Annotated in this window: 51 protein-coding genes and 1 tRNA gene (2 of these 52 only partly in view); 25 read left to right on the top strand and 27 right to left on the bottom strand. The window is 65.5% G+C overall.

Annotation, left to right across the window (positions count from 1 at the left end; translation table 11 throughout):
- Nucleotides 1–1,154 carry the 3' portion of an amino acid permease gene (locus tag ACOZ9V_RS15710; protein WP_181270759.1) on the top strand. 340 nt of this gene lie to the left of the window's left edge, so 1,154 of the gene's 1,494 nt are visible here — the last part of the coding sequence; the start codon falls outside the window, past its left edge; it ends in the stop codon at nt 1,152–1,154.
- Between the two features lie 179 nt (nt 1,155–1,333).
- On the opposite strand, the gene ACOZ9V_RS15705 is transcribed toward ACOZ9V_RS15710, so the two are convergent.
- Both ACOZ9V_RS15705 and ACOZ9V_RS15700 read right to left on the bottom strand, forming a co-directional pair.
- On the bottom strand, nt 1,334–1,438 hold the full coding sequence (locus ACOZ9V_RS15705; RefSeq protein WP_139468130.1) for a methionine/alanine import family NSS transporter small subunit: 105 nt from the start codon (nt 1,436–1,438) through the stop codon (nt 1,334–1,336).
- Nucleotide 1,439: 1 nt separating this feature from the next.
- Complete coding sequence (locus ACOZ9V_RS15700; RefSeq protein ID WP_139909077.1) at nt 1,440–3,002, bottom strand: sodium-dependent transporter; 1,563 nt, start codon at nt 3,000–3,002, stop codon at nt 1,440–1,442.
- Between the two features lie 247 nt (nt 3,003–3,249).
- Here ACOZ9V_RS15700 and cysS point away from each other — a divergent pair, with 247 nt between their 5' ends.
- Nucleotides 3,250–4,701, top strand: a complete 1,452-nt coding sequence (cysS, locus tag ACOZ9V_RS15695; protein ID WP_434591551.1) for a cysteine--tRNA ligase — start codon at nt 3,250–3,252, stop codon at nt 4,699–4,701.
- A 60-nt stretch (nt 4,702–4,761) separates the two neighbouring features.
- Nucleotides 4,762–5,700, top strand: a complete 939-nt coding sequence (gene rlmB / locus ACOZ9V_RS15690; RefSeq protein WP_139468133.1) for a 23S rRNA (guanosine(2251)-2'-O)-methyltransferase RlmB — start codon at nt 4,762–4,764, stop codon at nt 5,698–5,700.
- 68 nt (nt 5,701–5,768) lie between these two features.
- On the opposite strand, the gene ACOZ9V_RS15685 is transcribed toward rlmB, so the two are convergent.
- From ACOZ9V_RS15685 to ACOZ9V_RS15670, 4 genes are all read right to left on the bottom strand, one after another.
- The gene (locus ACOZ9V_RS15685; RefSeq protein ID WP_434591548.1) at nt 5,769–7,268 is read right to left on the bottom strand and encodes an amino acid permease; all 1,500 of its coding nucleotides are present in this window, start codon (nt 7,266–7,268) and stop codon (nt 5,769–5,771) included.
- Nucleotides 7,269–7,353: 85 nt separating this feature from the next.
- On the bottom strand, nt 7,354–8,235 hold the full coding sequence (locus ACOZ9V_RS15680) for an SDR family NAD(P)-dependent oxidoreductase (RefSeq protein ID WP_434595421.1): 882 nt from the start codon (nt 8,233–8,235) through the stop codon (nt 7,354–7,356).
- A 153-nt stretch (nt 8,236–8,388) separates the two neighbouring features.
- Complete coding sequence (locus tag ACOZ9V_RS15675) at nt 8,389–9,717, bottom strand: DUF4032 domain-containing protein (RefSeq protein ID WP_229663983.1); 1,329 nt, start codon at nt 9,715–9,717, stop codon at nt 8,389–8,391.
- A gap of 3 nt (nt 9,718–9,720) precedes the next feature.
- Complete coding sequence (locus tag ACOZ9V_RS15670) at nt 9,721–10,428, bottom strand: ABC transporter ATP-binding protein (protein ID WP_229663984.1); 708 nt, start codon at nt 10,426–10,428, stop codon at nt 9,721–9,723.
- 191 nt (nt 10,429–10,619) lie between these two features.
- Between ACOZ9V_RS15670 and ACOZ9V_RS15665 the strand changes: the two genes are divergently transcribed.
- Nucleotides 10,620–11,603: a LacI family DNA-binding transcriptional regulator gene (locus ACOZ9V_RS15665; protein ID WP_139468135.1), complete on the top strand. Its 984-nt coding sequence runs from the start codon at nt 10,620–10,622 to the stop codon at nt 11,601–11,603.
- Nucleotides 11,600–12,685 (top strand): LacI family DNA-binding transcriptional regulator, encoded by a 1,086-nt coding sequence (locus tag ACOZ9V_RS15660; RefSeq protein WP_139909074.1) that lies wholly within the window; start codon nt 11,600–11,602, stop codon nt 12,683–12,685. Before ACOZ9V_RS15665 ends, ACOZ9V_RS15660 begins: the two co-directional genes overlap by 4 nt.
- Nucleotides 12,686–12,828: 143 nt before the next feature.
- Here the strand turns inward: ACOZ9V_RS15660 and ACOZ9V_RS15655 are convergent, their stop codons facing one another.
- Both ACOZ9V_RS15655 and ACOZ9V_RS15650 read right to left on the bottom strand, forming a co-directional pair.
- On the bottom strand, nt 12,829–13,806 hold the full coding sequence (locus ACOZ9V_RS15655; protein ID WP_434591542.1) for a trehalose-phosphatase: 978 nt from the start codon (nt 13,804–13,806) through the stop codon (nt 12,829–12,831).
- A 10-nt stretch (nt 13,807–13,816) separates the two neighbouring features.
- Nucleotides 13,817–15,406: an alpha,alpha-trehalose-phosphate synthase (UDP-forming) gene (locus ACOZ9V_RS15650; protein ID WP_181270752.1), complete on the bottom strand. Its 1,590-nt coding sequence runs from the start codon at nt 15,404–15,406 to the stop codon at nt 13,817–13,819.
- Between the two features lie 65 nt (nt 15,407–15,471).
- On the opposite strand from ACOZ9V_RS15650, the gene ACOZ9V_RS15645 reads away from it, so the two are divergent.
- The 3 genes from ACOZ9V_RS15645 to ACOZ9V_RS15635 all read left to right on the top strand — a co-directional run bounded on the left by ACOZ9V_RS15645 (nt 15,472) and on the right by ACOZ9V_RS15635 (nt 18,962).
- Entirely contained in the window at nt 15,472–17,487 is a 2,016-nt protein-coding gene (locus ACOZ9V_RS15645) for a protein kinase domain-containing protein (protein ID WP_434591540.1), read from the top strand.
- A 344-nt stretch (nt 17,488–17,831) separates the two neighbouring features.
- Nucleotides 17,832–18,692 carry a DsbA family protein gene (locus ACOZ9V_RS15640; protein WP_434591538.1) on the top strand — a complete coding sequence of 287 codons (861 nt, stop codon included), beginning with the start codon at nt 17,832–17,834 and terminating at the stop codon, nt 18,690–18,692.
- A 194-nt stretch (nt 18,693–18,886) separates the two neighbouring features.
- Nucleotides 18,887–18,962 (top strand) — tRNA-Thr (locus ACOZ9V_RS15635).
- Between the two features lie 282 nt (nt 18,963–19,244).
- Here ACOZ9V_RS15635 and ACOZ9V_RS15630 read toward each other — a convergent pair.
- Both ACOZ9V_RS15630 and ACOZ9V_RS15625 read right to left on the bottom strand, forming a co-directional pair.
- Nucleotides 19,245–21,257: an ABC1 kinase family protein gene (locus ACOZ9V_RS15630; protein WP_434591535.1), complete on the bottom strand. Its 2,013-nt coding sequence runs from the start codon at nt 21,255–21,257 to the stop codon at nt 19,245–19,247.
- Nucleotides 21,258–21,375: 118 nt separating this feature from the next.
- Nucleotides 21,376–22,716 carry an MFS transporter gene (locus ACOZ9V_RS15625; protein ID WP_181270749.1) on the bottom strand — a complete coding sequence of 447 codons (1,341 nt, stop codon included), beginning with the start codon at nt 22,714–22,716 and terminating at the stop codon, nt 21,376–21,378.
- Between the two features lie 180 nt (nt 22,717–22,896).
- On the opposite strand from ACOZ9V_RS15625, the gene ACOZ9V_RS15620 reads away from it, so the two are divergent.
- The gene (locus ACOZ9V_RS15620; protein ID WP_434591532.1) at nt 22,897–24,099 is read left to right on the top strand and encodes a low temperature requirement protein A; all 1,203 of its coding nucleotides are present in this window, start codon (nt 22,897–22,899) and stop codon (nt 24,097–24,099) included.
- A 135-nt stretch (nt 24,100–24,234) separates the two neighbouring features.
- Here ACOZ9V_RS15620 and ACOZ9V_RS15615 read toward each other — a convergent pair whose 3' ends face one another.
- The gene (locus ACOZ9V_RS15615; protein ID WP_434591529.1) at nt 24,235–24,546 is read right to left on the bottom strand and encodes a hypothetical protein; all 312 of its coding nucleotides are present in this window, start codon (nt 24,544–24,546) and stop codon (nt 24,235–24,237) included.
- Nucleotides 24,543–25,178, bottom strand: coding sequence for a winged helix-turn-helix domain-containing protein (locus ACOZ9V_RS15610; protein ID WP_181270747.1), 636 nt, complete (start codon nt 25,176–25,178; stop codon nt 24,543–24,545). Before ACOZ9V_RS15610 ends, ACOZ9V_RS15615 begins: the two co-directional genes overlap by 4 nt.
- A gap of 191 nt (nt 25,179–25,369) precedes the next feature.
- Between ACOZ9V_RS15610 and ACOZ9V_RS15605 the strand changes: the two genes are divergently transcribed.
- The 3 genes from ACOZ9V_RS15605 to ACOZ9V_RS15595 are packed head-to-tail and all read left to right on the top strand — an operon-like array spanning nt 25,370 to nt 27,755.
- Nucleotides 25,370–26,494 carry a M4 family metallopeptidase gene (locus tag ACOZ9V_RS15605; RefSeq protein WP_434591525.1) on the top strand — a complete coding sequence of 375 codons (1,125 nt, stop codon included), beginning with the start codon at nt 25,370–25,372 and terminating at the stop codon, nt 26,492–26,494.
- A complete protein-coding gene (locus ACOZ9V_RS15600; protein WP_139468145.1) occupies nt 26,491–26,817 on the top strand; it encodes a protealysin inhibitor emfourin in 327 nt (108 codons plus the stop codon). The genes ACOZ9V_RS15605 and ACOZ9V_RS15600 overlap by 4 nt, the downstream gene beginning before the upstream one ends.
- 17 nt (nt 26,818–26,834) lie before the next feature.
- Nucleotides 26,835–27,755, top strand: a complete 921-nt coding sequence (locus ACOZ9V_RS15595) for a tryptophan 2,3-dioxygenase (protein WP_139468146.1) — start codon at nt 26,835–26,837, stop codon at nt 27,753–27,755.
- Between the two features lie 9 nt (nt 27,756–27,764).
- Here the strand turns inward: ACOZ9V_RS15595 and ACOZ9V_RS15590 are convergent, their stop codons facing one another.
- Nucleotides 27,765–28,529 carry an alpha/beta hydrolase gene (locus tag ACOZ9V_RS15590; protein WP_139468147.1) on the bottom strand — a complete coding sequence of 255 codons (765 nt, stop codon included), beginning with the start codon at nt 28,527–28,529 and terminating at the stop codon, nt 27,765–27,767.
- Entirely contained in the window at nt 28,526–29,464 is a 939-nt protein-coding gene (locus ACOZ9V_RS15585; protein ID WP_139468148.1) for an SGNH/GDSL hydrolase family protein, read from the bottom strand. Before ACOZ9V_RS15585 ends, ACOZ9V_RS15590 begins: the two co-directional genes overlap by 4 nt.
- A 284-nt stretch (nt 29,465–29,748) precedes the next feature.
- Here ACOZ9V_RS15585 and ACOZ9V_RS15580 point away from each other — a divergent pair, with 284 nt between their 5' ends.
- Together ACOZ9V_RS15580 and ACOZ9V_RS15575 are read left to right on the top strand one after the other, a co-directional pair.
- A complete protein-coding gene (locus ACOZ9V_RS15580; RefSeq protein ID WP_434591519.1) occupies nt 29,749–31,029 on the top strand; it encodes an amidohydrolase in 1,281 nt (426 codons plus the stop codon).
- Nucleotides 31,026–32,930 carry a threonine/serine ThrE exporter family protein gene (locus tag ACOZ9V_RS15575; RefSeq protein WP_434591516.1) on the top strand — a complete coding sequence of 635 codons (1,905 nt, stop codon included), beginning with the start codon at nt 31,026–31,028 and terminating at the stop codon, nt 32,928–32,930. The genes ACOZ9V_RS15580 and ACOZ9V_RS15575 overlap by 4 nt, the downstream gene beginning before the upstream one ends.
- 73 nt (nt 32,931–33,003) lie before the next feature.
- On the opposite strand, the gene ACOZ9V_RS15570 is transcribed toward ACOZ9V_RS15575, so the two are convergent.
- Nucleotides 33,004–33,705: a uracil-DNA glycosylase gene (locus tag ACOZ9V_RS15570; RefSeq protein ID WP_434591514.1), complete on the bottom strand. Its 702-nt coding sequence runs from the start codon at nt 33,703–33,705 to the stop codon at nt 33,004–33,006.
- 453 nt (nt 33,706–34,158) lie between these two features.
- Here ACOZ9V_RS15570 and ACOZ9V_RS15565 point away from each other — a divergent pair, with 453 nt between their 5' ends.
- The 6 genes from ACOZ9V_RS15565 (at nt 34,159) to ACOZ9V_RS15540 (ending at nt 40,192) form a co-directional block, all read left to right on the top strand.
- The gene (locus ACOZ9V_RS15565) at nt 34,159–35,625 is read left to right on the top strand and encodes an aldehyde dehydrogenase family protein (protein WP_139468152.1); all 1,467 of its coding nucleotides are present in this window, start codon (nt 34,159–34,161) and stop codon (nt 35,623–35,625) included.
- Between the two features lie 298 nt (nt 35,626–35,923).
- Nucleotides 35,924–36,190: a DUF3263 domain-containing protein gene (locus ACOZ9V_RS15560; RefSeq protein ID WP_025780444.1), complete on the top strand. Its 267-nt coding sequence runs from the start codon at nt 35,924–35,926 to the stop codon at nt 36,188–36,190.
- Nucleotides 36,191–36,192: 2 nt separating this feature from the next.
- Nucleotides 36,193–36,756, top strand: a complete 564-nt coding sequence (locus tag ACOZ9V_RS15555) for a LytR C-terminal domain-containing protein (protein WP_181270737.1) — start codon at nt 36,193–36,195, stop codon at nt 36,754–36,756.
- Between the two features lie 449 nt (nt 36,757–37,205).
- Complete coding sequence (locus tag ACOZ9V_RS15550) at nt 37,206–37,409, top strand: cold-shock protein (RefSeq protein WP_025780447.1); 204 nt, start codon at nt 37,206–37,208, stop codon at nt 37,407–37,409.
- A gap of 553 nt (nt 37,410–37,962) precedes the next feature.
- Complete coding sequence (gene groL, locus ACOZ9V_RS15545) at nt 37,963–39,606, top strand: chaperonin GroEL (RefSeq protein ID WP_039208485.1); 1,644 nt, start codon at nt 37,963–37,965, stop codon at nt 39,604–39,606.
- A gap of 202 nt (nt 39,607–39,808) precedes the next feature.
- On the top strand, nt 39,809–40,192 hold the full coding sequence (locus tag ACOZ9V_RS15540) for a DUF4440 domain-containing protein (protein WP_181270736.1): 384 nt from the start codon (nt 39,809–39,811) through the stop codon (nt 40,190–40,192).
- Between the two features lie 113 nt (nt 40,193–40,305).
- On the opposite strand, the gene ACOZ9V_RS15535 is transcribed toward ACOZ9V_RS15540, so the two are convergent.
- Nucleotides 40,306–41,073, bottom strand: a complete 768-nt coding sequence (locus tag ACOZ9V_RS15535; RefSeq protein WP_434591507.1) for a DUF1707 SHOCT-like domain-containing protein — start codon at nt 41,071–41,073, stop codon at nt 40,306–40,308.
- Nucleotides 41,074–41,149: 76 nt separating this feature from the next.
- Between ACOZ9V_RS15535 and ACOZ9V_RS15530 the strand changes: the two genes are divergently transcribed.
- The 3 genes from ACOZ9V_RS15530 to ACOZ9V_RS15520 all read left to right on the top strand — a co-directional run bounded on the left by ACOZ9V_RS15530 (nt 41,150) and on the right by ACOZ9V_RS15520 (nt 43,169).
- Entirely contained in the window at nt 41,150–41,899 is a 750-nt protein-coding gene (locus tag ACOZ9V_RS15530; protein ID WP_434591504.1) for a sulfite exporter TauE/SafE family protein, read from the top strand.
- A gap of 230 nt (nt 41,900–42,129) precedes the next feature.
- Nucleotides 42,130–42,951 carry a hypothetical protein gene (locus ACOZ9V_RS15525; protein WP_434591501.1) on the top strand — a complete coding sequence of 274 codons (822 nt, stop codon included), beginning with the start codon at nt 42,130–42,132 and terminating at the stop codon, nt 42,949–42,951.
- Complete coding sequence (locus ACOZ9V_RS15520) at nt 42,951–43,169, top strand: RNA-binding S4 domain-containing protein (RefSeq protein ID WP_025780455.1); 219 nt, start codon at nt 42,951–42,953, stop codon at nt 43,167–43,169. The genes ACOZ9V_RS15525 and ACOZ9V_RS15520 overlap by 1 nt, the downstream gene beginning before the upstream one ends.
- Before the next feature lie 111 nt (nt 43,170–43,280).
- Here ACOZ9V_RS15520 and pspAB read toward each other — a convergent pair whose 3' ends face one another.
- The 10 genes from pspAB to ACOZ9V_RS15470 form a co-directional block, all read right to left on the bottom strand.
- Entirely contained in the window at nt 43,281–43,880 is a 600-nt protein-coding gene (gene pspAB, locus ACOZ9V_RS15515; protein WP_139468158.1) for a PspA-associated protein PspAB, read from the bottom strand.
- Between the two features lie 47 nt (nt 43,881–43,927).
- A complete protein-coding gene (gene htpX, locus ACOZ9V_RS15510) occupies nt 43,928–44,839 on the bottom strand; it encodes a zinc metalloprotease HtpX (RefSeq protein WP_101543644.1) in 912 nt (303 codons plus the stop codon).
- Nucleotides 44,840–44,918: 79 nt separating this feature from the next.
- Nucleotides 44,919–45,203: a PspA-associated protein PspAA gene (pspAA, locus tag ACOZ9V_RS15505; protein WP_139468159.1), complete on the bottom strand. Its 285-nt coding sequence runs from the start codon at nt 45,201–45,203 to the stop codon at nt 44,919–44,921.
- Nucleotides 45,200–45,949, bottom strand: coding sequence for a PspA/IM30 family protein (locus ACOZ9V_RS15500; protein ID WP_101543641.1), 750 nt, complete (start codon nt 45,947–45,949; stop codon nt 45,200–45,202). The genes pspAA and ACOZ9V_RS15500 overlap by 4 nt, the downstream gene beginning before the upstream one ends.
- A gap of 214 nt (nt 45,950–46,163) precedes the next feature.
- Nucleotides 46,164–46,451, bottom strand: coding sequence for a WXG100 family type VII secretion target (locus tag ACOZ9V_RS15495; RefSeq protein WP_181270732.1), 288 nt, complete (start codon nt 46,449–46,451; stop codon nt 46,164–46,166).
- 228 nt (nt 46,452–46,679) lie between these two features.
- Nucleotides 46,680–48,740: a trypsin-like peptidase domain-containing protein gene (locus ACOZ9V_RS15490; protein ID WP_434591494.1), complete on the bottom strand. Its 2,061-nt coding sequence runs from the start codon at nt 48,738–48,740 to the stop codon at nt 46,680–46,682.
- On the bottom strand, nt 48,737–50,815 hold the full coding sequence (locus ACOZ9V_RS15485; protein ID WP_434591491.1) for an ATP-binding protein: 2,079 nt from the start codon (nt 50,813–50,815) through the stop codon (nt 48,737–48,739). The genes ACOZ9V_RS15490 and ACOZ9V_RS15485 overlap by 4 nt, the downstream gene beginning before the upstream one ends.
- A 30-nt stretch (nt 50,816–50,845) precedes the next feature.
- Nucleotides 50,846–51,604: a response regulator transcription factor gene (locus ACOZ9V_RS15480; protein ID WP_039208507.1), complete on the bottom strand. Its 759-nt coding sequence runs from the start codon at nt 51,602–51,604 to the stop codon at nt 50,846–50,848.
- Between the two features lie 235 nt (nt 51,605–51,839).
- The gene (locus ACOZ9V_RS15475; protein ID WP_181270730.1) at nt 51,840–52,616 is read right to left on the bottom strand and encodes a hypothetical protein; all 777 of its coding nucleotides are present in this window, start codon (nt 52,614–52,616) and stop codon (nt 51,840–51,842) included.
- Nucleotides 52,617–52,631: 15 nt separating this feature from the next.
- Nucleotides 52,632–53,231 (bottom strand): CGNR zinc finger domain-containing protein, encoded by a 600-nt coding sequence (locus tag ACOZ9V_RS15470; RefSeq protein ID WP_139909871.1) that lies wholly within the window; start codon nt 53,229–53,231, stop codon nt 52,632–52,634.
- Nucleotides 53,232–53,458: 227 nt separating this feature from the next.
- On the opposite strand from ACOZ9V_RS15470, the gene ACOZ9V_RS15465 reads away from it, so the two are divergent.
- On the top strand, nt 53,459–54,421 hold the full coding sequence (locus tag ACOZ9V_RS15465) for an EamA family transporter (protein ID WP_181270729.1): 963 nt from the start codon (nt 53,459–53,461) through the stop codon (nt 54,419–54,421).
- A 104-nt stretch (nt 54,422–54,525) separates the two neighbouring features.
- Nucleotides 54,526–56,205 carry an ABC-F family ATP-binding cassette domain-containing protein gene (locus ACOZ9V_RS15460; protein WP_181270728.1) on the top strand — a complete coding sequence of 560 codons (1,680 nt, stop codon included), beginning with the start codon at nt 54,526–54,528 and terminating at the stop codon, nt 56,203–56,205.
- Between the two features lie 82 nt (nt 56,206–56,287).
- On the opposite strand, the gene ACOZ9V_RS15455 is transcribed toward ACOZ9V_RS15460, so the two are convergent.
- Nucleotides 56,288–56,698: the 3' portion of a DNA repair helicase XPB gene (locus ACOZ9V_RS15455; protein WP_137211323.1), read on the bottom strand. The gene runs 1,224 nt beyond the window's last position; only the last 411 of its 1,635 coding nucleotides appear in the window; the start codon falls outside the window, past its right edge; the stop codon is at nt 56,288–56,290.

Here is a 56,698-nt window from a genome sequence, read left to right as displayed (position 1 = left end):
TCATCCTCGAATTCACCGTCGGGTCGGCAGCGCTCGCGACCTCATTCAGTCAGTACCTCGCGGTAGTCCTCGAGAGCACGCCGTTCGCCATCCCCGATGCCATCGCCACAGCCGAGGGCGGCTGGATCAACCTGCCCGCGGGGCTGCTTGTACTGGGTCTGACGATCGTTCTGGTCACCGGCATCAAGCTGTCGAGCCGGATCAACATCATCGTCACCTTCCTCAAGGTCCTCGTCGTCCTCACCGTCATCATCGTCGGGCTCTTCTTCGTCAAGGTCTCGAACTGGGTGCCGTTCATCCCGCCGGCGGAAGAGCCTGCCGACACCGGCGGATCGATGATGCACCTGCCTGTCGTTCAAGGGCTCTTCGGACTCGACCCGAGCGTCTTCGGCATCGGAGGCATCTTCGCAGCAGCAGCCATGGTGTTCTTCGCGTTCATCGGCTTCGACGTCGTTGCCACCACAGCAGAGGAGACGAAGAATCCGCAGCGAAACCTGCCTATCGGCATCTTCGGCTCCCTGGCTATCGTCACCGGACTCTACATCGCCGTCTCCCTGGTGATCACCGGTATGCAGAACTACAAGGACATCGACCCCGAAGACGGTGCCCCGCTGGCGACCGCGTTCGTCAATGCAGGTCTTCCCCTGATGGGCAACCTCATTGCGATCGGAGCCTGCATCGGCCTCATCGTCGTGTGCATGATCCTCTTCATGGGGCAGACGCGCGTCGGCTTCTCCATGGCTCGCGATGGCCTGCTGCCGCAGTGGCTAGCGAAGACCAACCCGAAGTTCGGCACTCCGTACCGGTTCACGATCATCACCGGCGTGATCATCGCGGTCATCGCCGCGTTCGTGCCCCTGTCGACGCTCGCCGAGCTCGTCAACATCGGCACGCTCTCGGCCTTCGTGCTTGTTTCGATCGGTGTCATCGTGCTGCGTCGGACCCGTCCCGAGCTCGAGCGCCCGTTCAAGGTTCCGTTCGTCCCGGTGCTGCCGATCGTCTCCGCGATCGTCTGCTTCTATCTCATGCTCAACCTCAACATGGACACGTGGATCCGCTTCCTCGTGTGGCTGGCCATCGGCCTCGTCGTGTATTTCGCCTATTCGCGGAAGCACAGTCGACTCAACCGGCCCGCCGAGGTGGCCGAAGCGTAACCGCGGCACCGTCGCCGGGATGACCGCAAGGTCACGCCGGCCTCGCCGAGGCGGCCGTGACCACGGCCCGGCCGCCTCGGCGAGGGAAATACACATGAGCACGAGGAAGGCGGTCCGATCCCTGTCATCGGGGATCGGACCGCCCTCGTCGTCTCATGCCGTCGGAGTGGGCGCGGTGCTCACTCCTCGTCGGGATGCTTGCGCAGATGCATGATCGCGGCGCCGAGTCCGCCCCATACGGTGACCATGGCGATGACCATCATGATGATTGCTGAGGTACCCATTTCAGGCTCCCTTGGTTTCGTTGCGGAGATTCTCTTCGGCTGCGGAATCGGCGATCGCCGCCTCCGCCTCGTCGATCGTCTGCTTCGGCCACTTGATGAGCGTGAGGACGATCGCTGCCACGACGAGCAGGCCGATCATGCCCCAGCCCATAACCCCGGTGATCAGGGTCGGGTAGTCCTCGTATCCCTCGGTGGCGTAGGTGATGATCTGATGGATGAGCATATAGGCGAGCACCAGCGTGGTCACTCCGCCGAGGATGATCATCCAGAACCAGCCGACCTTGAAGCTCGAGATCGCGTTGAGGTGATCGCGCAGGACCGGCAGCTTCCGCAGCGCCCATCCGATCACAATGAGGCCGACGACGGCGCCGCCGACGATGCCGATGTTGTTGGCCCAGGCATCGATCGTGTCGAGCACGTAGAGTCCGGTGACGGTGGGCAGGAGCAGGATCGAGATGATTGCCATCACACCGCCGACCAGGATGATCGATGCCTTGTTCCCCAACCTGAACTTCTCACGCAGTGCCTGGATCGGCACTTGGACGATCGAGACGAGCGAGGTCAGGCCGGCGAAGACGAGGCAGGCGAAGAACGCGAAGCCGAACAGTCCGCCGCCGGGCATCTCGGAGATGAGTGTGGGGAAGGCCATGAACGCCAGGCCGATGCCGGAGTCCGCGACCTCGGAGACCTGAGTGCCCTGTGCTGCTGCCATGAATCCGAGAGCGGCGAAGACACCGACGCCGGCGAGGATCTCGAACGCGGAGTTCGAGAAGCCGACGACGAGGCCGGAGCCGGTGAGGTTCGTCTTCTTCTTCAAGTACGAGGCGTAGGTGATCATGATGCCGAAGCCGATGGACAGAGAGAAGAAGATCTGCCCGTAGGCAGCAATCCACACATTCGGATCAGTCAGAGCTGCGAAGTCGGGCGTGAAGAGGGCGTTGAGGCCCTCGGCTGCGCCGGGCAGGAACAGTGCCCTGACGACGAGTGCGAGGAACAGGATCACCAGCAGCGGAATGAAGATCTTCGAGAATCCGGCGATGCCGTTCTGCACACCCAGAAGCAGAATGCCCAGGGTGATGATCCAGACGATGATGATCGGGATGAGCACCGCGGGCACGAACTCCATCGAGATTCCCGGGTCGGAGAGGTTGAGGAAGTCGGACTGGAAGAAGGTGGCCGCATCGTCTCCCCAGGCCTGGTTGAGGGAGAAGAACATGTAGCAGCCGGCCCAGCCGATGATGGCTGCGTAGTAGATGCCGATGACGAAGGCGACTCCGGTCTGGAACCAGCCGATGGGTTCGGCGACCTTCGATGCCATGCGGAACGAGAGCGGGGCCGAGCCGCGTGAACGGTGCCCCATGGCGTAGTCGAAGAACAGCAGCGGGATGCCCGCTGTCAGGAGTGCGACGAGGTAGGGGATGATGAAGGCGCCGCCGCCGTTGTCGTAGGTGACATAGGGGAAGCGCCAGATGTTGCCGAGGCCGACGGCCGAACCGATGGCAGCGAAGATGAACGCGCCGCGGGTGGCGAAGACCTCCCTCTGGGGTGATGTCTTGAGAGACATGGTGTCCTTTCTGTGGCGGTCCCGGGGATTCGTGACCGAGTCAGCCCACGCAGTCTCGTCTGTGAGACGGTCGGGCTCGTTCGAAGTCCGCTATGCGAGAAGGTCTCTCGCCTCGGTCTTCATTTCTTGCGTCCACTTTACTGGGAACTTGCTGAGTGATGTGCCACGCATCACGTGAGCCGCGTAACAGTCGTGTATCGAATATCGGGAAACGGGGAAATCAGCCAGGCCCGGTAGACTTGTGGGCGTGACTATCTCGCTCTATAACACCGCCAGCCGCACGACCGAAGAACTGCGCCCCGTCAACGACGGTCAGGTCGGTATCTACGTCTGTGGCGCCACGGTGCAGGGCGAGCCGCACATCGGCCACCTGCGGTCGGCCTCGGTGTTCGACACGCTGCGCCGCTGGCTGCTCTACAGCGGCTACCGGGTGACCGTGATCCGCAACGTCACCGACATCGACGACAAGATCCTGTCGAAGTCCGTCGAAGAGGGGCGGGAGTGGTTCGCTCACGCGTACAAGTACGAACGCGCCTTCACCGCAGCCTACGACGCGCTCGATGTTCTGCCGCCGAGCAGCGAACCGCGCGCGACCGGGCACATCACGGAGATGATCGAACTCATCTCCCGCCTCATCGAAGCCGGTCATGCCTACCCCGCGCTCGACGGCAGCGCCGATGTCTACTTCGACGCCGCCTCGTGGAGCGACTACGGGGCACTGACGAACCAGAGACTCGACGACATGGAACTGTCGGAGGGCGCTGAGCTGCGCGGGAAGAAGGACGCCCGGGACTTCGCCCTGTGGAAGGCCCACAAGGACTCCGAACCGATCACCGCCTCCTGGCCCTCACCGTGGGGTCGGGGCCGACCGGGTTGGCACATCGAGTGCTCGGCCATGTCGACGAAGTACCTGGGGTCGAACTTCGACATCCACGGGGGCGGACTCGACCTGCGTTTCCCGCACCATGAGAACGAGCTGGCGCAGTCCCGTGCCGCCGGGGACCAGTTCGCGAACATCTGGATGCATTCCGGCCTGCTCAACGTGGGCGGGGACAAGATGTCGAAGTCTCTGGGCAATTCGGTCTTCGCCTCCGACCTGTTCGACACGTTCAGCCCGCTGGCCGTGCGCTACTTCCTCACCGGCGCCAGCTACCGGTCTATCCTCGACTTCTCGAACGAGGCGATGGAACGCTCAGCGGCCTCGCTCGAACGGCTGCAGAACTTCCTCCAGCGCGCCCGCCAGACGCTCGGCGCGGACGGGCCGGCGTTGCCGGACGTCAGCGACGCCTACGGTTCACGCAGCGTCGACGTGCCCGCCGAATTCGCCGCCGCCCTCGACGACGACCTCGGTGTGCCTCGTGCCCTGTCCGTGGTCTTCGCCTCTGTGAGCGAAGGGGCGAAGCTCCTCGACTCCGGCGGTAACCGGGAGGGCCTGACGCGGATCGTCGCCGAGGTGGAGCTCATGCTCGACATCCTCGGTGTCAATCCCAGCGCTGCGGTCTGGGCCGGTTCGGCGGCCGATGCCAAGGCGGAGTCGGCGCTCGACTCCCTCGTGGCCGCCATGGCCGAGCGACGGGCCGAGGCGAAGGCGGAGAAGGACTTCGCCACCGCGGATGCTCTGCGGGACGAACTGGCCGCGGCCGGCGTCGTCATCGAGGATACGGCCGACGGCTACCGCTACCACCTCGGCGAGGGCTGAGGGCGACGAATTTCGGCCACGGGCACGAGCTCGCGGCCCCAACGTATTTGAAGGAATCAGATGGCTTCCAATCCCCGCTCCGGCGGTTCGAAGAAGGGTCCGACCAAGGGGTCGGGCGGTAAGAACAAGCGCGGCCTGCGCGGCAAGGGACCGACGCCGAAAGCCGAGGACCGCGTCTACCATAAGGCGCACAAGGCCGCGCAGCAGCGCAAGAGCTCGAACGCCTCGGCGCAGGCGAAGCGGAAGAAGAAGGAACTCGGACCGAATATGGTCGCCGGGCGCAATTCGGTCCTCGAAGCTCTGCGCGAGGGCGTTCCGGCCACCGCGATGTACGTCTCCGGGCGCATCGACTCCGACGATCGGGTCCGCGAGTCCATCACTCTCGCGACTCAGCGCGGCATCTCGATGCTCGAAGCGAGCAAGCCCGACCTCGACCGGCTCACCGATGACGCGATCCACCAGGGCATCGCCCTGCAGGTCCCGCCTTACGACTACGCCGATCCCTCCGATCTGCTCGAGTTCGCGGCTGAACGCGCCGAAACGCCGCTGCTCGTGGCCCTCGACGGGATCACGGATCCGCGCAACCTCGGTGCCATCGTCCGGTCGACGGCGGCCTTCGGCGGTCACGGAGTGATCATCCCCGAACGTCGCGCCGCCTCGATGACGGCCGCGGCCTGGAAGACCTCGGCCGGCGCCGCATCGCGCATCCGCGTGGCACAGGTGGTCAACCTGGCCAGGGCGATCGACGAGCTGAAGAAGCAGAATGTCTTCGTCGTCGGCCTCGACATGGACGGTGACGTCGAGCTGCCCGAGCTGACCTTCACCCGCGACCCGCTGTGCATCGTCGTCGGTTCCGAAGGCAAGGGGCTGTCGCGGCTCATCGCGGAGAAGTGCGATCAGATCGTGTCGATCCCGATCGCCGCGACCACCGAGTCGCTCAATGCGGGCATCGCCGCTGCCGTGTCCCTCTACGAGGTGGCAAGGGCCCGCCGCCCCTGACCCCTCTTACTACCTGACGGCGGCCCAGCAACCTCGCGCGAGGTTGCTGGGCCGCCGTCAGGTAGTAATTAGAGGGAGGTGCGGTAGGTCTGCTCGTCCAATGCCCCGACTCTTGAGTGGCGGCGGCTGTAGGTGAAGTAGACGATCACGCCGACGACCATCCACGCTCCGAAGACGATCCATGTCCGCCCGCCGAGGTTGACCATGAGGAACGCACACGCCACGGCTCCCAGCGCGGGCACGATCGGCCCGAACGGAACCTTGAATGAGCGCTCGAGGTCGGGGCGTTTGAACCGCAGGTAGATGACGGCGATGTTGACCAGGCAGAATGCGAACAGGGTGCCGATGCTCGTGGCGTCGGCGAGTTCGCCGAGCGGGATGAACGCCGCCGTGATGGCCACAAGGCCGCCGACGATGAGAGTGCCGACCAGGGGAGTGCCGGTGCGCTGGGAGACGCGGCCGAAGATCTTCGGCACCATTCCGTCCCTGGCCATCGTCAGCAGGATCCGCGACTGACCGTAGAGCACGGTGATGACGACGGAGAAGATCGCGAGCACCGCGGCCACCGCGAAGAGCAGCACCGCGATATTCGACCCGGTGATCTCCTCGACGATCTGGACCAGCGGGGCGTGAGCGCCGTCGAACCACTGCCACTGCCGTGCACCGATCGCTGCGACGGCGACAAGGACATACATCGAGGTGACGATGAGCATCGAGAAGATGATCGCCCGCGGCAGATCCCGGCGCGGATTCTTCGCTTCCTCGCCGGCCGTGGACGCGGCATCGAAGCCGATATAGGAGAAGAACACGCTGGATGCGGCCGCAGTGACTCCGGCGGCACCCATCGGCAGCATCGGCGCGAAGTTGCCGGCCTTGAACGCGGTGAACGCGACGATGGCGAAGAAGACGAGGATGCCGATCTTGACGAACACGAGAATCGTGTTGACGACACCGGATTCGCGGGCGCCGCGCATGAGCAGCACAGTCGCCAGGGCCACGACGATGAGGGCCGAGACATTGATGATTCCGTCCGGATTATCCGCCAGGCCCGGCCCTGTGGTCAGGGACGCGGGCAGCTCGAGGCCGAAGACGCGCAGGGTCTCGTTGACGTAGTCGGCGGCGCCGACGGCGACCGCCGCGACCGAGACCGCGTATTCGAGAACGAGACACCAGCCGCAGACCCACGCGACGCCCTCACCCAGGGTGGCGTAGGAATACGAGTAGCTCGACCCGGACACCGGCACCATTCCGGCCATTTCGGCATAGCTGACCGCCGACAGCAGCGCGGTGATTCCGGCGAGAACGAAGGCGAGCCACACAGCGGGTCCGGCCACAGGCACGGCCTCGCCGAGGATGACGAGGATTCCCGTGCCCAAGGTGGCGCCGACGCTGATCATCGTCAGCTGGAAGACGCCGAAGGTCCGCCGCAGTCCACCCTGCTGCGCGGACTGCGCATCGGTGTGGGCCTCGGCGGTCATGGCGCTGATCGACTTACGTCGCCCCAGCTGCCGCAGCACTCCTGTGGGAGTGTGCGCCGGCGGGGCGGGCGGAGTGTGCGAAACGGTCATCTGAATATTCTTGCATAATCATGAATATTGTCTCGCCGGACCCCCGCGTGGTCACTGGTCACTCTGCCCGGCAACGTCGCGGAACTCACACGTCGGGGGTGAACCGTCCGTCCTGGGCCATCCAGCCGCCGTCAACGAGCTGCGAGTGCCCGGTGACATAGCTCGAGGCGTCCGAAGCGAGGAACAGGACGGGCCCGGCGATCTCGTGCAGGCGACCCCAGCGGCCCAGGGCGGTCTTGTCCGCATACGCGTCCCACCATTTCCCGTCGGCCTTGATCTGCTGCGTCAGGGGCGTGTCGAACGGGCCGGGCAGGATCGCATTGACGCGCACGCCCTTGCCTCCGAGCTCGCTGGCCATCGTCTTCGTCAGCTGGACGACACCGGCTTTCGCTGCCGCATAGATTCCCTGGCCGGGTTCGATGGCCAGCGCCCGGAATGAGGCGTAGGTGACGATCGATCCGCGACCCCGCTCACCCATCTCACGGCCGAATCCGCGCATCAGCCGGTACGTGCCCTTGAGGTTGATGTCGATGACCCGGTCGAACTCGTCATCGGTGGTGTCGACGAGGCGTTTGCGCACGTTCGCCCCCGGTGTGATGACGAGGATCTCGGCATCGGCCCAGGCGTCCACGAGGGCATCGACGGAGGCCGTGTCCGTGATATCGACGGCTGCAGCCGTGGCCGTTCCGTCCGCTCCCGGCGCAGCCGATCCGTCCGATGCCGTACCCTGCGCCGTGGAGTGGGCGGCTGACCCGCTGCCGCGAGCGGCGATGAGGGCGGCGGTCTCCTCGGCGCCGGCGAGGTTGAGGTCGGCGACGACGACGTGCGCCCCCGCATCGGCGAGCCCGATCGCGCTGGCCTGTCCCAGTCCGGAGCCGGCCCCGACGACGACGGCCGTGCGCCCGCTGAGGTCGAACAGGGACGGGATCGACGGGTTGTTCTCGTTCGTGGGCATCGGCTCGTTCATCGACATCGGGAATCCTTCCGGGCGGGGTTCGGTTCCGGAGCGACACCGATGTCGCTCCGTGGACTTCAAAGGTATGCCCGCCGAGGCGGTCCCGCCGTTCCCGTTTCACCTTGTGGAACATCGGCTGAGGTCAGGACCGCCTCGGGGAGGGTGTCAGAATTTCTTGCTGTCGACGTAGCGGATCTCGTCGGGGAGGTTCGCCAGGTAGTCGACGATGAAGTAGGCGATGGCCTCCATCGTGGGGATGTCGCGCTGGCGGGCGCGCGCCATGGTGCGGCGGTGTTCGGCGAACTCGTAGAAGATCTGCCCGGGCTCGAGCTTGCGGGTGAGGTTCTCCGGGATCGCCTGGATGAGGGGTTTGTACACCTCGTCGAGCCAGCGGCGGGCGGCTTGGGATTCGTCGAGTTCGTCGAATTCGGCGATCTCGGGAGCCGAACGGAACGAATCGAGGTCGTTGAGCATCGCTCGGGCCTGGTTCTCGTTCGCGCCGATCCCGGTCAGGCGCAGCAGACGCCGTGAGTGGTGGTTGGGTTCGACGACCTTCGGGGACACGAGGAGGCTGATGCCGTCGAGATCCGTCGTCACTGTCAGTTCCCCGAGGTCGAAGCCCAGGTCGTTGAGGCGGCGGATGCGTTCGTCGATGCGCCAGCGTTCGTTGACGCTGAATTCCTCGACCCGGGTCAGCTCCGCCCACAGCGCGTTGTACGACTCGCAGAGCCGTTCACCGGCCGCCAGCGGATCGGTCTCGGGAGCGACGAGTCCCGCGGCCTGCAGGTCGAGGAAGTCCCCGGCGATGTTCATCCGCGCGATCCGCAGGTCCATGTTCCGCTGTCCGTCGGAGAGCTGGTCGTGCAGCTCGCCGGTCTCGGCGTCGACGACATAGGCGGCATAGGCATCGGCGTCGCGGCGGAAGAGCGTGTTCGACAGGGACACGTCTCCCCAGTAGAAGCCGACGAGGTGGAGGCGGACGAGCAGAACAGCCAGAGCGTCGACGAGGCGGCCGCCGGTGTCCTCGGCCAGGTCCCGGGAGAACAGCGCGCGGTAGGGCAGCGAGAACTCGAGATAGGCGGTGATGAGAGCGCCCTTGAGTGCCTGGCCCGATGCGGTCCTGCGCTTTCCGACGACGGCGCGGGCTTCGACGAGGGGGACGTCGAGGTTGCCGAGCGCGCCGAGGATGTCGAACTCACGCGTGGCCTGCGCATCGTCGGTCTCCTTGATCGCGAGGACTTCGTCTCCGATCTCGACATAGCGCACGATGTGGCGGGAGATTCCGCGGGGCAGACCGCCGAGGAGCTTCTCCGGCCACTCGGCCAGGGGCAGGTGCCAGGGGAGCTCGGCCAGGGCCGCATGATCGGCGTTCCGGACAGTGTGGATCTCCGGTGCGGGAACGGCGGTGCCGACCGATGCGGCTGCGTCGATCGGCGTCGTCGCCGACGGCGAAGCCTGTTCTGACGGGTCCGGCGGGGGCAGGGTTCCCGGCACGGCTCAGGAGTCCGTGTCGGAGACCGAGGCCACGAGCGCCTCGGCGAGGTCGGGTGTCTCCACGCCGATGAGCCGTCCGCGATCGAGGAAGGCGATCCGGTCGCCGAGGACCTTCGCATCCTCGAGATCGGAAGTGGCGTAGATCGTCGTCAGCCCGAACTCCTGCTGCAGCTGCTTGATGAGAGCAAGGGTCTCAGCCTGCTGCTCGGGGACGAGATTGACCACGGGCTCGTCCATGATGAGCACCTTGGGTCGGCGTACCACGGCACGCGCCAGGGCCACGGTCTGGCGCTGCAGCTGGGTGAGGTCGCCGGGAACCGAATCGAGGATGTCGCTCAGCCCGATCTTGTCCATCACGGATTCGACGCGTTCGGTGATCTCGTCGGCGGGCAGGCCGTCGACGCGCAGCGCAAAGCCGAGATTGTCGCGCACGCTCATATGCGGGTAGAGCGCGTAGCTCTCCAGGGCCAGGGTGACATCGCGGTCGTTGACGGCCGCGTGGGTGATATCCGCGCCGTCGATGAGGATCGTGCCGGACTTCGGGGTCTCAAGTCCGTGCAGCATTCGCAGGATCGTCGACTTGCCCGACCCGCTGGGTCCGTAGAGGACGAGGAACTCTCCGTCATCGACGAAGAGATTGAACGGGTGGACGGATTCGGACGTCGTGTTCTCGTAGACATGACTGAGGCCATTCAACGACACCGTTGACATAAGTCCTCCTAAAACTTCTGAATAACTCCGTGAGCAGCTGGTCGTCGGTGACCCGGCAGGGATGCTCAGTCACTCTCATCCTAAGGGGTGGATGATTGGGGTGCTCTGTGAATTCGACAAAGCGTAGAGTGATTCTCAGCACGATGGCTGTGCGCCGACGCATACCGCGGCGCGAAAGTAGACTGACTCGTATGAAGGTCACGTTGGACGAGGTCGCCGCCAGGGCCGGAGTCTCTCTGGCCACGGTCTCCCGGGTGCTCGGTCGCCGCGGTGCAGTCGCCGAGTCGACCCGGGCGAAGGTGCTGGAGGCGATGAGCGAGCTCGGCTATTCGCGCTCGACCCTGCTCCATGATGCGCCGAGGCGGCTCGTGGCCGTCAGCGCTCCAGGCAATCCCGAACACTGGCAGGTCCAGGTCTGCACCCGCGTGGCCAAGGCCCTGCAGGATCATGATCTCCTCGTCACCCGCCCGCTCGTCGAAACCGACCCGGAACCGCTGCAGACCGCAATCGAGGCGGGCGCAGTGGCCCTGGTGACCACGACGATGACGAGTCTGAATACGGAGATCCCCTGCATCCGCGTCGCCGAACAGTCCGCCACCGAGGAGGTCTCCGAAGCCGGTACGGAGGTCATCGCCGCGCGCCTCGACCTCGGCGGTGGGATGACCACGGCCTTCGAACATCTGCGGGCGATCGGACACCGGCGCATCGGGCTGATCTGCAACGACAGCGGTGAACTGGCCGTCCAGCTCATCCGCCGCTTCCTCGCCGAACATCCGGCCAGAAATCTCGGGCTCAACCTCGAGGACTGGATCTCACGGGTGCCGAAGTCGTTCTCCGGCGGATCGCGTGCGGTGCTCGAACTCAAGGATGCGACCTGCACAGCGGTGATCGTCCAGTCCGCGCTGCAGCTGCACGGAGCCCTCCACGGTCTGCGGAACCGGCATCTGCAGGTGCCGCGGGACATGTCGGTCGTCGGATTCGGCGATTCCCCGACGATGAAGTTCACGGGCCCGCCGGCCACGGTGCTCGGCCTCGACGTCGAGGGGCTGTCGAATGCCCTCATCGATGCGACGCTGCAGACCCTGCGGATCTCGACGACGGGTCTGCCTTCGGTGCCTCCGGTGTTCCGTCCTCGACTCGTCGCCCGAACTTCGACGACGGCGGCCCGTCAATGAGCGAACATCTGCCCGAGCACCGGCACGTCCGTCTCGCCGAGATCGCCGGTACTGCCGGAGTCTCGAAAGCCACCGCCTCACGAGCTCTGCGCGATCCCGAATCGGTGTCGGCCGCCTCGTCGGCAAAGGTGCGGCAGGCTCTGGCGATCCTCGGCGCTGCCGGCCAGACCCCGTACGCCGAATCCGGCACACGGGAAGGATCCGGTGCTGGGGCTGGATCGGGTGCCGGCTCGTCGCTCATCGCGCTCATCAAACCCGCAGTGTCAGCAGGCAACGTGGACCCGTATTCGCGGCTTGCGGAGATCCTGACGAACCGGATGTTCGGACTCGGCATCGCCGTCGTCCACATCGAGGCCATCGCCGAACGAAATGAGGCCCTCCTCGAGACGATCCTCGGCAGTGAACACGGCGGGCCCACGATCTCCGGAGCCGTCGTCGTCGGCGGCGGTGCCGCCGGTGTGCTTGCGGGGATGCTCGCCGAACGTGGGCTGCCGCTCATCCGCATTTCGAATGCCCGCCACGACGACGGGATCTCACGCATCTACCTCGACGCGACCGGCGGAATCGAGACCGCCGTGGCTCACCTGGTCCACCTCGGCCACAAACGCATCGGGCTCGCCGTGCTGCGCGATTCGGCTGCCCCGGCCCGCATCGCCGGCTTCCGCAGATCGATGGCAGGGATCCTCCACATTCCCGCCACCCGTGATCAGGCTCCCGTCGTCGAGGCTGCCGGCGGAGCCATGGCCGGAGTCGCAGCCGCCGAGGAGCTGCTCGACCTGCGCTGCACCGCCGTCATCGCCTGCGCCCCGTCCCTGTCCTTCGGCATGCTCGAGGCCGCCCAACGGCTGCGACTCGACGTTCCCAGGGACCTTTCCCTGCTCACGGTCGGCGACGTCCCCGACGCCGATGTCGTCCAACCGCCCCTGTCGCAGGTCGTCTATGACTGGGCTACCGTGGCGCAGTCGGCGATCGACGAGATCCGCGCGATGATCGCCGCCGGTGACGCGCGCGTACATGTCGACTACACGGTCGACCCGGATCTCGTCCTCCGGGCCAGCGCCGTGCCCCCGCAGCGCCGCTGATCTCGGGTTTCGATCGCAATCATCCTCGCCGAGGCGGTCCTGCCGTGACGTGGATCCGAACGGTGAGTCGGATCGACCGGAGTGCGCCGAGGTGGTCCGATGCCGGTCGCGAACCGGATGATCCTCGGCGAGGCGGCTCGACGTCAGTCGTGGACGGTGCGGAGGAATTCCGTGCGTTCGGCAACGAGGCGGCCGAGCAGTTCGGCCACGGCTGCAGGATCGGCGATCCGCCATGAAGCGCGAGTCGGGGCGGACCCGACTTTGACGGTGAGACCAGCGTTCAGAGCACGGGAGTCCGTGAGTTCGTCGAGGGCCGCGAAGGCGTCCTCATCGGTGACATCGTCGCCGAGGTAGCCCATTGCCGTCGGTTCGCCGGCACGGGCGAGCAGCCGGATGCCGTCGCCTTTCGTCGCCTGTTTGACGGCGAGTTCGGTGATGTCGTGGCCTTCGATGACACGGATGTCCGGGAACTCCTCGACCACGTCGAGGGCGTGTTCATGGAGGGCCGCGGCGGCCTCGGGGGCGAGTCCGCGAGTGTGGACCGTCCGCGAATAGGGTTTGCGCTCGATGAGGAAATCCGAGGGGCCGTCGGCATGGCCCGAGTCGCTCGCGCCAATCGTTGCGGCCGAACCCGTCGTCGCGGCCGCACCTGTGGTCGCCGCGGCCGAACCGGGGCGTTCATCAGCGCCCGGAAGAGTGTGTTCGAACGCGTCGAGGTGAGTGTCGATGGCGGCGAGCATCTCCGCCTCGGCCGGAGCGAGCTCGGGGGACCGGCCCATTGCGGTGTCGGGATTGCGATCAGCGTCGGTGCCGAGCTCGGCCTCCGCGCCGTGCGAACCGATCAGCCACGCCGAGTCCGGCGCCTCGGACAGGCGTCGCAGGGTGGCGATATCGCGTCCGGACACCAGCGCCACCCGAGTGCGCGGCAGACCGGCAAGCGCCGCGATGGCCGAGGCCGATTCGGGGACCATCCGGGACGTCGAGGGATCGTCCTGAAGAGGTGCGAGCACCCCATCGAAATCCAGGGCCAGCAGCAGCGAATCGGCGGTGGCGAGATCACGCAGGGCCACCTCGGCGGGGGCGGAGGGGGCAGGACCGAGCACGGTCGGCTTCGATGTCACTGTTCTTCTCCTAGCGGGCGGTGGAGATATCGTCTGTCCACTCGGCATCATCGGGTCTGTCGGCGCGATCTGATGGGGCCGCCGGCACATCCGGCGGCGGTGCGGTCCGGCTCTTCTGCACCACGGCCCGTTCGGGGACGATGACCTCGGGATTGTCCTTGATGTGCTCGAGTTCGGCGAGGAAGTTCTTCGACCACCGGCTCACGGTGTCCGTTGCGACCCTCTTGCGCATCTGCTTCATCCGGCGGGTGCGGGTCCTCTCGTCCATCTGCACGGCTTCGAGGATGCCCGCCTTGAGGTCGGCGATGTCGTGGGGATTGACCATCACCGCGCCCTTGAGCTGTTCGGCGGCCCCGGTGAATTCGGAGAGCACGAGGGCTCCGTCGTCTCGCCTTCGGCACGCCACATATTCCTTGGCAACGAGGTTCATCCCATCACGCAGAGCGGTCACAAGCATGACATCGGCGGCGAGGAAGAACGCTGTCATCTCATCGCGCGGATAGGAATGGTGGAGGTAGCGCACGGGAATCGATCCGACATCGACCTGCTCACCGTTGATTCGCCCGACGGCCAGTTCGACGTCGTGGCGGATGATCTTGTACTGCTCGAGCCGCTCCCGCGATGGTGTCGCGATCTGAATGAGCACGACATCCTCGACATCGAGTCGGCCCTCGGCGAGCAGCTCCCCGAACGCCTTGAGCCGGTGGCGGATGCCCTTCGTATAGTCCATCCGATCGACGCCGAGCATGACCACCCGAGGATTGCCGACCTCCTCGCGGATCTGTTTCGCCCTCTCGACGATCTTCGGATCGCGGGCGAGCTCCTCGAGATAAGGGGTGTCGATCGAGATCGGGAACGGCTCGGCGCGGACGAGGTGGGCCGGGAGGAAATCACCCGGCGGAACCGAGACGGTCGACCCCTTCGTCGCGTATCCCAGACGCCCGCGGACGGCACGGCGGAAGTTCGCTGCGTCCGCCGGCCGTTGGAACCCGATGAGGTCGGCGCCGAGGAGCCCGCGGAGGATCTCGTCGCGCCACGGCAGCTGAGCGAAGAGCTCGTAGGGCGGGAAGGGAATGTGGTTGAAGAACCCGATCGCGAGGTCAGGGCGCAGACGTCGGACCATCTGCGGAACCAACTGGAGCTGATAATCGTGAACCCACACGGTCGCGGACTGCGCAGCCACCTCGGCGACCTTGGCCGCGAAGCGCTCATTGACCCGCACATACGCGTCCCACCAGGTGCGGTGGTACTCGGGAGGGACGATGACATCGTGATAGAGCGGCCACAGTGTGGCGTTGGAAAACCCTTCGTAGTACCTGAGGACATCCTCACTTGTCAGAGTCACCGGGGTCAGGTGCATGCCGTCGATGGTGAAGGGTTCGAAATCCTCGTCGGCGACGCCCGTCCACCCGATCCAGGCACCCTCCTGGGCCTTCATCACTGGAGCCACTGCAGTGACCAAACCCCCAGGTGAGGTGCGCCATCCGCGATTCTCGTCGTCGGGATCGCGGTCGACGGGCAGGCGGTTTGCCACGACGACGAAATCGCTGTCGCCGTAGGGGATCTCGGTGCTGGGCTCGGCAGAGTCGACGGTGCTCATCTGCGCCTCCTCCTGTGTCGGTCCTTGGAATGAACTGTACTCGCTCGACTAGGCTTGGCCAGGTGATGGATCAGGAACTGGGAGGCTACCGCCTCATCGAGGAGCTCGGCTCGGGCGGCATGGGTGTCGTCTACCTCGGTGTCGACGGCGGAAACAACCCGGTCGCGGTCAAGGTCCTCCATCCGCATATCGCCAATGACGAGACCGCCAGGAAGCGTCTGGCCCGCGAAACCCGCACCCTGCGCCGGATCCGCCATCCCCGCATCGCCGAGGTGCTCGACGCCGAACTCGATTCCGCGCAGCCGTTCATCATCACCGAATTCGTCGACGGGCAGACCCTGTCCGATGATGTCCGCGACAACGGCCCCTTCGCCGAGGATGAGCTCGTCCACTTCGGCCACGCCCTCCTCGACGCTCTCAACGCCGTCCACGATGCCGGCGTCATCCACCGCGACCTCAAACCCGCCAATGTGATGATCATGGACGGTGAGCCGATGGTCATCGACTTCGGCATCGCCCAGGTCGCCGACGAAGTGCGCGTGACCGCCACCGGGCTGGTCATGGGCACCCCCGGCTATCTCTCCCCGGAGATCGCCGACGGCAAGACGTCGAGTGAGAAGACCGACTGGTGGGGATGGGCCGCGACCATGGCGTTCGCCGCCACCGGCCGCAACCCCTATGGCTCCGGACCCTTGGAAGCCGTGCTCGGTCGTGTGGCCATGGGCAAATTCGACCTCGACGGGGCGCCGAAGAACTTCGCTCCGCTCATCTCCGCCTGCCTCGACCCGAAACCCGAACGTCGTCCGTCGGGGCAGATGATCCTCGACGCTCTCGTCGACATCGAGTCCGGGCGGATGCCGCAGCTCGGGTCCGGTCCGAGCGGCGGTGCCGGCTCGGGTGGACCGCAGCGGACGTCGAGCGGCACCGCGGTCATGCCTGCCGTCGACGACGGCGGCAGCGGTCACGGCGGTGCCGGTCTTGGTGGTGCAGGTCTTGGCGGTGCCGGGGCAGCGGGGGCAGCGCTCGGGGGTGCGGCTCTGGGCGCGGGCACGGGGTACCCGGGAGCCGGCCCTTCCGGCAGCGGGCAGCCGCAGTACCCCGGATCCAGCCGACCGACCAATCATGCCGGGTCCGGTCATGGTGCCGGGCCCAACCAGGGACCGGGCTACGGTCCCGGGCAGATGCACGGGCAGCCGCCGCAGCAGGCGACCGCACCGCCGATCAGCAACCCCAACGGCGGCATCCAGGCGGGCCCGGGCTCCCCGATGGTCGGTGCCGACCTCGGCCGTTCCGGCTTCGTCCAACCCGGCCACGGACAGAACCTCGTCGGACCGAACGGTCCCGGCGGACAGCATGGCCAGGTTGCCCAGGGACAGTGGGGAGACCAGTCCGGTCCCGGCGGCCAGCCGACGCAGCAGGGCGGTCAGCTCATGGGTCCCGGGGGCCAGCCGATGCAGCCCGGCGGACAGCCGTGGACGCCGATGGGGTACCGACGAGTGCAGTCGGGCGGCTGGGTCGTCTTCGGACTCATCGCCCTGGCCGTCGCCGTCATGCCGCTCGGCCCGCTGGTCATCAGCGTCGTCGCCCTGATCTGGTCGGTGCTCGCCCGCACCGGCACACGTCTGGACCGGAAGGTCCAGCGGTACCGGTTCGACCGCGGAACGGATTCGGGCGGATTCTTCCGGGCGCTCGCCTCGGCGCCGGGAGCCATGCTGGCCTCGATCCTGACCTCGGTGGCCTCGCTCATCCTGCCGGCGATCGCGGCCGCCGCCGCGCTCGTGCTCACCCGGCTCGACATCGCCGGGATCGTGCCCAGCGGGTCGTCCGAACAATGGTCGGTGTGGGCGGCCGGCGCCGCGGGTTCGCTGGTGCTGTGGGTCGGGCCGGGAGCCTCGAGCCTGCGCTTCGGCTCACGTCTGCTCGTCTCTGGAGCCACTCGAAATCAGCTCGGCCGCCTCATCGCCTTGGCGGTGATCGCGCTGCTCGTCATCCTCGCCGTCATGGTCATCCAGTCGGGGGCGGCCATGTCCTGGTGGCCGCTGACGATTAACCCCTTCGACTACCTGCCCGGACCGGTGTGAGCAGGTCGGACTGACTGTTCGGTCTGGTGCGGGTCGGTTGGCCGGTCGTGGGCGGGTTGGTCCGGCGTGGGCGGGAAAGTGGGAGTTCGTCTGGGCGATCGTGCGCCTGGGCACATGGGCACATGGGCACCTGGGCACTGTTCAACCGTGCGACCGTGCGATTCGATCCGTACTGAGTGCCGGAAGAGCCTGAGGTAGTTGAACGTTGTAGTTGAACCTTGAATGTTTCTGGGAGTCGGCGCAGCACCTGTTTCGGTACAGTGGTGCCGTCGGGTCGCGGAAGCCGTCCCGCACCGTTCGGGCCTCAGGCCGCACCGATGTCAGACGATCCAACGTGAGGAACAATGGCGAAGAACAACTCCGCGGACGACAAGCGGAACCGCGCACGCGAGAACGCCCGCCAGATCGCGGCGAATCAGGCGAAGAAGGAGAAGACCGCGAAGACGATCCTGTACACCGGGATCGCAGTGGTCGTCGTCGCCGTGCTCGCCGTGGTCGGTGTGCTCGTATTCCAGCAGAGCAAACCCGCTGTCAGCCCCTCGAACTATGTCTCCGACGGAATCACCGTGGGCAAGGACAACACGCTCGTGCAGCCGCTGAAGATGCCCGAAGGCGAGGAATCGGATCTGCCGGCTCCGACCGAGGAGGGCGCGAAGAAGGGTGCCGCCACGGTCACCGTCTACCTCGACTTCCAGTGCCCCGGGTGCAAGGCCTTCGAGGAAGGCAATGCGAGTATGCTGCGTAAGCTCGCCAATGAGGGGGCGATCGTCGTCAACTACAAGCCGGTGTCGTTCCTCGACCGCATGTCCAGCGGCAACGAGTACTCCACCCGCGCCGCCAACCTCGCCGCCTGTGTCGTCGACAGCCAGCCCGAGGTCGCCATGGACCTGTTCGACGCACTCTACGCTCAGCAGCCGGAGGAAGGCAGCGAGGGCCGCACCGATGAGGAGCTGCTCAAGGTGGCCGAGGACGCCGGCGTCGACACCTCGAAGAAGCTCACGGCCGATCCCGAGCAGACCGTGAAGTCCTGCGTTACGGACCGCACCTTCGACAAGTTCGTCGAACAGTCGAGCCAGACCGCTCTGGACGACGGTGTCGAAGCCACCCCGTGGGTGCTCATCAACGGCAAGCACACCGACAAGACCAGCGACTCGCAGGCTCTGGCCACCGAGATCCTCAAGGCCACCGGAGAGTTCAAGGGCTGAGTCTCTGAGGACCTGATCGGTTCCTGTCCGAGGCTGGACTGGACATCGTCCGGGGCAGCGCTCGGTCCGGCAGTGCACGAATGAAGGCCGGACCCCGCCGAGGTGGGGCCCGGCCTTCGTCGCCCCCGCGGTTTTGTGGCCGGACCCGGCCATGGACTACTATCGTGTAGGCGCGCACGCTCGGTGCGCACCGCGCCTCCTTAGCTCAGTTGGTAGAGCACCGCTCTTGTAAAGCGAAGGTCGTCAGTTCGAGTCTGACAGGGGGCTCCACTCGGGAAGGCTCCGCGAACCGCTAGAACTAGCGGAACGCGGGGCTTCTTCATACCCGGGCCGTGCCGTGGCTGGGATCTGCGCTGCTGCGGGCGACGGGCCTTGGCCGCGCTCGTTCAAGCACAAGCTTCTCGTTCAAGCGCAAACATCTCTCGTTCAAGGCGGAGCGCGGCTATCGATTCGTACACGGCGCGAAAAGTGCGCTCAGCCTTGAACGAGGCAGCGGAGGCGAGTGGCCGAGCGCTGCGGTCGAGTGGCGGAGGCGAGCCGCCGGGCGACCGGCTAGGTCTGGCCGTCGCGTCGGAACACGAGCATGAGGGAGCGCATGCTCAGCACGAAGCCGCCGAAGAGCAGCACGAAGCCGAAGAACGAGTACAGGTGGATGTCCTTCGTCAGCAGCGGACCCTCATCGCTGGTGATGAGCATGATCGCTCCCACCACGGCGGCTCCGGCGAGGACGGCGACGATGAGCTGCTGAAACAGACTGGTGAGGAAGCTGCGGTCGGAGGGATTCTCGAGCACGCGCATGTTCATCGAGAACCGGCCGTGTTCGAGGTCCTCGGTGATCTTGTTGATTCGGCGGGGCATGCGGTCGATCATCGGCATCAGCTGCAGGGCCCGACGCTGCAGCTCATCGGTGATCTTCGTGCCCTTGAGCTTCGACCTCACGAGCCTGTTGCCCTCTTGCCGGGACACGGCGACGACATCGAAGTGCGGATCGATCGTCAGCAGCGCACCCTCCACGGAGGCCATCGCCCGGAATGCGGCGCTGATCGGTGCCGGCGCTGAGAATCGGTGGGCGAGCACCAGATTGAACAGGTCATCGAAGAGCTTCTGACCCTGCGCCGCACGGGTGCCGCCGCCGTAGCGCAGCAGGAGTTCGCCGACGGCTCGTTCGACCTCCCGATCGTTGAGCCCGTCGGGACGTCCGAGGAGTTCGATGAGGGCGTCGGTGGCCCCGGCGCTGTCGTTCTGGTCGATCGAGTAGAGCATGAGTCCCAGTGAGGTCTGTGTGCCCGGATCGAGTCGGCCGACCGCACCGAAGTCGAGCAGCCCCAGCTTCCCCTCGGGAGTGATGAAGATATTGCCGGCATGCAGATCGGCGTGGAAGATCCCATCACCGATGATCTGCTCGAGCGTGGCACCCAACAGTGTGGTCGCCAACCGGGACCGCTCGGCATCACTGAGCCCGGTCAGCAGCGCCCCCGCCCGTGAGACCGGCTGTCCGGGCAGCCGATCCATGACCAGCAGGCGTTCGCCGCTGAGGCCCGGGTAGCCGTGTGGAACTGTGACGTCGAACTTCCCCGACCGTTTGAGAGAGTTCTCGATGCTGGCCATATTGTCCAGCTCGATCCGATAGTCGAGTTCCTCCTCGAGCGTGTTCGCGAAACCTGCGGCCAGTGACTGCACACCCAGATCCCTGCCCCAGGTTGTGGTTTTGTTCAGCCAACCCGCCAACCGCAGGATGATGTCGAGATCCTGAGTGACCTGATTGAGCGCCTTCGGCCGCTGCACCTTGACGATGACTTCCGTGCCGTCGAGCAGGGTCGCCTCATGAACCTGTGCCACCGAGGCGGCCGCCAGCGGCGTGGAGCCGATCCGTGCGAAAACCTCTCCGATCGGTCGACCGAGCCGCTCGGCGATGGCCGGTTCGATGACCGACCAGGGCTCGGGCGTGACCTGGGTCTGGAGGGTTTCGAGCTCACGGACGAACACCGGCGGGAGGATGTCTCTGCGGGTGGAGAGCATCTGTCCGAGCTTGACGAAGGTCACCCCCGCCTCGGCGAGGGATTCCTTGAGCGCTCGCGCGGTCTTGACGTCGCGACCAGGCGAATCCCCTCCGAAGCCGCGCAGCTGTGAGCCGAGCCCGTGCCGCACGGCGATGGACACGACCTGGGCGTAGCGGCGGCCGCGGCGACGACGGGATTTCCACCCGAAGAACAGCGACTGAGGGCTCGGCAGGGACCCGGTCGGGAAGGCCGCTTCGAGCATGACGAGGGCACCGACGCCCAGAGCGAAGATCCAACCGAGGGCGAGCACCATGAACAGCACCGCCACTCCGGGGGAGACGTCGAGCCCGTCGACGTTCTGCCCGGTGCCGGCCCGGTAGAGGTACTGGACGGTCACGGCCACGACGGCGCTCATGACGAGACCGACGGCCAGAGTGCGCGGCCAGCCGGTGGGGACGCCGACGACGCGACGGACCACGGTGGCGGCGAACCATGACTGGAGGAAGAGGAAGACGAGTGCGGCTAGGCTCACCAGCACATATCCGCCGACGTCCAATGCTTCCATCGATGACTCTCCTGATCCTGTTCGGACTCTCAGCTGTGGGCCGGCCGCTGCGGGCCTTCAGCTTCGGGCTGTCAGCCGAACATCGTCGATTCGGTCATCTCCAGCCTAGTCCGTCGAGTCAGTCCGTGCGCGGCGGATCGAGGCGCCTCCGCCTTCCGGGCAGGCCTACCTGACGGGCCCAGATGAGGATCCACACCGCACCGAGGAAGGCGAGCAGTCCCGGGAAGAGCACCCCGAACCGCAGGGTGGTCACGGTGATGATGATGGACAGCAGCGTCGGCCCGCCGAGCTTGCCGCCGTTGTTGAAGATCGCCCAGATGCCGAGGAACCGCGGCCTCCCGACCGCGGGAGAGAGGTCCGCGCCGATCGTCATATTCACGCCCGCGCCGAGGCCGTTGCCGAAAGCCATGACCGCGGCGGCGATGACCATCCCGGCGAGATCCGGTTTCGCGACCATGATGACGAACCCGGTGCCGAAGATGGACAGGCACGCGACGAGGGTCGCGACCCGGCCGAGGTGATCCTTGATGTACGCGCCGAGGAACATGACGATGAGTTCGAGCCCGGCGCCGAAGGCGATGATGAGCGAGATCGAGGACTTGTGCAGACCGATCTCGACGCCCCACAGCTGGACGACGACCGGCTGGGCGGCGCGGGCCGCCGCTAGTGCGATGATCGTGGCGCCGGTGAGGATGACCGATTTCCACCGCACGTCCAGCGGCGGCCGGCGATCCTTCTTCCTCCGCCGAGGAGGGGCGACGTCACCGTGTGCCGGATCGTTCGCCTCGGTGGGGTGGGCCGCCTCGGTGGGGTTGGGAGCATCGGCGGGTGAGGGATCGTCCGCACATGAGGTCGGGGCCGCCTCGGGGCGGTGGGGATGGTCGTCGAAGCCGGGGATCTGGGCGATCGGCAGGGTCATGATCGCGATCGCGGCGACGGCGGTGAGGCCGGAGAAGACGAACACGGACCAAATCGGGAAGACGAGCATGAGGCCGGCGCCGATCATCGGCCCGACGAGGTTGCCGACCCGCTGCGTGCCGCCGAGCGCAGTCATCGCCTTCGCGAGGTCGGCCGGCGGCATCACCTCGGCGACGACGGCCTGTCTGGCCAGGCTCCACACATCGGAGACCGGGCCGAAGACCATGAGCGCGACCGTGTAGACGAGCAGCGAATACGGCGAATCCCAGATGAAGGCGGCGACGATGGAACCGAGCACGATGATCGCCGCGCACGTGGCCACGAACATGGCCCGGAAATCGCCGAGGCGGTCGATGAGGATCCCGGCCGGCACCGTGGCCATGAGCGACACGGCCCCCATGATGCCGACGATGGCTGCGGCGAACGCCTGCGTCGAGCCCAGCGAGAGCGCCCCGAGCACGAGGATCGGCATGATCGCACCCAGGCCGACGGCGAAGAGGGCGAACGGCACGAGCACCGGCCACAGGATGGGTTTGAGCACGTGGCAAGTTTAGTTGAGGCGGGGCCGAGGCGTTCGCGGAGTCCGAGGTGAGAGCGGCTGCGGGTATGCGGAACACCGGGCGGGCCGGTTCGGCGGGTGTTGGGCCAGCGCAGCGGGGTGCCGGAGTCGGCCGGACGGCCATAGAATGTGCGAGCACTCAATCCGACCGGTGAGGATCCCATGACCGCACAGCACTCAGCCGCACCACGGTTCCGCCTCAGTCCGATGCGTCCGCGCGATCCGGGTGAAGAGGGGCGGGCAGCCAGCACGCTCGAACTCTTCTTCGACCTCGTCTTCGTCATCGCCGTCTCGATCGCGTCCTCACACCTGCATGACACGGTCACGGAGGGCCGCCTCGGCGATGGGGTGGTCAGCTACCTGGTCGTGTTCTTCGGGATCTGGTGGGCGTGGATGAACTTCACGTGGTTCGCGACCTCCTTCGACACCGACGACTGGCTCTACCGAGTGCTCACGATCGTGCAGATGGGCGGGGTGCTCATCCTCGCCGCCGGCATCGGCCCCGTCTTCGAGAACGAGGACTACCGGCTGCTCATCGGCGGCTACGTGCTCATGCGCATCATCATGATCTCCCAATGGCTGCGGGCCTCTCGCGGTGCCAGGGTCGCACGGTGGACGACGATCATCTACGCGGCCGGTATTGGCCTGGCCCAGATCCTGTGGGTGATGTGGCTGGCCATCGACGACTCCATGATCCGGTCCGTGGGCCTCGTCGTGCTCATCCTCGCCGAGGTGGCTGTGCCGGTCATCGCCGAAGCCCGCGGCAAGACTCCGTGGCACCCGCACCACATCACCGAACGCTATGGCTGCTTCACGATCATCGTCCTCGGCGAGAGCCTCCTGGCCTCGGCGAACACCGTCTTCGACGCGTTGGGCGAAGTCGAGGACATCGTCCCGCTGATCTCACTGGGCGTCCTCTGCCTCATCGTCACTGCGGCGATGTGGTGGATCTACTTCTGGCCGCCGCATCACCGGGCGATCGGCAGCCTCGGCGGATCGCTCAGATACGGCTACGGCCACTACTTCATCTTCGCCGCCGCCGGTGCGTTCTCGGCCGGGGTCGGCGTGGAGGCCGATTCCCAGCTCGGTGCCAGCGCTCTGAATCCGGTGCTGGCGACGTTCACGGTCTCAGTGCCGATCGTGGTGTTCGTCCTCGGGGTATGGGTGGTCGCCATCCGCGCCAACGCCAATGCCGTCGTCAACACCGTCGTCCCGGCCTGCGCGCTGCTCGTCCTCCTCGACCCGATCATCCCGGTCCCGACTTTCCTCACCACATTCTTCATGGTCATCATCGTCATCACCCTCGTCGTGTTCCCTCCGCTCGATGACAACGGCAGGACCGGCGCCGAGGCGGTCGTGCGGTGATCGTGCTCCGCTGACGGGTGCGCGCGGGCCGGGGGAGGAGTTCGCGCGGGCCGGGAAGGAGCTCGCGCGGGCCGGGAAGGAGCTCGCGCGACCACGTGCAACAGAACGGGAGTGCCGGTCCGATCTGCGCCCTCGTCAGAACGGCAGACCGTGATAGCGGTCGATGTGCCTCTGTTTGGCGTGGTCGACCCGACGCGACATCTCCGCGGAGTCGACCTGCACGTGCAGGGCCCGGACGCGGCGACGCTCGATGAGCCACAGCGCCAGGCGCAGGACCAGACCCTCGAGGCCGGATGCCCTGGCGCGGGTGTCCTCGCCGCTGTCGACGACGAACTCCCTGGTCACGGTGATGGTGCGTTCGACGATGCGGCGCTGGTGAGATGCCCTGCCGTCGGCAGGGCCGATGCCGTCCAGGGGAGGGCGGATGGGTGCGGTGAGCGTGCTCATGATGGGGTTTCCTCTCCATCGGTCAGGGGGAAGGCGTAGAACTGGATCTGCACCGGGCGGGAGCCCGGATCATTGCGGCCGCGGTACTTGTTGATGAAGGCCATGGTGGTTCTCTCGTACTCGGCGGCGATCTCGGCGAGCTGTTCCTTGGTCAGGCGCAGATTGCTCGTCTCGCTGACCGCGGCTTCGATCCACGACTTCGGCATCCGCTGGCCGTCATAGGCGGCATCGATGAAGTGTTCGAAGTTGCGCTGTGCATTGCGCACGAACTCTCGGTTGACGTAGGACGAGGCGGTCCGTGCCGACGGGTCGAGGTCGCGTTCGGGACCGGGCACCTTCATGGCCCCGGGGATCCTCTCCCACCACTTCTCGCGCCCGCTCCGTTCGCCGGACACTTCGCGGATGAGCTGGTGCCGAGCGAGCTGACGCAGGTGGTAGCTCGTCGCACCGGAAGATTCGCCGAGGCGCTTGGCCAGGCCCGTCGCCGTCTGCGGGCCCTGCGTCGACAGTGCGTCGTAGATCGCCATCCGCAGGGGGTGGGCCAGGCCCTTGAGGGCCGAGGTGCTGATCTCGCGGACGCCGTCGGGGTGGGTGATCTCGTGAGTGGCGTCGTGTCCGGTGTCCTCGCTCATAGTGCAAAGATACGCTTGCAAAGAACTCTTTGCAATACTTTCTTTGGATTGTGTTCGCGTCTTCGACTGGGGTCTCGATGCGGCCAGGTCGATCGGGCTGATCGCCGGAGCCCGGCGCAGATGTGCCGGAGTCCGCCGCTAATGCGCCGGGTTCCCTATCGGTTCGTCTCTGAAAGTGGCACGCTGGAGTCATGGTCTCTCAGAGCGTCGTCCCATTTCACAGTGTCGTCCCGCCCTACCTTCTCGATGCGATCGCCGAGCGCGGCACCGAGCGATTCCCGAAGGCCGCGGCCGCCGCGGCAAGCTGCCGGATGTCCGACGAGAGCTGTCGGAACCTGCGCTTGGCCGGACTGCGCTATACTCCTCCGGCCGATCTCGGCAGAGACGAATCCGCGCTCGCCGCACCCGCTCCTGCAGGACTGCAGCGCCTCGTCCACGATGCGTACAACACCGAGGTGCTGCCCGGCGAACTCGTCCGCTCCGAGGGCGAAGAACCCGTCGACGATGAGCCGGTCAACGAAGCCTATGACGGGCTCGGTGCTTCGTATTCGCTGTTCTCCGAGGTGTTCGGGCGCGATTCGCTCGATGGTGCGGGAATGCCGCTCATGGCCAGCGTCCACTATGGCAAGGACTACGACAACGCCTTCTTCGACGGCCGCCTCATGGTCTTCGGCGACGGCGACGACGAAGTGTTCACCGGGTTCACCGGTTCGCTGTCGATCATCGGCCATGAACTCTCCCACGGTGTCATCAGCCACACCGCCGACCTCGAATACTTCGGCCAGCCGGGAGCGCTCAACGAGCACTGCGCCGATGTCTTCGGCGCCCTGACCCAACAGCACGACGCAGGACAGAATGCCGAGGACGCCGACTGGCTCATCGGTGCCGGAATCTTCACCCCCGAGGTGACCGGTCGTGCCCTGCGCTCCATGATCGAACCCGGCACGGCTTATGACGACGACGTCCTCGGCAAGGACCCGCAGCCTGCGCATATGGACGACTTCGTCACCACCGATTCCGACAACGGCGGGGTCCACCTGAACTCCGGGATCCCGAACCGGGCCTTCGCGCTCGCCGCCATCGCCGTGGGCGGCCCGGCCTGGGAAAGCGTCGGACAGGTCTGGTACTCCGTCCTCACAGGGGCTGAGATCACGCAGCGCACCGATTTCGCGGAGTTCGCAGAACTCACCATCGCCGAGGCGGCCGACCAGTTCGGCGCCGGATCCGACGTTCACGATGCGATCGTGTCCGGGTGGGAAACCGTGGGCATCTCCCACGCAGGTTCGGCCCGCGGAAACCAGGGGAGCAGCTGGTGAACGAGCAGCCTGCCGATGGGTTCGGGCATCTGCTCGTGGAACGCTCGGGCGGGATCGGCGGGATGCTGCTCGTCTGGGAAGTCGACATCGACGCAAGCACCCGACGCGATGACCTCGGTCCGCGCATCGCCGAACTTCCCTGGTCCGACAACGGGCAGAAGGACGATTCGCCGCAGACGACGGGGGCCGACCGGTTCGCCTACCTCATCGAGAGCCGGTACGGGCGAGTCCGCTTCGGCGAGTCTCAGATGCCGCCGGAGTGGAAGCAGCTCGTCGATGATGTGCGGGAAGTCGCCGAACCGCAGAGGCGGCAACCCGGCTGACCCTTATGCTGGAGGTCATGACCGACACCAACCATGACCCGGGCAACGACGCTCGGACGACGGCCGAGAAGAACGAACGCGACCTCGAAGCCGGGGTCCACACCGACCTCAAGGAATCGATGACATACGGGTCGTATCTCGACCTCGACCGTCTCCTCGGCGCCCAGCATCCAGTCAGCAGTCCCGAACACCACGATGAGCTGCTCTTCATCATCCAGCACCAGACCACGGAGCTGTGGTTCCGGCTCGTCATCCACGAACTCCTCGACGCCCGGCGCCTCATCGCCGCCGATGAGCTGCAGACCGCGCTCAAGCGCATCGCCCGCGTCAAACACATCCAGAAGACCCTGACCGAGCAGTGGTCTGTCCTCGCGACGCTGACGCCGAGCGAATATGTCGGGTTCCGTGACCAGCTCGGTCGTGCCTCCGGCTTCCAGTCCTGGCAGTATCGGGCCGTGGAGTTCCTGCTCGGCAACAAGAATCGGGCCATGCTCCCGGTCTTCGACGGCGAGCCCGAGGCGCGTGCGGCCCTGGAGCAGTACCTCGAGGAACCGAGCATCTACGACGAATTCCTCGCCTGCCTGGCCCGGCGCGATCTTCCGGTGCCGCAGCGGCTCCTCGACCGAGACAAATCGGTCGCCCACACCTTCGACGAGGAACTGTGCGATGTCTTCCGCATCATCTACGAGAACCCGCAGAAGTACTGGCAGGAATACGAGAGCTGCGAAGAGCTCGTCGATCTCGAGGAGAACTTCCAGATCTGGCGCTACCGACACATGCGCACGGTGCTGCGGATCATCGGCATGAAACGCGGAACTGGCGGTTCGAGCGGAGTCGGATTCCTGCAGAAGGCGCTCGATCTCACGTTCTTCCCCGAGCTCTTCGACATCCGCACCGGAATCGAGAACGGCCCCGGAATCAGCCCCGAAGGGATCTGAGAAGCACCTTCAGCCGAGCAGCAGGTTCCTCATCTGTGCGAAGTATGGAGAATCGGGGTCGATGACATCGGCATGGTTCGCGCCCGGCAGCTCGGTCAGGGCGGCGGGGAAGACACGGGAGAATTCGACGTTGACGGTGGCATCGGCATCCCCGTGGATCGAATGCACGTCGACGCGTGCCGGGATGAGGGCCACCCGGGATCGCGGATCGTGGCGCAGGTAGGCTTCCAGATCGTGCTCGGGCCGTACGCCCATATAGTCGAGGACTGCTCCATCGCCGAGGTGGCCCTCAACCTCCCGCAGCAGATCGGTCACCGGTGCCAGAGGACGCAGACGGATCCGCGGACCCCCGTCGGGCAGGTGCGAAGCCCAGGCGAGGACGAGGCAGCCACCGGCCGAATGGCCCGAGACGATGAGATTGCCCTGTGTTCGTTCGCTCACGCCCCAGCGCGGCAGTTCGGCGCACACCGATTCGATGGCCGCGGTGACATCGTCGAGCAGGAGCGGCTGACCGCCGAGGCGTCGATACTCGATGGAAGCGACGAGCACTCCCGACTCGGCCAGCGCCCGAGCCAACGGTCGGGCATGGGACAGATCGGTGCGGGGGCGGAAGTAGCCTCCGTGGACGAAGATGACCGTCGCCGAGGCGGTCGCCGGGTCACCATAGACTTCGACGAACTGCTCGGGGGAGTCCCCGTAGGCGTGCCGGAAGGACGGAGCCACGTCGGTCCCGGCGGCGGCGAGTTCGGGAATGCGCACGGACTCGACGCTCATCCTTCGGTACCCCGAGGTGCGTTCACCTCACCGGTTCCACCTGTGTGAGTTTCGCCCGAGCCGGTCCGGTCGGCAGCGCCCGCTTCGCCGGCGGCGCCTGTCTCACCGTTCTCCCGGGCGCGGTCGACCTCACGCGAACGTTCGACGAGGTCGCGGACGCGGGTGAGCTCCGCCAGCTTCGGGTCCAGAGTGTCACCTGAGGACTGCCCGCGCAGCCGGCGACCGACCCACGGGGCCAGGTACTCACGGGCCCACCGCGACTCCTCGCTCATCACCTCGCGGATCGCCCGCGTCGGACGAGCGGGAACACCGAAGCCCTTGACCGGCAGGGAGCGGCCGCTCTCCAGGGTCGCCAGAGCCTGCTCGGCGACGAGATGGTGGCCCTTCGTCGACAGGTGGATGCGGTCGTCGGCCCACATCTCCGCGGCGTAGAGCGAACGCAGCCCCCACAGGTCGACCATATGGCAGCCGTGCCGCTGCGCGATCGACCACAGGTGGGCGTTGTAGATTCCCACGCGTGGACGCACCGCACGGATGAGCGGGGTGCTGAACTCGGTATCGAAGCCATTGCACATGAGCACCTCGATGCCGGCCTCACGCATCGCGATCACGGCGCGTTCGAACTTCGCGGCCAGGGCATCGATATCAGCCTTCGGGCGCAGGCAGTCATTGCCGCCGGCGCACAGGCTCACGAGGTCCGGCTTCATCTCGAGGACCTGCGGCACCTGGTCATCGACGATGCGGTCGAGCAGACGACCTCGGATGGCCAGATTGGCATAGGACAAGTCCGTGCTGCCCACCGACGACTCGGTGAGCATGAGCGCGAGCCGGTCGGTCCAGCCGCGGTACCGATCCTCGACCCGTGGGTCGGGATCCATCAGACCCTCACTGAACGAGTCTCCGATTGCGACGTATGAGGTGATCGGCTCAAGCATCAGGGATCCTTCTCTCTTCGTGCGATTCATCCAGACTATACGCCGGACCCGACGCGGGGACCCGTCCGCCCCAGAACTACCTGACGGCGGCCCAGCAACCTCGCGCCAGGTTGCTGGGCCGCCGTCAGGTAGCAATTGGGAGGGGAAGGGGGCGGGAACTCGCCTTGGCGGAGGCCGTGCGCAAACGCGGCGAACGGCCCCGAGGTCACCCAGCCGAAACATCGAGTGGCGTAGACTCGACACCGCAGCCCGACGTCGTCGCCGACCCCCTCGCTAGGAGCAGAATGTATCGGTCAGTCCCGGTCCCAGCAGCCACAGATTTCGTCATCACGAACGCGCGGATCGTGCCCGTGGCCGATGCGTCCGGGAACCGCGCCGAGGCGATCGAATCCGGCACGCTGACGGTCAGGGACGGCCGCATCACCGAGGTGGCCCCCGGCTCCGTCGACACCTCCTCCCTCCCAGCGGACACCGAGGTCATCGATGCCGGTGGACGCTGGGTCCTGCCCGGTTTCATCGAAGCCCACGGCCACCTCGGTGTCCATGAGGACGGTGAAGGCTGGTCCGGAGACGATACGAACGAGATGACCGATCCCAACGGGGCGGGCCTGCGCGCGCTCGACAGCATCGACCCCACCGATCTCGGATTCAAGGATGCCCTGCGTGGGGGTGTCACCTCGGCGCTCATCAAACCCGGTTCCGGCAATCCCATCGGCGGTCGCACCGCTTTCCTCAAGACCTGGGGTCGGATCGTCGACGAGATGCTCGTGACGCAGGATCTGTCCGTGAAGTCCGCACTCGGCGAGAACCCGAAACGCGTATACGGAGAGAAGAAGGTCACCCCATCGACGAGGATGGGCACCGTCAAGATCATCCGCGACGCCTTCGTCGAAGCGCGGAACTACCAGGCCAAACGTGCGCAAGCCGAAGCCGACGGCACCCCGTTCGACCGCGACCTGGTCAAGGAGACTCTGGCCGACGTCCTCGACGGCAAGCTCGCATGGGACCAGCACTGCCACCGCGCCGACGATATCGCCACCGCCATCCGCCTGTCCGAGGAATTCGGCTACCGCCTCGTCATCAACCACGGGACCGAAGGCCACAAGATCGCCGACTTCATCGCGGCCAAGGGCATCGACGTCATCCTCGGCCCCCTGATGACCTCCCGGTCGAAGGTCGAACTGCGCGACCGCACCCTGGCCACCGCGGCCTCCCTCGCCGAGGCGGGAGTGCGCATCGCGCTGACCACCGACCATCCGGTCATCCCGATCAACTTCCTCATCCACGAAGCCTCCCTGGCCGTGAAGGAAGGACTCGACCCGACCGTCGCGATCGAAGCGCTGACGATCAACCCGGCCGCGATCTTCGGCCTCGACGACCGCCTCGGTTCCCTGGCGGTGGGCCGCGACGCCGATATCGTCATCTGGTCCGGCGATCCGCTCGATCTGAACTCCCGCGCCGAGACCGTCTTCGTCTCCGGCCGTCGCGTCTTCGACTACGACGCCGCCTCAGGAACCGCGCACATCGCCGACCCACTCGGCCCGACACTCATCAGCGAGCCGTGAGCGACAGAGAACTCGAAGACGCCACCACCACCGAGGTTCGGGTCGAGGATCCGACCGAGCCGGGCCCTGTCCGGGGTTCGTCCCCGGCCCCGGCCTCCGGCAATCCGGAGGCCGGATCCCAGGCTCTGCGCGAACTGCTCGAACGCACCCGCCTGCAGCGACTTGCCGAACTGAGGGACTCCTCACCGGAACCTCAGCCCGAAGATCTCGCCAAGGCCGCCGCGGCGAAGGCGGCGAAGGCCGAACGCGGCGGCGGGCGGTCGAAATCCCGCACCGACCACCTCGGTGCGTCTCAGCGCATCGCCCAGAAGGTCGCCCGGCGCACCGTCGGCAAACTCGTCTCCGGTACGACGGAGAACACGCAGCCGGTCCCGATCGTCACCGCGCTCAAGGGCACCCCGTACCAGGCGCCCGTCCAAGCGAACGAACCGAGCGAAGACGAAGCCCGGATGATCCTCGACCTCGCCGCCGATATCGCGGCGATGATGATGCGCGCCGGTGCCGGCACCAGCGATGTCGAGGTCTCCGTCATCGCCGCGTGCACCGCGTGCGGTCTGGCCACCGTCGAGGTCGATCTGACCTCGAACACTCTTGTCGTGCACTATTCGACCTCGGACGGACGTCTGCTGACGGTGATGCGGGTCAACCGCGGTGAGTCCACGCATTTCGCGAAGCTCGCCTCGGTGCACAAGCTCGTCACCGACCTCGTCGACGGGCGTCTCGAATTCCATGAGGCACGCAGTCGTCTCGACGCGATACGCACGCAGCGGCGACCGTTCCCCGAATGGTTCACCACCGGAGCCTGGGGCTTCATGGTCGGTGCCCTCGTCCTGCTGCTCGGAGGCGGCCCGATCGCGATTCCCCTGGGCATCACGATGGCGATCGTCGTGTTCCAGTTCGGCAAGCTGCTCGGCCGCACCCACCTGCCGTCGTTCTTCATCACGGCGATTCAGGCAGCCTCGGCGACGCTCATCGCCACCATCGCCGGCGACGTCGGCATCATCGCCTCACCGCAGTACCTCGTGGCTGCCGGAATCGTTCTGCTGCTGCCGACGCAGTCGCTGTATTCGGCGGTTCAGGATGCGCTGACGAACTTCCCGCTGACCGCCGCCGGGCGGGTGGTCGGGGTGTTCATGACTCTGGCCGGCATCGTCTCCGGCATCGCCCTGGGAATCGTGTGCGGTCAGGCCATCGGACTCAGTCATATCGAAGTGCTCGTGCCGAAGACGAGCCCGCATGTGGTCACGGCGATCCTGTCGATGGTCGCGGCGGCCGTGGTGGCTATGTCCGGTGCCGTGGCGATGTCGGCCAGGCGCCGGTTCATCTTGCCGGCGGCGCTCGTCGGCCTTGCTTCGCACATCACGATGATGTCGCTGACGCTGTTGGACGTCGACAACGTGCTTGCCAGTCTGCTGGCGGCCACCGTCACCGGTTTCCTGTCGCGGCCGCTGGCGCTGCGGCTGGGAGCTCCGGCGATCGTGCTGATGATTCCCGGCATCTACACCCTTCTGCAGGGGCTGTCGATCTTCACCGCTGTCTATCAGATCGCGTCGGAATCGGAGAACGTCTCCTTCGCTGTGGGTCTCTCCTCGCTGTTCACCGCGATCCTGGCGAACGCGGCGCTCGCTGTCGGCGCTGTGCTCGGCAGCTATCTGGCGCTTCCGTTGAAGAACCTCAAGAGTCAGAGCTCGGCTGAGGAGAAGGTCGAAGAGGTGCGCAGCGGCGAGACATCGACCTCTGTCATCGACTCAGTGCAGCCCGGCGGTGCGAAGACCCAGTCGAGCGGGTCTGCAGGTTCGAGGATCCAGTCGGGCGAGGCCGGGGGAGAGAAGGCTCAGCCGAGTGGGGCCGGAGAAGCGGACGCCTCGGACGAGACCGAAACCGGTCCGATTCAGATCTGATCCGGACTCAGAACGGACCCGGGCTCACCCTTGATCCGGGCTCAGGCGCGATCTGGCAGGGCCTGAGCCGAGTTCAGACCTGATCCGGCAGGGCCCAGTCGATCGGGTCGATGCCCTTCTGCGCGAGCAATTCATTCGTGCGCGAGAACGGTCGGGAACCGAAGAATCCCCGCCGTGCCGACAGAGGTGAGGGATGCGCGGATTCGATGATGGCCACCTCGGCGGTTCCTGATGTCAGCAGGGGAGCGAGGTTCCGGGCGTCGCGGCCCCAGAGGATCGCAACAAGCGGCTGATCGCGTTCGATCAGCGCGGTGATCGCCCGTTCCGTGATCTCCTCCCAGCCTTTGCCGCGGTGGGAGGCGGGTTCGCCGGGGGAGACGGTGAGGGCGCGGTTGAGCAGCATGACTCCCTGGCGTGACCAGGCGCGCAGGTCCCCGTTCGCGGCCGGCGGAATCCCGAGGTCGGACTCGAGTTCCTTGTAGATGTTGCCCAGCGACCGCGGCAGGGGACGGACATCGGGGTCGACGGCGAATGACAGGCCGATGGCGTGGCCGGGCGTCGGATAGGGGTCCTGGCCGACGATGAGGACCTTGACCTCGGACAGCGGTTCGGCGAAGGCGCGGAAGACGAAGTCCCCGGAGGGCAGGTAGGCGCGACCGGCGGCGATCTCGTCGCGGAGGAAGTCGCCCATCGAGTGGATGCGCTCTTCCACTCCGGTCAGGGCGTTCGCCCAATCGGGGGACATGATCTCTGTCAGCGGGGGCGTCGACGTCATGGGCACGAGTGTAGCGATGCTCGGCGGACGAGGTCGCGCTGGGACAGTGGCGTCAGCTGCCACGGAATGGACGTCAGCTGCCAAAGAATGGACGGAGCAGGAACGGCGGTGCTGTCGCCGGCGGCGGGGATGCGGGGGCGGGAAGACGCCACGGACGTCATTGTTGGGTCGATCCACGGTGGTTTCCTCACCGATATCACCGTGGATCGACCCAACAATCCTCCATTCACCGCGCAGACGCGGGAGGGGCGAGCTTTGCGAACCCCGGCACCGCCTCGGCGACGGAGGACGATGACGTCGACACCGCCTCGGCGAGGGTGGGAATCGACCTGCGCGCATGTGCACGGAGCGCAGATCGGGTGTGCGCGATCGCCTACCGAACCGGTGTATTGCCGTTCAGCGCCACGCGTTATGCTCGGCCTAAGGAGTTCATCGTTGAACGAAAGGACCGAAATGTCGGAATTCCCAGAGGCCAAGAACTGGAAGATGCTCATCGGCGGAGAATGGGTCGATGCCGCTGACGGCGACACCACCGATGTCATCACCCCGATCGACCGCAACGTCGTCATCGCCAAGGTGCCCAACGGCAAAGAGGCCGACGCCGACCGCGCCGTCCAGGCCGCACGAAAGGCTTTCCCCGAGTGGGCGGCCCTGCCGTTCAAGGAACGCCAGAAGAAGCTTCTGGCCTGCGCCGATGCGCTCGAAGCCGCCTCGGAGGAGCTCGCCCAGCTGACTGCTCTCGACACCGGAAACGCGATCCGCACCCAGGCTCGCCCGGAGACGATCACCCTGGCCGACCTGTTCCGCTACATGGGCGGCGTCGCCGGTGAGGTCAAGGGCAACACCCTGCCCGCCGGAGACAAGCAGCTCCAGTACACCAAGCGTGTGCCGCTGGGTGTCGTCGCCGGCATTCTGCCGTGGAACTCGCCGCTGATGATCGCCGCCTTCAAGACCCCCGCCGCGATCGCCGCCGGCAACACGATCGTCCTCAAATGCGCCGAGGATGCACCGCTGACCATCCTCAAGATGGCCGAGATCATCGCCGACATCCTGCCCGCCGGTGTGCTCAACGTCGTCACCGGCAAGGGCTCGGTCATCGGTGAGGCCCTCAACGTCCACCCCGACGTCGACAAGGTCTCGTTCACCGGATCGACGAGCGTCGGCCGTCACGTCGCCGAGGTGGCCGGCGGTCGTCTCGCGCATTCGTCGATGGAGCTCGGCGGCAAGTCCCCGAACATCATCTTCCCGGACTCGAACGACGACGACACCCTCGAGCAGGTGCTGCTGTCGACCCGCTTCGCCCGCCAGGGCCAGTCGTGCACCATGGGGTCGCGTCTGTTCCTCCACGAAGACATCTACGACGATTTCCTGTCCAAGCTCGTCGACGCGGTGTCGAAGATGAAGGTCGGCGACCCCCGCGATGAGTCCACCGACATCGGCTGCATCATCAACGAGAAGCAGTACGACCAGGTCGCCAGCTATATCGAGATGGGCAAGTCGATGGACGGCGTCGAGATCGCCTACGACGGCTCCGATTCGCTGGAAGTCGGCGAACCCGGCTTCTACCACGCTCCCGTGATCTTCTCGAAGGCGAAGAACGACTGGCAGACCAGCCGTGAAGAGATCTTCGGCCCCGTCCTCTCGGTCATCCCGTGGAAGGACATCGACGAGGTCATCGACATGGCCAACGACTCCGACTTCGGACTCGCGGCCTTCGTCTTCACCAAGGACGTCGACGCGGCCCTGACCATGGCCAACCGGATCGAATCCGGCTGGGTTCAGGTCAACCAGGGCGGCGGCCAGCTGGCCGGCCAGTCTTACGGCGGCATGAAGACCTCCGGATTCGGGCGAGAGGCATCGCTGGAAGGCATGCTCGAAGGATTCACCCAGATCAAGCAGGTCAATATCCGCATCCGCTGATCCTTTTCCCCGCCGAGGCGGCCCTGCTCTTGCGGTCGAATGTGGGGCCGATCCGATCCTCGTGATCGGGTCACCCGGTTCGCCGAGGCGGCCCCGCCTCGGCGAAGGTCGTTCTCTTCACCCCGTCGTCATGGCCACCGATCCGGTGCCGTGCGGCGGGGTGGTGCGGTTAGTTGGGGACTGACTTGGGCCGTTCGGGGACCGACCTCACATCCGCGGCGGCGCGCCGGAAATTTCAGTACCGCCGATCGGGCGATAATATAGAAGCACAGACACCTCTCGAAGGAGCACAACCTCTATGCCGCCGAACGACGACACCTCAGAACTGAGCGAGCTCGAGGTGGCCGTTTTGGAGTTCGAGCGGCGGTGGTGGAAATACGGAGGCGCCAAGGACCACGCGATCCGTGAGCGCTTCGATATGTCAGCCACCAGCTACTTCCAGATACTGAACTCGCTTCTCGACAACCCTGCAGCTCTGGCCAGCGACCCCATGCTGGTCAAGCGCCTTCGCCGAATCCGCAGCACGCGGCAGAGCGAACGCGCCCAAGCCCGCGTCTCGAGGTAGACATGACCGACGAATTCGACGAGATCGAGCCCGGCCGGCGCAGCGGTGCCCATCGACAGGAGTCCGCGGCGTCGTCGAACATCGGTGCCATCTCGCTGGTCATCATCCTCGCCCTGGTCGCCGTCCTGCTGGTCGTGGCCGCCATCAACATCATCTTCTCCTCGATGGGCAATCCCGAGTCGAAGATCGCCGACCCTCCGGCCTCCGAATCGGCGTCGGCCGAACCCTCGCCGAGTGAGAGCGAGGTCAGCGTCGCAGACGACTCGATCACCGTCGACGTGCTCAACGGCTCCGGCGTCTCCGGTGCTGCGAAGAAGTTCTCCGAGGCGGTCGAGGAGAAGGGCTGGAAACTCGGGCAGGTCGGCAACTATTCGACGAACCTCACTGATTCGACCGTGTACTACAACGGCGAAGAGAACGCGTCCCAGGCCAAGCTCGTCGCCAAGTCGCTGGGAGTCTCTGCCACGGAGGCCTCGTCCGACTTCGAAGCCGACGTCACCGTCGTCATCTGTTCGGACATCGCCGATCGCGGACCCGAGTCCAGCGAAGGCGGGGACTCGGAGTGATCCTATGCGGTTCGGCGGCGCGGCAGCGCAGCTGAGTCGGCGGGATCGGTTCGGGCTCGGCCGCTTCGGTCGTAAGGGCATGAGTCGGCGGGACTCCTCGGTTGCGGTCGGGTCGTGACCGTGCGGGCCGCCTCGGCGAATTTCTGACCGAACGGTCTGATTTCATTCGCCGCGATCCCTGCTGTGAACTGGGCAGAAACCCTTAGATAACGAATCTATAACAGTGCTGAACCACTCTAGGCGGGATGCGTGCCTGCGGTAGAGTTGCAACAGCTAGGCAAGCACAGCACCTTGTGTTCTATTCGTGCTTCACCGAGATTATTCTCTAGAGGTCAATGAGAGAAGTCGCGGGGTCAGTTGAGTTTTACTAGCTTCCGTATCTCGGGTGGGGTCATCTGATCGCGGCTGCGATGCGGGATTTCAATGGCACTGCACTGTATGGAGAAGTAATGGCACAAGGTACCGTCAAGTGGTTCAACGCTGAAAAGGGCTATGGATTCATCACCCTTGAAGGCGACAACCAGGACGTGTTCGTTCACTGGAGCGCAATCCAGATGGACGGCTACCGCTCTCTCGAAGAGGGCCAGCAGGTTCAGTTCGAAGTTGGAGAAGGACAAAAGGGTCCTCAGGCGGAGTCCGTCACCCTCCTCTGAGACTGGCTGCTGTCAGCACAGTTTTCTGATCCGCTGCGGCGGGGAGTCGGAACGGCCTTCGGGCCGACCGGCGCCAACCGCACGGGGGAAGCGCCGAGCAGGCAACTGCTCGGCGCTTTTCAGTGCCCGCGGGGCGCGGGGGCCGCGTCGGGTGCACCCGCGCGCCTGGACTTCGATTCAGCCCAGTGTGAGTTGAGCAGCCCATGTTGAAAACAGGGCTACTCGCCCTAAACTGGGCTGTTCGAAATCGTGGGCAATCGGGCCTGCGCCAAGCGTTTCGCGCTGGGCCGAACTGCCCGCTGCGCCTCCATCGCGCGCCGACAACTCGCGGATCTGAACTGCCCTCGCCCATCTTGGCGGGCGACAAACATTTGCACTCGCATGGGGAGAGTGCTAAATCTAGTACTGGTGAAAACCGATGGGTTCCCACCAGTCGTCTCGAGAGCGTGGTCCATATGTGGAATGGAACATGCGGACACACTCTCTGCCGTCGCGGGCGTTGATGACTGCTCTGGATTCCCACTCCACTCCATCAGGGAGGATCTAAGCCACTATGGCAAAGATGATTGCATTCGACGAAGAAGCTCGTCGAGGACTCGAAGCTGGCCTCAACCAGCTTGCGGACGCGGTCAAGGTGACCCTTGGACCCCGCGGTCGCAATGTCGTGCTCGAAAAGCAGTGGGGCGCACCGACCATCACCAACGATGGCGTCTCCATTGCCAAGGAGATCGAACTCGAGGACCCCTACGAGAAGATCGGCGCCGAACTCGTCAAGGAAGTCGCCAAGAAAACTGACGACGTCGCAGGCGACGGAACCACCACCGCAACCGTGCTCGCACAGGCCCTCGTCCGCGAAGGCCTGCGCAACGTGGCAGCCGGTGCTGATCCGCTCAGCCTCAAGCGAGGCATCGAGAAGGCCGTTGAAGCCGTCACGAACGTCCTGCTGAACAACGCCATCGACATCGAGACCAAGGAACAGATCGCCGCTACCGCTGGCATCTCCGCCGGAGATCCCGCAATCGGTGAACTGATCGCCGAGGCCATCGACAAGGTCGGCAAGGAAGGCGTCGTCACCGTCGAGGAGTCCAACACCTTCGGACTCGAGCTCGAACTGACCGAGGGTATGCGCTTCGACAAGGGCTACATCTCCGGTTACTTCGTCACCGACACCGATCGCCAGGAAGCTGTCCTTGAGGATCCCTACATCCTCATCGTCAACTCCAAGATCTCGAACGTGAAGGACCTGCTGCCCGTCCTCGAGAAGGTCCAGCAGTCCAACAAGCCGCTGTTCATCATCGCCGAAGACGTCGAGGGCGAAGCCCTGGCCGTCCTGGTGCTGAACAAGCTCAAGGGCACCTTCAAGTCCGTGGCCGTCAAGGCTCCGGGCTTCGGTGACCGTCGCAAGGCTCAGCTCGCCGACATCGCCATCCTCACCGGTGGCCAGGTCGTGTCCGAGGAAGTCGGGCTCAAGCTCGACAGCGTGACCACCGATCTCCTGGGCACCGCCCGCAAGGTCGTCATCACCAAGGACGAGACCACCATCGTCGAGGGCGCCGGAGACGCCGAGGAGATCGCCGGACGGGTCGCTCAGATCCGCGCCGAGATCGAGAACTCGGACTCCGACTACGACCGTGAGAAGCTGCAGGAACGTCTGGCCAAGCTGGCCGGCGGTGTTGCAGTCATCAAGGCCGGAGCCGCCACCGAGGTTGAGCTCAAGGAAACCAAGCACCGCATCGAAGATGCCGTGCGCAACGCCAAGGCTGCTGTGGAAGAGGGAATCGTCGCCGGTGGCGGCGTCTCGCTCATCCAGGCTGGCAAGGCCGCATTCGCCGACCTCGCACTCGAGGGAGACGAGGCCACCGGTGCCAACATCGTCAAGGTTGCCATCGAAGCCCCGCTGAAGCAGATCGCCACGAACGCCGGCCTCGAAGCCGGTGTGGTTGCCGACAAGGTCGCCAACCTCGAAGCCGGATTCGGTCTCAACGCCGCCACCGGTGAGTACGAGGACCTGCTGGCCGCCGGCATCAACGACCCGGTCAAGGTGACCCGCTCTGCCCTGCAGAACGCCGCCTCGATCGCCGGTCTGTTCCTCACCACCGAGTCGGTCGTCGCCGACAAGCCCGAAAAGGCCGCCGCAGGTGCAGACGCAGCTGCCGGTATGGACGGAATGGGTGGAATGGGCGGCATGGGCTTCTGATAGCCACCGCTTGTTCGATCGGCCGTGCCGGTGCCCGCAAAGGTGCCGGCACGGCCGATTTCGTGCTCGGACTCTCGGGTCCCGGCCCGACGGTCAGATCGTTCACGCGGAAGTGTCCGCTCGTCGTGCGTCGGCGACCATCATCGCCGAGGCGGCCCGCCGACCCGTTGTGACACCGCTCGGGCCCGCATAGGCTGGGTCCATGACCTTCACCGGAACCGACGCCTGCGGAAACAGTCCGAAGAACGTCTTCGTTGCAACGTTCGAGGAGAATCTCTTCAACGGCGACAGAGAAGCACTCAACGAGGTGATCGCCGACGATTGCGTGCTCCAGGTCGTTCACCCTTCCGACGTCGAGACCCACACGGGCCGGGAAGCCGTCGTCGAAGCGCTGTTGAAGTTGTCCGGCCATTCTCACGAGGTCGGCCACCTCGAAGCAGCGATCACCCACGGCAAAGCCGCGGCCGCGTGGGGATACTGGCAGGCCGAGGCCGACGGCGACGACCTGCGGCACTTCTCGCACACGATGTGGTTCACCACGCACAAAGCACAGGAGTTCGGACAGATCCGGATCTTCCAAGTCTGAAACGGTTCCGGACGTGCCCGGCCTGAGACGGTCCCGGAGGTTCCCGGTCTGAGTAGGAAACGGAGTTTCAGGGCCTGAAGAGGCCCAGACCCTGCCAGACCCGGAACGTAACCTCAGTCCCAGGGATTGTCGCGGTTATGGCGGCGATGCGATTGGCGCCGGTCCCGCTCTTCCCGTCGTGAGATCTGTCCGGGAGAGTACGGCGGATGAGACGGATGCGGCGGCTGCAGGCCCGTACCGAAGTCCGCTTCATAATCCCGCTCGGGAGGCTCACCCTCCTCGAGCTGTCGTTTGGCCTCAGCATCACCGAGCTGGGCCCGGGCTCTGCGGGTGAGCTCCTTCTTCCGGTTGCGGATGATCTCATCCTTGCGCGCGATGTGTCCCAGTCCGCCGAGCAGCGTGGGAATGATGACGAAGATCGGCCAGAAGAAGATGAACCCTCCAGATGCGATCGACGAGATCGCCCAGATCGCCAGCACGATCCCGACCGGCCCTGCAACAGCACCGAGCAGTGCACGACGCACCCGATCTCGGTAGTACTTATGCGCCGCGGCATCGATCTGCTCCGGCGTGATCGGCACCCGCTCTGCCTCGAGGCGAGCCAGTGCCTGCGCACGGCCCGCATCATCGAGCTTGCCAGGCTCGACCTCGGCCGGATCGGCGAGGACGAGGTCCTCGATCAGCGCTGGGACTTCACCGAGCGTCTTGATCTTCGCAGCCGCCTCGGTGCGTTCATCGAACTCCTCAACGTCGAGCTGACCGAGAGCATAACCCTCCGAGAGGACATCACTGACGACCGCGCGATCGGCATCAGAGGCCCGGACCTGCCCATACGAGCGGGGATCTGCGCTGAACCGCGACCAGAGGGGACTGGCATTCATGGTGAATACTCTAACCCCGCGATCAGCGGTGAGACTGAGGATCAGCCGGGAATCGGGCTGGACTAAACTCGACCGAGTGGAACCCGTCGTCGTGCTCATCCTCTTCGCCATGTTCCTCGGCGCATTGTCCCAGCGCGTCACCGGGATGGGATTCGGCCTGGTCAGCGGTCCCTTCCTCGTCCTCCTCCTCGATCCGTTCAGCGGCGTCATCCTCGTCAACATCTGCGGAATCCTCGCCTCATTCTCCGTCTTCGTCCGCACCTCCGCCGAGGTGGAATGGCCGCCTTTCCGACATCTTGCCTTGGGCGCGGTGATCGGCACCGTCCCCGGCGCACTCCTGTCGTCATCGATGCCCACCCCACCGCTGCAGATCCTCATCGGCGCGCTCATCATCGTCTCCCTCATCAGCTCGCTGACCTTGGGGAAACTGGGGCGGACGATCCCCGCGAACATCGGCACACGCCTGACGGCCGGTCTCTTCTCCGGGGCGATGTCTGCCGCGGCAGGAGCCGGGGGACCGGCGGTGAGCGCCTACGCTGTGCTGACGAACTGGGAACAACGGTCGTTCGCAGCCACCCTGCAGCCTTTCCTCGTCGTCGGGACCGCCTCGGCGGTGGTGATGAAGGTGATCATCGACGGAGGGACCTGGCCTCACCTGGAGCTCGGAGTCTGGATCGGACTCGGAGTCGTCCTTGTGGCGGGCCTCGCCGGAGGCGATTGGCTCTCCCGGCATATCGACGTGGGCGCAGCGCGGATCGGGATGCTCGTCCTCGCTTTCGGAGGCGGGATCGCGGCCTTGGTCAAAGGTCTCGTGGCCCTCGTCTGAGGCGGTGGGGGACTGGCCGTCTGAGGCGGTGGCGCACTGGGCGAGCGACGGTGTTCGATGACCCGCGCGCAACGGCGTCGCGAGACCTGCATGCACCGGTCTTCGACCGTCTGGGTCTGAGCCGTCATCGACGGCCGGGGACTGAGCAGATGTGGGGCACAGGCTCAGACGTCTTCCAGTTTCATCGGGCATACTGTTCGAGGACAAAGCTAGCCTGGGAGGCATGGATCGTGACTGAAGTATTTCTGTTGCTGCTCGTAGTTCTCGGGGCCGTTTTCTTCATCGGTCACCGCAAGGAGAAGAAGCGGCAGCAGGAATTGCACGCCGCTGAACTTCAGCAGGTGAAGAAGACCGCTGAAGAGGACGTCACCGCATTCGGTGAGGAAGTCGCCGAACTCGACGTCATCACCGCTGGCGTTGACCTCGACACGGGCGGAGCGCAGGACTACAAGCAGGCGCTCGACTCGTACGACATCGCAAAGGAGACACTCGCGAAGGTCTCCGAACCCACTGACATCCGCCACGTCACCGAGGCGCTCGAAGACGGTCGCTATGCCGCAAAATGCGTTCGCGCCCGGGTCGATGGCAAACCCCTGCCGGTGCGTCGTCCGCCCTGCTTCTTCAACCCGCAGCACGGCCCCTCGGTCGAAGACATCGATTGGGCTCCGGCCGGCGGCCAGCTGCGCCCCGTACCCGTGTGCGCCGCCGACGCCGAACGCGTCGCCGTCGGCGCCGATCCGCTGGTGCGCAAGGTCGTCACCGGTGACGGACACACCCGTCGCGCTTACTGGGAGGCCGGGCCGGCCTACGCCGAATACAACCGCGGCTACTTCAACTCCTACGCCGGCTCCGGCCTGCTGCCCGGCGTCCTCATGGGTGCCATGATGTTCGGCGGAATGGGCGGCGGCTGGGACGGCGCCTACGGCGGCGACATGGGCGACGCCGGTGGCGATATGGGCGGAGACATGGGCGGCGGTGACGGTGGCGGCTTCTTCGGAGGTGACGGCGGTGACGGCGGCGGCCTGTTCGACGGATTCGGAGACATCTTCTGATGGACACGATCGAGATCCGCGGCGAGTCGATCAGACTCGGTCAGCTGCTCAAGCTCCACGGAATCGCCGAACACGGTGCCATGGCCAAGGACATGATCGCCGACGGTGAGGTCAGCGTCAACGGCGAGGTCGAGACCCGCCGCGGTGCTACGATCCGTCCCGGCGATCGTATCGAAGCTCTCGGCGAAGTCATCGAGGTGGCAGCTGAGGAAGGCTGACAGTTTCGGATATGAGTGGAGGGCGTCCCTGCAGGGACGCCCTCCACCTGTCTGTTCGGACTGAATTGCTCTCTGTTCCGGCTGAACTGTTCTCTGTTCGGTCTGAACTGCCTACTGCAGTTCAGGAGCTCCCGGGGTGTCGTTGATGCCCGGGGCGTCCCACAGCGCCGACCAGTTCGACGTGTCCTCTTCGAACGGCAGCTCGTTCGAGAGGATGCCCTTGACCTGGATCTCCAGGGGATTGTCCCGCTGCTTCGGTCCCAACTGCACGAACGGATAGAAAGTCCCGCGCTTGTACTGGTAGACCAACGCCATCCGACGCCCATCGGGATGGACGAAGTACACGGTTGTGCACAGCAGCATCGTGTCGAAGCCCTGATTGACCAGCGCGGAGTTCACGGCGTGGATGTTCGTGACGAGGTTGACCACCTCGGCGTTCTCGTCGGCCACGACCTGCCACGTGAACCCGAACCCGTCGTTCTCCTGCCTCACCGAGGCGGCCGGGTCGGAGCCGATGAGGGCGACGCTTTCGGACTCGGCGGATTGGAACGCGGCTCCCTCGACCTGACGGAAGGCGACGGCCCCGACACCGGTGGGGGTGAAGCCGGTCGCAGCCTGCAGAGTCAGTGCCGCCGGCGGCAGGGCGAAGAGGTCGTCGAGGTTGGCCCGTTTCGGTTTGGACCGGCCGAGCAGTGCGTCGAAGAATCCCATGGAGCTCCTATTCCGGTGATGCGCAGTTCGAAGGGTGCGGTTGGTGCTTACTCGGGGCGGGAGAGCTGGGCGGAGATCTGGGCCAGCTGCTCCAGTCGCTTCTCGAGTGAGGGGTGAGTGGAGAAGAGCTGACCGAAGGCGGCCTTTCCGCTGATGGCGGGGATGAGAGCGAGGTGGTTCGCCGAGGCGGACGACCGCAGATCCTTCTCCGGGATCTTGGCCATATCTCCGCTGAGCTTCGTCAGCGCCGACGCCAGGGTCGACGGTGCACCGGTGAGGATGGCTGCTGCGCGATCGGCGGCCAACTCGCGATACCTGGAGAGGGCGCGGATGAGGACGAACGAGAGCCCGTAGACGACGGCTCCGACGAGGATGAAGAGCAGCTGGATCGGAATGCCGTTGTTATTGTTGTTCGACCGTCCGAAGCTCATGTAGTAACCGGCGCGCATCATCAGTGCGGCGACGACACCGGTGACGCCGGCAACGGTCATCACCGTGACATCGCGGTGAGCGACGTGTGAGAGCTCATGGGCGAGCACGACCTCGACCTCATCACGGTCGAGCTTCTCGAGCAGACCACGGGTCACGCACACCACCGAGCGCTCAGGGGAGCGGCCGGTGGCGAAGGCATTGGGAATCGGAGAGTTCGAGACGGCCACGCGGGGTTTCGTCGAATCGGCCAGCTGGCAGAGTCGGTCGACGATCGTATGCAGCTCCGGAGCCTCCTCGGGGGAGACCTCTCGTCCGCCCATGGCACGCATGGCGATCTTGTCGGAGAAGTACCACTGGAAGAAGAACGCGCCGGCGCTGATGAGGACGGCGATGATGACTCCGGGAATGTTCTGTCCGAAGATCCACCAGATCGCGAGGATGAGGACGACATAGATGAGGCCGTTGAGGAAGATCGTCCATCCCATCCGCATGGTCAGTCCGTTGTCTTTGACGAAGCGATTCTTCATCGGGGTTCCTCTCTGGCAGTGGCAGAACCGGCCCACTGTCGAAGACAATGGGCCGGGTGCATTTCGGTGCTCTGTGGTTTCAGGCCGGGTCCGGGATGAAACCCTCGCCGGTGAGCAGTTCGGCGATCTCGGCCAAGGTGGCGTCGACGAAGGGGATGACGACATCGGAGGATCCGAGGTAGTCATCGGCGACGGGCTGCCCGTTGGCCGTGACGTAGTCATGGAGGGCGCTCAGCGCGGTGCGGGCGGCTTCCTCGTTGCCGGCGTTGACGGCATCTTCGACCTGGTTGTCGTACTTCTGGAGCAGGTCCTGGTCGACGTTCTTGACGTCGAACTGTCCTTCGCCCATGATGCGGATGATCATTGCTGATCCTCACCCTCGAGCGACTTCTGGTCCTGCTTCTCGGACCCGGCAGGCAGGGAGTCACGCATCCGCTGGAGTTCCATCTCGACGTCGTTCTCGCTGGAGAGGGAGTCGAGCTGGGCGGTGATGTCGTCCTTCTGGGTTCCCGTGACGTCGTCGAGGGCACCCGAAGCGAGGAGCTCATCGACGGCACCGGCCCGCGCCTGCAGCGACGCGGTCTTGTCTTCGGCGCGCTGGACGGCGAGTCCGACGTCACCGAGCTCTTCCGAGATGCCCGAGAACGCCTCGCCGATCTTGGTCTGTGCGTCGGCAGCGTTGTACGTGGCCTTCAGCGTCTCCTTCTTCGTGCGGAACGCGTCGACCTTGGCCTGGAGACGCTGCGAGGCGAGAGTGAGCTTCTGCTCCTCGCCCTGCAGTCCTTCGTGCTGGGTCTGCAGGTCGGTGATCTGCTGGGTCAGCCCCGACTTGCGGGTCAGTGCCTCGCGAGCGAGGTCTTCGCGACCGATCTGCATGGCTTTCTCGGCCTGACCGGAGAGCTTGTTCTGCTGCTGTTCGAGCTGGTTGATCTGCAGCTCGAGGCGCTTGCGGCTGGTGGCGACATCGGCAACACCACGACGGACCTTCTGCAGCAGCTCCAGCTGCTTCTGGTACGAATAGTCAAGGGTTTCGTTGGGGTTTTCGGCCTTGTCCAGAGCTTTGTTGGCCTTGGCACCGAAGATCGTCGCGATCCGTTGGAAGATACTCATCCGTAGTCGACTCCTGCATTGGTTTGACCCGACGCTGCCAACCCGATCCACTCCGGTCCGGAGATTCTTGGCCAACACCGCCGCGAACTATCGCTCTCAAGTCTACTGAGAAAGGCTGATAGTTTGCCAGACGCCGACTACGAGAACGAACAGATCCCGGCCGCAGAAACTCGGGGATGAGCGGCAGAGGTCCCGGCGCTCGAATCCGATCGGCTCAGGGGGCGAAGAGACGCGAGTTCGCCACCTCGACTTCGGAGTACTGCCGGGCCGCAGTGTGGAGCGCTCCGTGGACGGAGTTGAGCGATTCCATGAGCTGCTTCTGCGCACGCTCCCACTGGTTGACCACGGCTTGGAAGTTCTGGGCCGCACTGCCGCGCCAGCATTCCTGGAGGGCGAGCAGATTGCGCATCATCGTGTCGGATTCGGACACGAGATTGCGGGAGGTGTTCGCGGCGGCTGTGGCAGCGGATTGGACGCGTTCGGCGTCGACTTCGAAACTCATCATCACTCCTCTTGGTCAGAGACGTTCCGCCGCGGTCGGGCGAGACGACATCAGTGTCGGCTGACGCGACAGAGGAGGGGAAGAGCACGAAAGGAGGGTGTGGACAGCGTTCGGCTGTCCACACCCTCCAGGTGGCTGAGTCACGATCGGATCCCCAAGCGCGGACGCTCGAGTGGTGAACGTTCGGGCGGCTGACCGCTGAGCCAGCGGACCGCCTCGGCGACGTGCCTACTGCAGCACGAGCGTGACGTCGAGCTTCTGTTCCTTCCCGCCGCGGACCACGGTGATCTCGACCGGGGTGTTCACCGGCTGAGCGCGGACGAGGGCACGCAGGGCGATGGCGTTGTTCACCTTGGTTCCGGCCACCTCGACGATGTCGTCTCCGTCTTTGACTCCGGCCTTGGCCGCGGGGGATCCACCGGCCACGGACTGCACCTTGGCGCTGCCTCGGCTGATCCCGCCGCTGTTGATGTGCCCGTCGGTGAGAGTGATGCCGAGGAACGGATGCTTGGCCTTGCCGGAGGAGATGAGCTGATCGGCGATCATGACAGCCTGGTTCGCGGGGATCGCGAATCCGATGCCGATCGACCCGGACTGACCTCCCTCGCCCTGGCTCAGCGATGCGGCCGCCGAGTTCACGCCGATGAACTGGCCATCACCATTGACCAGCGGTCCACCCGAGTTGCCGGGGTTGATCGCCGCATCGGTCTGGATGGCGTTCGTGATCGTCATCTCCTTCTCCTGCGAGGAGGCATCCTCGCCGATGTTCTCCGTCGACACCGGACGGTCGAGCGCGGAGACGATGCCGGTGGTCACGGTGTTGGCCAGACCGAGCGGATTGCCCAGGGCCATCACTGGATCGCCCACGGTCAGCTTCTTCGAATCGCCGATGACCAGAGGTTTCACCCCGTCGGGCACCTGTTCGAGCTTGATGACGGCGATATCGGTCGAAGGATCGCGTCCGACGATCTTCGCCTCCGTCGTCTCACCGTTCTTCATGGTCACGGCGATCTCGCCGTCGGGGGTGTCCGCGGGCGCGACGACGTGGTTGTTCGTGATGACGTGGCCCTGATCGTCGTACAGCGCACCCGAGCCGAGTCCCTGGACCTGGCCTCGAGTGCCGACCTGGATCGACATCACACTGTCCGAGGTCTTCTCAGCGACCTGCGTCCAATCGGGGGTCTCGATCGTCTCCTCGGCGACCTTGCGCGGTTCGTCCTGCTGCAGCGCCGAGAGCGCATAGTTTCCTCCGAACGCGAGAGCCCCACCGAGGAGCGCGGCCACCAGGCCGATCGCGATCGTCGCACCCCAACCGGGTCCTTTCTTCTCTCGCCGAGGCGGCTGCTGAGCGCCGTACGGACCGAACCCGTCCGGTCCGTACGGACCACCGGGTCCGTTGGGATTCACCGGCCCACCGGGTCCGGGCTGGGAACCGACGGCCGAGAATTCCGAGGAATAGGGGCCCGAGCCGGGTGCCGCCGAGTAGGCGTTGGAACCGGTGGGCTGGCCGGGAGCGTTCTGTTGGTTCGATGCGACCTGCTGACCGGAACCAGGCTGTTGGCCCGGAGCGTTCGGGTACCCGGGACCGTGCGGGTTCTGGGGGCCGTTCGGGTGGCCAGGAGCGGCTGGATAGTCGGCGGAACCTGTCTGCTGAGAGTTCGCCCCGGCGTGATAGGCACCAGCGCCAGCAGCTGCTGCTCCGGCCCCTGCCGCTGCGCCGGCTCCTGCCGGGGCTCCGGTGCCGGTGGCAGACGAGCCGGTGCTGTTCTGTCCGTTGGCGTTCTGGCCCTGATACGACTGCGGACCGTTCTGCTGGGACTGCCCGTATGGAGATTGGTTCTGAGTCTGATTCGCCTGGACGTTCTGCCGACCCGGCTGCGATTGGCTGCCGTAATTGCCGTGGGCGCTCTGGTGTCCCTGCTGTTGGCTGCCTGGCTGGTACGAAGAGTGCTGCTGCCCGTTCGGCTGATACGGCGACGGCTGCTGGGAGGGAGAGCCGCCTCGGTGAGGGGAACCGTCCACAGGGTTCTGTGCCTGAGTCGACGGAACGTCGGGGCGTCTCTCGGGCGGTGCGACCGGTGGACTGACGCGTGCAGGGCCGTTGGGTTGGGACGGGAAGGTGCGCGGAACCTCGGCTCCTGACCCGCGGTAGCCACCGGCCGATGGGCTGCGACGTCCCCCGGCGGCGGAACCGCTGCCCTGATTCCCCGACGGACGCGGTGTCCGATCATCCGATCGGGAGCTGCGGGACACCTCATCCGGATTCTGAGGGTCGGTGTTCTCGTTCATCGCTCATCCTTTCGCGTGTCCGCAGTGGTTTCGCCGTTGTCGGAGATGGGCAGGTCGATGCGGAACGTCGCACCGCCGCCCGGAGTTTCGTGGACGGAGATCGCACCATGGTGGTTCTCCACGATTGCCTTGACGATCGACAGCCCGAGTCCGGATCCGCCGGTGTCCCTGGTCCGGGACACGTCGAGGCGGTAGAAGCGCTCGAAGATGCGCGGGACCACCTCGGGGTCGATACCGTCACCGTGGTCCCTGACCTCGAAGCGGACCCTGCCGTTGGGGAATCCTCGCAGTGACTCATCGACCGTGATCGATCCGGCAGCCGTGACATCGGGGACGATGTTCGCCGGCTCGGGAGCCTTGGACTGAGGTCCCGACTGGGGTCCGGCTGAAGATTCGGACTGCGCCGCAGTCTGGGAATCGGCCGCTGCCCCACTCTGCGATCCGGAATTCTGAGGACCGGTGGGTTGCGCCGACTGCGATCCGGACGGTGTCCTGAGCTGCCCGTTGTGCTGCCCCTCTCCCCGCTCCGCATTCGCGGCGGGGCTCTCGGGACCCACCTGACGGTCGGGCTTGGTCGGGGACTGTGCAGCGGTCCGGGGGGTCGGTTGGGTGTCGGTTTGGTCGTGTCCGGCGGAGTCGCCTCGGCGGAAGATGCGGACCCCTCCGGTGACGAACCCGCGTTCACGGGGTTTGTCCTTCGCCCCGCTCTTCGCACCATTGCGACCGTTCTGGCCGCGGGCGCCGCCCTCGCGGATCTCGCCGGTGTCCGCGGAATCGGGGTCGACGGACTCGGGGAGACCGACGACGCCGACGGCGAACTCGATCGCCGCATGCTCGGGGGTGTGCCGCACGGCGTTGCCGGCGAGGTTGACGATGACCTGGCGGATCTTCGATTCGGAGCCGCGGATCATCGGCACGGGCTGGGCGTCCTCACCGTCGAGTCCGATGAAGCTGATATCGCGGTCCGGGGCCTGTGCCGCGGCATCGGCGGCGGCATCGCGGACGACCTTGTGCAGATCGACCGGACCGATCTCGGCGGCACGCTGCTCGTCGAGCCTGGCCAGGACGACGAGATCGTCGACGAGGACGCCCATGCGCTTGGCCTCGGACTCCATCCGCTCCATTGCATTGGCGACGTCCTCGGACTTCGTGATCGCACCCTGCCGGTACAGCTCCGCATAACCGCGGATCGTGACCAGGGGCGTGCGCAGCTCGTGCGAGGCGTCGGAGACGAACTGGCGGATGCGCTTCTCCGAGCGGGTCTGCCCGTCGAAAGAGTCCTCGATGCGCCCGAGCATCGTATTCAGTGCCGCCGACAGCCGCCCGAGCTCGGTGTTGCGCGGATAGCTGGGCACACGTTGGGACAAGTCGCCGGCGGCGATGCGGGAGGCGGTCTTCTCGATATCGCGCAGCGGCCGGAACGTGTTGTTGATCGCCCAATAGCCGACTCCGGCGACCATCGCCAGGGCCAACAGGCCGATGCCGATCATCGTGTTCCGGGCCCGCTCGTTGATGTTGTCGACTTCGCGGTCGAAAGGCACCGCGATGGACACGAGCACGTCGGTGTTCTTCACCTTCATCGCCCGGGCCCGCCACTGCGAACTCGTTCCGGCGACGGTGAATGGCTCGCCGCCGCGCGAATAGACTTCCTTCTCGTTGATCTTCGGCAGGATCGGATGGTTCTGCGGCTCCGGGGCGACGGGGTCGCGGATCGGATCCCCGTCCGTGTTGTAGAACTGCACATAGAATCCGCCCGGCAGGAGGCTCTTGAGCTGATCCCAGGAATTCGAATCGATCGTCGTCGACGACGGCGCATCCTCGGCGTCGTCGTCCCCGGACTGGAGTTCGGCCTTCTGGAACACATCTTGGTAGGCCTGCTTCGCCAGGGTCTCGGAGGCGCTGATGAGTCGTTCATCGGTGCGCTGGACGAGGCTGTCGCGCAGGTTCTCCAACACCCAAGCGCTCGTCCCCGTGAGGACGAGCAGCATGAGCAGCATCATGATGGCCAGCAGCTTGGTGGTCAGAGACCATTCTTCCCAGAAGCCGGGACGGGAGGGACGGGATTCTATTGCCACGTATGTAATCTATCGTCCTTGCATGGACGACTACTTGGATTCCGGTGTGCGCAGCATGTAGCCGACCCCGCGCTTGGTCTGGATCATCGGTGTCCACTCCATCTCGACGGGGTGGCCGGCGGCATCCGTCTCCGGAGTGACGTCGATCTTGCGGCGCAGGTAGGAGATATAGGACTCGACGATTCCGGTGTCTCCGCCGAAGTCGTATTCCCACACGTGGTCGAGGATCTGCGACTTCGACAGGACGCGGTTCGTGTTGAGCATGAGGTAGCGCAGCAGCTTGAACTCGGTGGGGGAAAGGTCGATGAGGATGCCGGAGCGGCGGACCTCATGGGTATCGTCGTCGAGTTCGAGGTCGCCCGCCACGATGACGGCGTTCTCCTCGTCCTCGAGATTGCGGGTGCGGCGGAGGACGGCGCGGATGCGGGCGACGACCTCTTCGAGACTGAAGGGCTTCGTCACATAGTCGTCACCGCCGACGGTCAGACCGGTGATCTTGTCCGAGGTGTCATCACGGGCGGTGAGGAACACGACGGGGGCGTTCATACCGATCTGGCGCAGTCGGCGGGTGACGGTGAAGCCGTCCATGTCCGGGAGCATGACGTCGAGGACGAGGAGGTCGACGTCGGTCTGCTCGGCCAGGCGCAGCGCCTCGGCGCCGTTGGCGGCGGAGACGACGTCGAAGCCGGCGAAGCGGAGACTGGTGGACAGGAGTTCGCGGATATTGGGCTCATCATCGACAACGAGCAGGGTGGCTTCGATGTCGGTGTCGTTTTGTGCTGTAGTCATGGCTCCAGTCTGGGACCCGATTCTGGGAGTGGGCTGGAGGTCAGCTGAATGCAAATGTGACATGCGTCACTGGAAAACTCTCAGGAAAGTCGTTTTGAGTCCTGGATCGGGTATTCGCTCTCAGGAATGAAGGCCTGATTTCAGTGAAAAATGTGGTCGCGACCAGTTTAGGTTCAGAAACGATCGTCGGGGCGGGTGTGGGTAGGGCGGGTTCAGCTGAGTATGGGTGTTCGGGTCAGTGCGGGCGCGGCGGGCGAGGGTCGGGAGACATCGGGAAGATGGTGCCCGACCGGGACGTCGGATTCTCTCGGATCTCATGCGGTGGGCGGAGGTCGAAGAGCTGCTGGGTGACGGCAAAGCGCCGAGTCCGCTCAGGTCGGTGGCGGTCATAGATCACCTGGCCGACAGTACCTCGTAGTGAAGGCCCCTGCTGGACGAGGTGACGGGCCCAGCGGTCCCGGCCCTTGTTATCGACGAAGTGAACCACGGTCAGGCTCGGTGCTCTTGCCGAGGAACCGGACCAGTAGTCGATAACGCTGCCTTCGGCCAATGCTGCATTGGGGTAGGGAGGGCGGTCGAGAATCGGATAACGGGCCTTACGGAATGTGAGCAGGCAGACGGCGATGAGTCCGAGGCCGGCGGCGATTGCAACCACCCACCAGATCGGAGCCGCGTCTGTCATGGCGGGAACGAAGCCGAGGCCGAGCCCGCCGCCGGCCCCGAGTGCCGCCAGCTGGTATCGGAAGAATCTGGACAGGCTGCCGCCGGTGCGGAAGCGGCCGAGGGCCGCGAGCACGAGCAGGAAGCTGATGGCGGCAGAGACGAGGGCCACGATGACGGCGAGGGCGCTGAAGACGACTTTTTCGCTCAGCAGCCCTCCGGGATCCGCGGGAAGGAATGACAGCACCGCAATGGCGAAGCCCGACGTCAGCGTGGCCGACATGGTGGTGATGCCTGCAAGGCCGGCGGCGAGCTTGCGTCCGGCGGTGATGCGCAAGGGTTGAAGTGACATGGGCGGCTCCTCTTATTAGTCGTGGGAGTCGGCGTCGGAGTGGCGGGCGCGGAATGCCGCGACGTGTGTGCGGGTGGCGCAGCTGCCGGTATCGCAGAAGCGCTTCGAGCGATTGCGGCTGAAGTCGGCGAGGTAGGCGCGGCAGTCCTCGGCGGCGCAGCGGCCGAGCCGGTCGAGATCGCCGGAGCGGATGAGGTCGATGAGGACCAGAGCGACATCGGCGGCCACTCGGTCGGCCAGGCTGGCTTGAGCGCCGGTCGCGTGCAGGTGCCAGTCCCAGTGGTCGTGTTTGACCAATTGCGGCACTGACCCCGAGTCGCTCAGTGTGAGATTGATCTCATCGACGACCGCGATCGTCCCCGCTTCGACCTCGTCGTCGGTCTCGGCGTCGATGCTCGCATCCAGTGCTGCGGCGAATCTGCGGCGCAGCTCCAGGGTCTCGTCGACGTCGCTTCTGGTGGCGGTCAAAGGTCCGGAGAAGTCGTGCCGGGCCGCGAATTCGCGGAGTTTCGCGGTTGTCGTCAGTTCGTCACCGCCGTCCGTGATGTCGCCGGAGGTGTTGAGGAGGTCGACGAGCATCGTGAGGTTCGCGCGAATGTCGTAGATGAAAGCCATGGTGAATAACATTCTGCCACAGGATGTAAGGACCAAAATGCACTTGACCCATTTCAATTTCAGGGCCGATACTGAAACCGGCAGCCGTCGGACCGCCTCGGCGAGGGGATGATCCGGCACCGCACCATCCGCTCAGCGTCGCACTGTCAACTCAACACCGCACCACCACCTCGGGGACGTCTGTCCTCGTACGCCACTCAACGTTTCGCCACATCAGGAGGTCAGGAATGAATCGCACCGTCATCGCAGGGTTCCTGCTCACTCTTGCCTCCGCGTTCTTCTTCGCCGTGTCGGGGCCGATCGCGAAAACGATGTACGCGATCGGGTGGACGCCGGGCGCGGTGGTGCTCATCCGCTTGGCCGGCTCCGCGGTCCTGCTGCTCATCCCCACCCTCATCGCCCTGCGCGGACGCTGGGGCGAAGTGCTCACGCACTGGCGCACCGTCGTCACCTACGGCCTGGTCTCGATGGCCGGCGTCCAGGGGTTCTACTTCGTCGCCGTCGAACACCTCACCGTGGCTGTGGCGCTGCTGCTGGAGATGACCGCGCCGATGCTCATCGTCTTCTGGATCTGGGCGCGAACGCGGACCCGGCCGGCGACCGTGACATTCATCGGGGTCGTCGTCTCGATGATCGGGCTCCTGCTCGTGCTCAACCTGCGCGGATCGTCGATCAGCATCTTCGGCGTGGTTATGGCGATGGCTGCCGCGGTCTGCCTGGCCAGCTACTTCCTCGTCTCTGCGAAGGACACGATCACGATCCCGCCGGTCGCGCTGACAGGTCTGGGCATGGGCATCGGGGCGCTGGCGATGTCGGCCATCGTGCTCGCCGGCGTCATGCCGTGGAACGCGGTGACGGCGGACGTCGACTTCGGCGGGGTGTCGATGTCGTGGGTCGTGCCGATGGCGATGATCGTCGTCTTCACGGTCGGCGCCTACATCACCGGGATCCTCGGTCTGCGCTATGTCGGGGCGACGGTCGGATCGTTCGTCAATCTCGTCGAGGTCCCGTTCTCCGTCATCGTCGCCTGGCTGGTCCTCTTCGAGATGCCCGCCCCGATCCAGCTCTTCGGCGGAGTCTTCATCCTCGGCGGCGTCGGCTTCATCAAGTGGGGCGAGTCCCGCCTGGCCCGCCGCGTCGCCCGCCGCGAGGTCGTCGCCAAGTCCGAACCTTCCCTCATCACTACGTAATTACTACCTGACGGGGGCCCAGCAACCTGGCGCCAGGTTGCTGGGCCGCCCTCAGGTAGTTCGAAGACATCTGCGATGGCAAGAGATATTGATAGGTTGACCACATGGGCCATATCGAGATCAACGATGTCTCCTACACCCTCGCCGACGGCAGGCCTCTGCTCGGATCGGTGTCGTTTCGCGTCGGGGACGGGGCCAAATCCGCGCTCATCGGAGCCAACGGTGCCGGCAAAACCACCCTCCTGAGGATCCTCACCGGTGAGCTCGTCCCTGATGAGGGAGCTGTTTCGCATACCGGCAGCATCGGATTGATGCGTCAGTTCATCTCCGCCGATACCGTCGCCGAGGCGCTCGAGGAACTGGCTCCGAAGCCGATCCGTCGTGCGGCGGCGAATCTGCGTCGGGCCGAAGAGAAGCTGCTCGGACCCGAGAGCGAGTCGACGGCTGTGCAGATGGCCTACGCCACGGCGATCAACGATTGGTCGGACGTGGGCGGATACGACGCCGAGGTGCTGTGGGACACCTGCACCACCTCGGCGCTGGGAATGTCGTACGACCGCTGCCGGGACCGTAAGATCTCCACCCTGTCGGGAGGGGAGCAGAAGAAACTCGTGCTCGAAGCGCTCCTGCGCGGCCCCGATGACATCCTCATCCTCGACGAGCCCGACAACTTCCTCGATGTCCCGGGCAAGCGCTGGCTCGAAGCCGAGCTCAAGGACACGGACAAGAGCGTCCTCTTCGTGTCCCACGATCGTGAGCTGCTTGCACAGGCGGCCACGCAGATCATCACCGTCGAGCTCTCTGCGGCGGGGAACACCGCATGGGTGCATCCGGGCGGATTCGGCACCTACCACGCGGCCCGGTCGGACCGGTTCGAACGGCTCGAGGAGCTGCGCAGGCGATGGGACGAGGAGCACGCGAAGCTGCGGTCGCTGGTGCAGATGTACAAGCAGAAGGCCGCTTACAACTCGGACATGACTTCGCGGTACCGGGCCGCGCAGACTCGTCTCGAGCGTTTCGAGACCGCCGGCCCGCCCGAAGCCATTCCGCGTGAACAGGATCTCGGAATGCGTCTGCGCGGCGGACGCACGGGCAAGATCGCGATCGTCGCCGATGCGCTTGAACTCACCGACCTCATGCTGCCGTTCGACCTCGAAGTTCATTACGGGGATCGGATCGCCGTACTCGGATCGAACGGGTCGGGAAAGTCGCACTTCCTGAGGCTGCTCGCAGCCGGCGGCAGCGACCCCGAACCCGAGCACCGCCCGGCCTCTGACATCGACATCGCACCCGTCGCCCACGACGGAACAGTGCGGCTCGGAGCCCGCGTGCGCCCCGGCTGGTTCGCGCAGACGCACGGCCGCCCGGACTTGCGCGGGCGGACCCTGCTCGAGATCCTCCACCGCGGGGACGAACATCGAGCAGGCCTGCCGCGAGAACCGGCTTCGCGGGCGCTTGCCCGCTACGAGCTGGCCGGTGCTGCAGAACAGTCCTTCGATTCGCTTTCGGGCGGACAGCAGGCGCGCTTTCAGATCCTGCTGCTCGAGCTCGCGGGCGCGACTCTTCTTCTGCTCGACGAACCCACCGACAACCTGGACCTCGTCTCCGCTGAGGCATTGCAGACTGCGCTGCAATCGTTTGATGGGACGGTACTGGCGGTCACTCACGACCGCTGGTTCGCTCGTGACTTCGACCGATTCCTCGTCTTCGGGGCCGACGGCGAAGTCTATGAGTCGACAACACCGGTCTGGGACGAAGGTCGCGTGGTTCGCGACCGGAGGTGAGTCTCCCCGAACTACCTGACGGCGGCCCAACAACCTGGCGCCAGGTTGCTGGGCCGCCGTCGGGTAGTAATTGAGGGGAGAGTCAGCGGACTTCGATGCTGTAGCTGTAGCCCTGTTCGGTGAGGAAGCGGCGGCGCTGAGCCGCGAAATGCTCATCGACGGTATCGGCGGCGACGACCGTGTAGAACGTGGCCGAACCCTTGTCTTCCTTCGGACGCAGGATCCGTCCGAGGCGCTGAGCCTCCTCCTGCCGGGACCCGAACGCTCCGGAGACCTGGATCGCCACCGAGGCGGCCGGCAGATCCACTGAGAAGTTCGCGACCTTCGAGACGACGAGCACCGGAATCTCCCCGGACCGGAACTCGCGGAAGAGCTCCTGGCGCACCGATTCAGGGGTCTGCCCGGTGAGCACGGGCGCACCGAGTTCGGCTCCGATCTCCTCGAGCTGGTCGAGGTACTGACCGATGACGAGGATTTGGGCATCCGGATGATC

The organism is Brevibacterium sp. 1718 (assembly GCF_051131255.1).
Classification (GTDB): Bacteria; Actinomycetota; Actinomycetes; order Actinomycetales; family Brevibacteriaceae; genus Brevibacterium; species Brevibacterium sediminis.
The sequence above is the reverse complement of the archived record's forward strand: the minus strand, read 5'-3'. Positions and strand labels throughout refer to the sequence as shown.

Coding starts and splice junctions, on each gene's coding strand:
- ACOZ9V_RS15705 (WP_139468130.1), bottom strand. CDS start 1,438: ATGGGTACCTCAGCAATCATCATGATGGTCATCGCCATGGTCACCGTA.
- ACOZ9V_RS15700 (WP_139909077.1), bottom strand. CDS start 3,002: ATGTCTCTCAAGACATCACCCCAGAGGGAGGTCTTCGCCACCCGCGGC.
- rlmB (WP_139468133.1), top strand. CDS start 4,762: ATGGCTTCCAATCCCCGCTCCGGCGGTTCGAAGAAGGGTCCGACCAAG.
- ACOZ9V_RS15685 (WP_434591548.1), bottom strand. CDS start 7,268: ATGACCGTTTCGCACACTCCGCCCGCCCCGCCGGCGCACACTCCCACA.
- ACOZ9V_RS15680 (WP_434595421.1), bottom strand. CDS start 8,235: ATGAACGAGCCGATGCCCACGAACGAGAACAACCCGTCGATCCCGTCC.
- ACOZ9V_RS15670 (WP_229663984.1), bottom strand. CDS start 10,428: ATGTCAACGGTGTCGTTGAATGGCCTCAGTCATGTCTACGAGAACACG.
- ACOZ9V_RS15665 (WP_139468135.1), top strand. CDS start 10,620: ATGAAGGTCACGTTGGACGAGGTCGCCGCCAGGGCCGGAGTCTCTCTG.
- ACOZ9V_RS15660 (WP_139909074.1), top strand. CDS start 11,600: ATGAGCGAACATCTGCCCGAGCACCGGCACGTCCGTCTCGCCGAGATC.
- ACOZ9V_RS15650 (WP_181270752.1), bottom strand. CDS start 15,406: ATGAGCACCGTCGACTCTGCCGAGCCCAGCACCGAGATCCCCTACGGC.
- ACOZ9V_RS15645 (WP_434591540.1), top strand. CDS start 15,472: ATGGATCAGGAACTGGGAGGCTACCGCCTCATCGAGGAGCTCGGCTCG.
- ACOZ9V_RS15640 (WP_434591538.1), top strand. CDS start 17,832: ATGGCGAAGAACAACTCCGCGGACGACAAGCGGAACCGCGCACGCGAG.
- ACOZ9V_RS15630 (WP_434591535.1), bottom strand. CDS start 21,257: ATGGAAGCATTGGACGTCGGCGGATATGTGCTGGTGAGCCTAGCCGCA.
- ACOZ9V_RS15620 (WP_434591532.1), top strand. CDS start 22,897: ATGACCGCACAGCACTCAGCCGCACCACGGTTCCGCCTCAGTCCGATG.
- ACOZ9V_RS15615 (WP_434591529.1), bottom strand. CDS start 24,546: ATGAGCACGCTCACCGCACCCATCCGCCCTCCCCTGGACGGCATCGGC.
- ACOZ9V_RS15610 (WP_181270747.1), bottom strand. CDS start 25,178: ATGAGCGAGGACACCGGACACGACGCCACTCACGAGATCACCCACCCC.
- ACOZ9V_RS15605 (WP_434591525.1), top strand. CDS start 25,370: ATGGTCTCTCAGAGCGTCGTCCCATTTCACAGTGTCGTCCCGCCCTAC.
- ACOZ9V_RS15595 (WP_139468146.1), top strand. CDS start 26,835: ATGACCGACACCAACCATGACCCGGGCAACGACGCTCGGACGACGGCC.
- ACOZ9V_RS15590 (WP_139468147.1), bottom strand. CDS start 28,529: ATGAGCGTCGAGTCCGTGCGCATTCCCGAACTCGCCGCCGCCGGGACC.
- ACOZ9V_RS15585 (WP_139468148.1), bottom strand. CDS start 29,464: ATGCTTGAGCCGATCACCTCATACGTCGCAATCGGAGACTCGTTCAGT.
- ACOZ9V_RS15580 (WP_434591519.1), top strand. CDS start 29,749: ATGTATCGGTCAGTCCCGGTCCCAGCAGCCACAGATTTCGTCATCACG.
- ACOZ9V_RS15570 (WP_434591514.1), bottom strand. CDS start 33,705: ATGACGTCGACGCCCCCGCTGACAGAGATCATGTCCCCCGATTGGGCG.
- ACOZ9V_RS15565 (WP_139468152.1), top strand. CDS start 34,159: ATGTCGGAATTCCCAGAGGCCAAGAACTGGAAGATGCTCATCGGCGGA.
- ACOZ9V_RS15560 (WP_025780444.1), top strand. CDS start 35,924: ATGCCGCCGAACGACGACACCTCAGAACTGAGCGAGCTCGAGGTGGCC.
- ACOZ9V_RS15555 (WP_181270737.1), top strand. CDS start 36,193: ATGACCGACGAATTCGACGAGATCGAGCCCGGCCGGCGCAGCGGTGCC.
- ACOZ9V_RS15550 (WP_025780447.1), top strand. CDS start 37,206: ATGGCACAAGGTACCGTCAAGTGGTTCAACGCTGAAAAGGGCTATGGA.
- groL (WP_039208485.1), top strand. CDS start 37,963: ATGGCAAAGATGATTGCATTCGACGAAGAAGCTCGTCGAGGACTCGAA.
- ACOZ9V_RS15540 (WP_181270736.1), top strand. CDS start 39,809: ATGACCTTCACCGGAACCGACGCCTGCGGAAACAGTCCGAAGAACGTC.
- ACOZ9V_RS15535 (WP_434591507.1), bottom strand. CDS start 41,073: ATGAATGCCAGTCCCCTCTGGTCGCGGTTCAGCGCAGATCCCCGCTCG.
- ACOZ9V_RS15520 (WP_025780455.1), top strand. CDS start 42,951: ATGGACACGATCGAGATCCGCGGCGAGTCGATCAGACTCGGTCAGCTG.
- pspAB (WP_139468158.1), bottom strand. CDS start 43,880: ATGGGATTCTTCGACGCACTGCTCGGCCGGTCCAAACCGAAACGGGCC.
- htpX (WP_101543644.1), bottom strand. CDS start 44,839: ATGAAGAATCGCTTCGTCAAAGACAACGGACTGACCATGCGGATGGGA.
- pspAA (WP_139468159.1), bottom strand. CDS start 45,203: ATGATCATCCGCATCATGGGCGAAGGACAGTTCGACGTCAAGAACGTC.
- ACOZ9V_RS15500 (WP_101543641.1), bottom strand. CDS start 45,949: ATGAGTATCTTCCAACGGATCGCGACGATCTTCGGTGCCAAGGCCAAC.
- ACOZ9V_RS15495 (WP_181270732.1), bottom strand. CDS start 46,451: ATGAGTTTCGAAGTCGACGCCGAACGCGTCCAATCCGCTGCCACAGCC.
- ACOZ9V_RS15490 (WP_434591494.1), bottom strand. CDS start 48,740: ATGAACGAGAACACCGACCCTCAGAATCCGGATGAGGTGTCCCGCAGC.
- ACOZ9V_RS15480 (WP_039208507.1), bottom strand. CDS start 51,604: ATGACTACAGCACAAAACGACACCGACATCGAAGCCACCCTGCTCGTT.
- ACOZ9V_RS15475 (WP_181270730.1), bottom strand. CDS start 52,616: ATGTCACTTCAACCCTTGCGCATCACCGCCGGACGCAAGCTCGCCGCC.
- ACOZ9V_RS15470 (WP_139909871.1), bottom strand. CDS start 53,231: ATGGCTTTCATCTACGACATTCGCGCGAACCTCACGATGCTCGTCGAC.
- ACOZ9V_RS15465 (WP_181270729.1), top strand. CDS start 53,459: ATGAATCGCACCGTCATCGCAGGGTTCCTGCTCACTCTTGCCTCCGCG.
- ACOZ9V_RS15460 (WP_181270728.1), top strand. CDS start 54,526: ATGGGCCATATCGAGATCAACGATGTCTCCTACACCCTCGCCGACGGC.